The 51,452-nt window shown below is 33.7% G+C and carries 48 protein-coding genes, 1 pseudogene and 1 riboswitch; of the genes and pseudogenes, 11 read left to right on the top strand and 38 right to left on the bottom strand.

The features are described from left to right. The 6 genes from fusA to malQ form a co-directional block, all read right to left on the bottom strand. Positions 1–1,474: elongation factor G (gene fusA / locus RYL55_RS00550; protein WP_315006322.1), on the bottom strand; the 1,474-nt coding region annotated here is incomplete at its 3' end. 71 nt (positions 1,475–1,545) lie between these two features. Continuing rightward, positions 1,546–2,016 carry a 30S ribosomal protein S7 gene (rpsG, locus tag RYL55_RS00545; protein ID WP_227931867.1) on the bottom strand — a complete coding sequence of 157 codons (471 nt, stop codon included), beginning with the start codon at positions 2,014–2,016 and terminating at the stop codon, positions 1,546–1,548. Positions 2,017–2,076: 60 nt separating this feature from the next. Continuing rightward, positions 2,077–2,490, bottom strand: a complete 414-nt coding sequence (gene rpsL / locus RYL55_RS00540) for a 30S ribosomal protein S12 (RefSeq protein WP_005607493.1) — start codon at positions 2,488–2,490, stop codon at positions 2,077–2,079. A gap of 271 nt (positions 2,491–2,761) precedes the next feature. Beyond that, positions 2,762–3,484 carry a peroxide stress protein YaaA gene (gene yaaA / locus RYL55_RS00535; RefSeq protein WP_315006319.1) on the bottom strand — a complete coding sequence of 241 codons (723 nt, stop codon included), beginning with the start codon at positions 3,482–3,484 and terminating at the stop codon, positions 2,762–2,764. A 96-nt stretch (positions 3,485–3,580) separates the two neighbouring features. Beyond that, positions 3,581–5,842 carry a glycogen/starch/alpha-glucan phosphorylase gene (locus RYL55_RS00530; protein ID WP_315006317.1) on the bottom strand — a complete coding sequence of 754 codons (2,262 nt, stop codon included), beginning with the start codon at positions 5,840–5,842 and terminating at the stop codon, positions 3,581–3,583. Positions 5,843–5,867: 25 nt separating this feature from the next. Beyond that, positions 5,868–7,364, bottom strand: coding sequence for a 4-alpha-glucanotransferase (gene malQ, locus RYL55_RS00525; protein ID WP_315006315.1), 1,497 nt, complete (start codon positions 7,362–7,364; stop codon positions 5,868–5,870). Between the two features lie 343 nt (positions 7,365–7,707). Here malQ and RYL55_RS00520 point away from each other — a divergent pair, with 343 nt between their 5' ends. From RYL55_RS00520 to RYL55_RS00505, 4 genes are all read left to right on the top strand, one after another. Next, complete coding sequence (locus tag RYL55_RS00520) at positions 7,708–9,009, top strand: extracellular solute-binding protein (RefSeq protein ID WP_315006313.1); 1,302 nt, start codon at positions 7,708–7,710, stop codon at positions 9,007–9,009. A 99-nt stretch (positions 9,010–9,108) separates the two neighbouring features. Then, entirely contained in the window at positions 9,109–10,035 is a 927-nt protein-coding gene (locus RYL55_RS00515; protein ID WP_315006311.1) for a sugar ABC transporter permease, read from the top strand. Continuing rightward, positions 10,035–10,910 (top strand): carbohydrate ABC transporter permease, encoded by an 876-nt coding sequence (locus RYL55_RS00510; RefSeq protein WP_315006309.1) that lies wholly within the window; start codon positions 10,035–10,037, stop codon positions 10,908–10,910. The genes RYL55_RS00515 and RYL55_RS00510 overlap by 1 nt, the downstream gene beginning before the upstream one ends. A 78-nt stretch (positions 10,911–10,988) precedes the next feature. Continuing rightward, positions 10,989–11,972: a LacI family DNA-binding transcriptional regulator gene (locus RYL55_RS00505; RefSeq protein WP_315006306.1), complete on the top strand. Its 984-nt coding sequence runs from the start codon at positions 10,989–10,991 to the stop codon at positions 11,970–11,972. 44 nt (positions 11,973–12,016) lie between these two features. Here the strand turns inward: RYL55_RS00505 and RYL55_RS00500 are convergent. Next, positions 12,017–12,372: pseudogene (locus tag RYL55_RS00500) on the bottom strand (DUF1304 domain-containing protein). Positions 12,373–12,505: 133 nt separating this feature from the next. Between RYL55_RS00500 and RYL55_RS00495 the strand changes: the two are divergent. After that, entirely contained in the window at positions 12,506–13,864 is a 1,359-nt protein-coding gene (locus tag RYL55_RS00495; protein WP_315006304.1) for an MATE family efflux transporter, read from the top strand. Positions 13,865–13,885: 21 nt separating this feature from the next. Here RYL55_RS00495 and RYL55_RS00490 read toward each other — a convergent pair whose 3' ends face one another. The 21 genes from RYL55_RS00490 to RYL55_RS00390 all read right to left on the bottom strand — a co-directional run bounded on the left by RYL55_RS00490 (position 13,886) and on the right by RYL55_RS00390 (position 37,218). After that, positions 13,886–14,656 carry an LPXTG cell wall anchor domain-containing protein gene (locus RYL55_RS00490; RefSeq protein ID WP_315006302.1) on the bottom strand — a complete coding sequence of 257 codons (771 nt, stop codon included), beginning with the start codon at positions 14,654–14,656 and terminating at the stop codon, positions 13,886–13,888. A 168-nt stretch (positions 14,657–14,824) separates the two neighbouring features. Further along, positions 14,825–15,181, bottom strand: coding sequence for a YbaN family protein (locus RYL55_RS00485; protein ID WP_315006300.1), 357 nt, complete (start codon positions 15,179–15,181; stop codon positions 14,825–14,827). A gap of 9 nt (positions 15,182–15,190) precedes the next feature. Then, positions 15,191–16,546, bottom strand: a complete 1,356-nt coding sequence (rlmD, locus tag RYL55_RS00480) for a 23S rRNA (uracil(1939)-C(5))-methyltransferase RlmD (RefSeq protein ID WP_315006298.1) — start codon at positions 16,544–16,546, stop codon at positions 15,191–15,193. Positions 16,547–16,791: 245 nt separating this feature from the next. Next, entirely contained in the window at positions 16,792–17,520 is a 729-nt protein-coding gene (locus RYL55_RS00475; protein WP_315006296.1) for an ABC transporter permease, read from the bottom strand. Then, positions 17,513–18,337, bottom strand: coding sequence for an ABC transporter ATP-binding protein (locus RYL55_RS00470; RefSeq protein WP_315006291.1), 825 nt, complete (start codon positions 18,335–18,337; stop codon positions 17,513–17,515). Before RYL55_RS00470 ends, RYL55_RS00475 begins: the two co-directional genes overlap by 8 nt. 127 nt (positions 18,338–18,464) lie before the next feature. Continuing rightward, positions 18,465–19,436: a CPBP family intramembrane glutamic endopeptidase gene (locus tag RYL55_RS00465; RefSeq protein WP_315006294.1), complete on the bottom strand. Its 972-nt coding sequence runs from the start codon at positions 19,434–19,436 to the stop codon at positions 18,465–18,467. A gap of 244 nt (positions 19,437–19,680) precedes the next feature. Beyond that, the gene (locus RYL55_RS00460; RefSeq protein WP_315006292.1) at positions 19,681–20,409 is read right to left on the bottom strand and encodes an ABC transporter permease; all 729 of its coding nucleotides are present in this window, start codon (positions 20,407–20,409) and stop codon (positions 19,681–19,683) included. Then, complete coding sequence (locus tag RYL55_RS00455) at positions 20,402–21,226, bottom strand: ABC transporter ATP-binding protein (protein ID WP_315006291.1); 825 nt, start codon at positions 21,224–21,226, stop codon at positions 20,402–20,404. Before RYL55_RS00455 ends, RYL55_RS00460 begins: the two co-directional genes overlap by 8 nt. Before the next feature lie 186 nt (positions 21,227–21,412). Continuing rightward, positions 21,413–22,774 (bottom strand): branched-chain amino acid transport system II carrier protein, encoded by a 1,362-nt coding sequence (brnQ, locus tag RYL55_RS00450; protein WP_315006289.1) that lies wholly within the window; start codon positions 22,772–22,774, stop codon positions 21,413–21,415. Between the two features lie 86 nt (positions 22,775–22,860). Next, positions 22,861–24,873, bottom strand: a complete 2,013-nt coding sequence (gene metG, locus RYL55_RS00445; RefSeq protein ID WP_315006287.1) for a methionine--tRNA ligase — start codon at positions 24,871–24,873, stop codon at positions 22,861–22,863. 101 nt (positions 24,874–24,974) lie between these two features. Then, the gene (locus tag RYL55_RS00440; RefSeq protein ID WP_315006285.1) at positions 24,975–25,391 is read right to left on the bottom strand and encodes a GtrA family protein; all 417 of its coding nucleotides are present in this window, start codon (positions 25,389–25,391) and stop codon (positions 24,975–24,977) included. A gap of 71 nt (positions 25,392–25,462) precedes the next feature. After that, on the bottom strand, positions 25,463–26,071 hold the full coding sequence (gene rpoE / locus RYL55_RS00435) for a DNA-directed RNA polymerase subunit delta (RefSeq protein ID WP_315006283.1): 609 nt from the start codon (positions 26,069–26,071) through the stop codon (positions 25,463–25,465). 62 nt (positions 26,072–26,133) lie between these two features. Next, positions 26,134–26,544 (bottom strand): DUF1934 domain-containing protein, encoded by a 411-nt coding sequence (locus RYL55_RS00430; protein WP_315006281.1) that lies wholly within the window; start codon positions 26,542–26,544, stop codon positions 26,134–26,136. A 146-nt stretch (positions 26,545–26,690) separates the two neighbouring features. Next, on the bottom strand, positions 26,691–28,121 hold the full coding sequence (gatB, locus tag RYL55_RS00425; RefSeq protein WP_314112291.1) for an Asp-tRNA(Asn)/Glu-tRNA(Gln) amidotransferase subunit GatB: 1,431 nt from the start codon (positions 28,119–28,121) through the stop codon (positions 26,691–26,693). Between the two features lie 13 nt (positions 28,122–28,134). Continuing rightward, positions 28,135–29,592: an Asp-tRNA(Asn)/Glu-tRNA(Gln) amidotransferase subunit GatA gene (gene gatA / locus RYL55_RS00420; RefSeq protein WP_315006278.1), complete on the bottom strand. Its 1,458-nt coding sequence runs from the start codon at positions 29,590–29,592 to the stop codon at positions 28,135–28,137. A gap of 5 nt (positions 29,593–29,597) precedes the next feature. Then, positions 29,598–29,897 (bottom strand): Asp-tRNA(Asn)/Glu-tRNA(Gln) amidotransferase subunit GatC, encoded by a 300-nt coding sequence (gene gatC / locus RYL55_RS00415; RefSeq protein ID WP_227931903.1) that lies wholly within the window; start codon positions 29,895–29,897, stop codon positions 29,598–29,600. Positions 29,898–29,965: 68 nt separating this feature from the next. Next, positions 29,966–31,084: a CamS family sex pheromone protein gene (locus RYL55_RS00410; protein ID WP_315006276.1), complete on the bottom strand. Its 1,119-nt coding sequence runs from the start codon at positions 31,082–31,084 to the stop codon at positions 29,966–29,968. Positions 31,085–31,086: 2 nt separating this feature from the next. After that, a complete protein-coding gene (ligA, locus tag RYL55_RS00405) occupies positions 31,087–33,093 on the bottom strand; it encodes an NAD-dependent DNA ligase LigA (protein WP_315006274.1) in 2,007 nt (668 codons plus the stop codon). Continuing rightward, positions 33,094–35,388 (bottom strand): DNA helicase PcrA, encoded by a 2,295-nt coding sequence (gene pcrA, locus RYL55_RS00400; RefSeq protein ID WP_315006272.1) that lies wholly within the window; start codon positions 35,386–35,388, stop codon positions 33,094–33,096. A 29-nt stretch (positions 35,389–35,417) separates the two neighbouring features. Then, a complete protein-coding gene (locus RYL55_RS00395; RefSeq protein WP_315006270.1) occupies positions 35,418–36,530 on the bottom strand; it encodes an ATP-grasp domain-containing protein in 1,113 nt (370 codons plus the stop codon). Positions 36,531–36,537: 7 nt separating this feature from the next. Then, the gene (locus RYL55_RS00390) at positions 36,538–37,218 is read right to left on the bottom strand and encodes a glycoside hydrolase family 73 protein (protein WP_315006269.1); all 681 of its coding nucleotides are present in this window, start codon (positions 37,216–37,218) and stop codon (positions 36,538–36,540) included. Positions 37,219–37,377: 159 nt separating this feature from the next. Between RYL55_RS00390 and RYL55_RS00385 the strand changes: the two genes are divergently transcribed. Then, on the top strand, positions 37,378–37,875 hold the full coding sequence (locus RYL55_RS00385; protein WP_314680554.1) for an aromatic acid exporter family protein: 498 nt from the start codon (positions 37,378–37,380) through the stop codon (positions 37,873–37,875). Positions 37,876–37,921: 46 nt separating this feature from the next. On the opposite strand, the gene RYL55_RS00380 is transcribed toward RYL55_RS00385, so the two are convergent. The 6 genes from RYL55_RS00380 to RYL55_RS00355 all read right to left on the bottom strand — a co-directional run bounded on the left by RYL55_RS00380 (position 37,922) and on the right by RYL55_RS00355 (position 43,035). Further along, on the bottom strand, positions 37,922–38,170 hold the full coding sequence (locus tag RYL55_RS00380; protein ID WP_315006267.1) for a hypothetical protein: 249 nt from the start codon (positions 38,168–38,170) through the stop codon (positions 37,922–37,924). A gap of 126 nt (positions 38,171–38,296) precedes the next feature. Next, entirely contained in the window at positions 38,297–39,535 is a 1,239-nt protein-coding gene (locus RYL55_RS00375; RefSeq protein ID WP_315006265.1) for a hypothetical protein, read from the bottom strand. A gap of 412 nt (positions 39,536–39,947) precedes the next feature. Continuing rightward, a complete protein-coding gene (locus RYL55_RS00370; RefSeq protein ID WP_315006263.1) occupies positions 39,948–41,168 on the bottom strand; it encodes a hypothetical protein in 1,221 nt (406 codons plus the stop codon). Positions 41,169–41,181: 13 nt separating this feature from the next. Further along, a complete protein-coding gene (locus tag RYL55_RS00365) occupies positions 41,182–41,976 on the bottom strand; it encodes a hypothetical protein (protein ID WP_315006261.1) in 795 nt (264 codons plus the stop codon). Beyond that, complete coding sequence (locus RYL55_RS00360) at positions 41,973–42,662, bottom strand: ABC transporter ATP-binding protein (RefSeq protein WP_315006259.1); 690 nt, start codon at positions 42,660–42,662, stop codon at positions 41,973–41,975. The genes RYL55_RS00365 and RYL55_RS00360 overlap by 4 nt, the downstream gene beginning before the upstream one ends. A 1-nt stretch (position 42,663) precedes the next feature. Next, entirely contained in the window at positions 42,664–43,035 is a 372-nt protein-coding gene (locus RYL55_RS00355) for a GntR family transcriptional regulator (RefSeq protein ID WP_315006257.1), read from the bottom strand. A 194-nt stretch (positions 43,036–43,229) separates the two neighbouring features. On the opposite strand from RYL55_RS00355, the gene RYL55_RS00350 reads away from it, so the two are divergent. The 3 genes from RYL55_RS00350 to RYL55_RS00340 all read left to right on the top strand — a co-directional run bounded on the left by RYL55_RS00350 (position 43,230) and on the right by RYL55_RS00340 (position 46,197). Next, entirely contained in the window at positions 43,230–43,907 is a 678-nt protein-coding gene (locus RYL55_RS00350; protein ID WP_315006256.1) for a response regulator transcription factor, read from the top strand. Further along, positions 43,882–45,195 (top strand): HAMP domain-containing sensor histidine kinase, encoded by a 1,314-nt coding sequence (locus tag RYL55_RS00345; protein ID WP_315006254.1) that lies wholly within the window; start codon positions 43,882–43,884, stop codon positions 45,193–45,195. The genes RYL55_RS00350 and RYL55_RS00345 overlap by 26 nt, the downstream gene beginning before the upstream one ends. A 69-nt stretch (positions 45,196–45,264) precedes the next feature. After that, complete coding sequence (locus RYL55_RS00340) at positions 45,265–46,197, top strand: PepSY domain-containing protein (protein WP_315006252.1); 933 nt, start codon at positions 45,265–45,267, stop codon at positions 46,195–46,197. Positions 46,198–46,265: 68 nt separating this feature from the next. On the opposite strand, the gene RYL55_RS00335 is transcribed toward RYL55_RS00340, so the two are convergent. Together RYL55_RS00335 and RYL55_RS00330 are read right to left on the bottom strand one after the other, a co-directional pair. Beyond that, positions 46,266–46,445, bottom strand: a complete 180-nt coding sequence (locus RYL55_RS00335) for a 2-hydroxymuconate tautomerase (RefSeq protein WP_227931913.1) — start codon at positions 46,443–46,445, stop codon at positions 46,266–46,268. Between the two features lie 34 nt (positions 46,446–46,479). Next, a complete protein-coding gene (locus RYL55_RS00330) occupies positions 46,480–47,007 on the bottom strand; it encodes a folate family ECF transporter S component (protein ID WP_315006250.1) in 528 nt (175 codons plus the stop codon). Positions 47,008–47,071: 64 nt separating this feature from the next. After that, positions 47,072–47,171: riboswitch (THF riboswitch) on the bottom strand. A gap of 207 nt (positions 47,172–47,378) precedes the next feature. On the opposite strand from RYL55_RS00330, the gene RYL55_RS00325 reads away from it, so the two are divergent. Together RYL55_RS00325 and RYL55_RS00320 are read left to right on the top strand one after the other, a co-directional pair. Continuing rightward, a complete protein-coding gene (locus tag RYL55_RS00325; protein WP_315006248.1) occupies positions 47,379–48,221 on the top strand; it encodes an AraC family transcriptional regulator in 843 nt (280 codons plus the stop codon). Positions 48,222–48,230: 9 nt separating this feature from the next. Next, positions 48,231–48,797 (top strand): GNAT family N-acetyltransferase, encoded by a 567-nt coding sequence (locus RYL55_RS00320; RefSeq protein WP_315006246.1) that lies wholly within the window; start codon positions 48,231–48,233, stop codon positions 48,795–48,797. A gap of 34 nt (positions 48,798–48,831) precedes the next feature. On the opposite strand, the gene RYL55_RS00315 is transcribed toward RYL55_RS00320, so the two are convergent. Then, positions 48,832–50,451, bottom strand: coding sequence for a peptide ABC transporter substrate-binding protein (locus RYL55_RS00315; protein ID WP_315006244.1), 1,620 nt, complete (start codon positions 50,449–50,451; stop codon positions 48,832–48,834). A gap of 146 nt (positions 50,452–50,597) precedes the next feature. Next, on the bottom strand, positions 50,598–51,398 hold the full coding sequence (locus RYL55_RS00310; RefSeq protein ID WP_315006243.1) for a formate/nitrite transporter family protein: 801 nt from the start codon (positions 51,396–51,398) through the stop codon (positions 50,598–50,600). Positions 51,399–51,452 lie beyond the last annotated feature (54 nt).

Raw genomic sequence — 51,452 nt, 5'->3', positions numbered from 1 at the left:
CTTGAGTAGAAGCGCGGAATGTTTCACGGTAAGATACTTGAGGAGCACCTACGTTAGCTTCAACTTTGAATTCACGACGCATACGGTCAACGATGATATCCAAGTGTAACTCACCCATACCAGCGATAACTGTTTCACCAGTTTCTTGGTTAGTGTAAGCACGGAATGTTGGGTCTTCTTCTGCAAGTTTTTGTAAAGCAATACCCATTTTATCTTGGTCAGCTTTTGATTTTGGTTCAATCGCTACTTCGATAACTGGATCAGGGAATTCCATAGACTCTAAGATAACTTCTGCTTTTTCATCACATAATGTGTCCCCAGTAGTTGTATCTTTAAGACCTACTGCTGCAGCGATATCTCCAGAGAATACTTCAGGAATTTCTTGACGTGAGTTAGCGTGCATTTGTAAGATACGTCCTACACGTTCACGTTTACCTTTAGTTGAGTTTTTAACGTATGAACCTGATTGTAAAGTACCAGAGTACACACGGAAGAATGTTAAACGACCTACGAATGGGTCAGTCATAACTTTAAATGCTAATGCTGAGAATGGTTCTTCATCTGAAGAGTGACGTTCTGTTTCTTCATCAGTGTTAGGATCAATCCCTTTAATAGCTGGTACGTCTAATGGTGATGGTAAGTAGTCAACTACTGCATCTAACATTAATTGTACCCCTTTGTTTTTGAAAGCTGATCCACATAATACTGGATAGAATTCAGCAGCACATGTAGCTTTACGGATAGCTGCTTTTAATTCTTCTTGTGAAATTTCATCGCCTTCTAAGTAGCGTTCCATTAATTCTTCATCAGTTTCAGCTACTGCTTCCACTAATTTTTCACGCCATTCTTCTGCTAAATCTTGTAAATCTTCAGGGATATCTGTTTCTTGGATATCTGTACCTAAGTCATTTGTATAGATTTCAGCTTTCATTTTAATTAAATCGATGATTCCTGAAAATTCATCTTCAGCACCGATTGGTAATTGAATTGGGTGAGCATTTGCTTGTAAACGTTCATGAATAGTACGTACAGAATATAAGAAGTCTGCACCGATTTTATCCATTTTGTTAGCAAATACGATACGAGGAACACCATATGTTGTAGCTTGACGCCATACAGTTTCTGTTTGAGGTTCAACCCCAGACTGTGCATCAAGTACCGCTACAGCTCCATCTAATACACGTAGAGAACGTTCTACTTCAACTGTGAAGTCCACGTGCCCTGGTGTGTCGATGATATTAATACGGTGACCTTTCCATTGTGCTGTTGTAGCAGCAGATGTGATAGTAATACCACGTTCTTGTTCTTGTTCCATCCAGTCCATTTGTGAAGCACCTTCGTGAGTTTCACCAATTTTATGGATTTTACCAGTGTAATAAAGTACACGCTCAGTTGTTGTAGTTTTACCTGCGTCAATGTGAGCCATGATACCGATATTACGCGTGTTTTCAAGAGTAAATTCTCTCTTTGCCATCTTCGTTCTACACCTCTTTATTTAATAGTTAATTTATGCATAGATTAAAAAGCCCGAAGGCTTTTTGAATCTTACCAACGATAGTGAGCAAACGCTTTGTTTGCTTCTGCCATTTTATGTGTATCTTCACGTTTTTTAACAGAAGCACCTGTGTTGTTCGCTGCATCCATGATTTCACGAGCTAAACGAACTTCCATAGTGTCTTCACCACGTAAGCGTGAGTAGTTTACTAACCAACGTAAACCTAATGTAGTACGACGGTCTGAACGAACTTCAACTGGTACTTGATAGTTAGAACCACCAACACGGCGAGCTTTAACTTCTAATACTGGCATAATGTTCTTCATAGCTTGATCGAACACTTCCATTGGATCATTTCCAGTTTGTTCTTTAACGATGTCAAATGCATTGTATAAAATTGTTGCTGCTTTACCACGTTTACCATCTACCATTAAACGGTTGATTAAACGAGTAACTAATTTTGAATTATAAATTGGATCAGGCAAAACATCACGTTTTGCGACAGGACCTTTACGAGGCATTTATAATCCTCCTTTCATCATGTTGAGTTATTTATTATTATTGTTTATTGTTAGCCTAAATTATTTTTTAGGACGTTTTGTACCGTATTTAGAACGACCTTGCATACGGTTGTTAACTCCAGCAGTGTCTAATGCACCACGGATGATGTGGTAACGTACCCCTGGTAAGTCTTTTACACGTCCACCACGGATTAATACTACGCTGTGTTCTTGTAAGTTGTGACCAATACCTGGAATGTACGCAGTTACTTCGATTAAGTTTGATAAACGTACACGGGCATATTTACGTAACGCTGAGTTAGGTTTTTTAGGTGTCATAGTACCTACACGAGTACATACACCACGTTTTTGTGGAGAGTTTGTATTCGTTTGTGATTTTTTAAAGCTGTTATATCCTTTACCTAACGCTGGAGAAGCTGATTTCTCAACTGCTGATTTACGAGGTTTACGGACTAATTGGTTAATTGTTGGCATTTAGCTCTTCCTCCTTCCCTATCGGGTTCTTCTTGGTCCACACATCCTGGTGGTCCATTTTTTTGTAAAAATTAAAAGACACATAAATGTCTCTCTCAGTGGCCTTTTTACCAGTCAGCACGACTGATATGATTTCTAATCAGGAATCAGGTATAAAAGCACCTTTGACATAGTACCATAATTATTTAAATTCGTCAATGGGTGATGGCTATTTCATTTTATAGTTTTTGTATATATCTTGAACACTCCTACTTATTTTTCTTATACCAAATTACGAAACTTCTTTTACAAAACAATAGTAATTTTCTTTGGAAAGTGATGCATCAAATGTAAATCCATCTATGTCAAAATGTTGCAATGCTACTTTATCTTGAATATGATGATGCATCATCCAAGCTGCCATTTTTCCTCTAGCTTTTTTTGAAATGGTAGAATGTTGTTTTAACACTCCTTCTTTTTTCTCAAAAAAATCAACGTCTACCCACTCATAATCTTTTCTAGAAAATAACGAAGAAAACTCACTACTTGCGAGATTGATTACACACTCTCCCTTTTCAAAAGATGTTGTTATTCTTTCTTTCCAATATTTTTTTAAAGTTAGACCTTCAACCTTTAAATTCATCGTTAAATCTAATCGGTACGGCTTCACACATTCCTCTGGACTAATAGCTCCATATAATGCCGAAAGAATTCTAATATGTTTCACTGCATAATCCCGATGTTCTGTCCAATCCGCTACTTGCTTAAAACTTCGAAACGCTAATCCTTGATATAAATCCATCGCATGATATGTAACATGTTCTTTGAAATTTTGGATTTTTAACCAATTTTCTTCTAATAAGGCATCACTCACTTTTAACAACTGCTGCAATTCTTCTTTAGTAACAGTCATTAATTTAGATACAATCGCTTGACTATCTTGTGTTAACTTCCAATCTTTTTGTATAGGTAAGTCAATTACCATTTCTTTTGCAGGAGACATAATTATTTTCATCGAATCTTCCTTTCCTTTTTGTCTATTTCTATTGTAACGCAAAAAAGAAGCAAGAAACAACTCTCGTTATTTCTTACTCCTTCATTTTTCGCTCTATTATTTTAATTTCCAAATATCACGGTTATAGTCTGCAATTGTACGGTCACTTGAGAAGAAACCAGCCATTGCAATATTTGTAATTACTTTTGCAATCCAATTTTCACGATCGTGATAATCCACTAACATACGTTCTTTTGTTTGAATATAGTCTTCTAAGTCTAATAAAGTCATGAACCAGTCTTTATTGATTAATTCATTGAATAATCTTTCTAGACGTTCTTTATTTCCTAATGATACTAAAGCATCACTTACGATAAAGTCTACTAATGGACGAATCGCTTCTCTTTCATAGTATGAATGTGAATGATAATCACTATTTTCATAATGTTTAATAACAGTGTCACTATCTTCACCAAAGACATAAATATTTTCATCTCCAACTAATTCGTGGATTTCCACATTCGCTCCGTCTAATGTTCCTAATGTTAACGCACCGTTTAACATGAATTTCATATTTCCTGTTCCACTTGCTTCTTTTGAAGCTAATGAAATTTGTTCAGAAATATCCGCTGCAGGAATTAAGTGAGTTGCTGCAGTAACATTGTAGTTTTCTACCATTACAACTTGTAAGTGTGGGCTTACTTCTGGGTCATTGGCAATTAATTCAGATAAGCATAAAATTAAATGAATAATATCTTGCGCAATAACATAAGCAGGAGCAGCTTTCCCTCCAAAGATAATTGTGATTGGTTTCGCAGGAATGTTTCCATTTTTAATGTCTAAGTATTTGTAAATTACATATAATGCATTCATTTGTTGACGTTTGTATTCGTGCATACGTTTAATTTGAACGTCAAAAATTGAATCTTCTTTCACAGTTACACCTTGGTGTTCTTGTAAGAAGTGTTTCAAACGTAATTTATTATTACGTTTAATACCTTTTAATGTTTCTTGGAATTCTAAATCATGTGTATGAGCTTTTAACGCTTCTAATTTAGTTGCATCATGACGGTATTCTTTTCCAATTGTACGGTCTAATAATTTTGCTAATTCTGGGTTCGCATGCATTAACCAACGACGGAATGTAATTCCGTTTGTTTTGTTATTGAATTTCTCTGGATAAATTTCATAGAAATTCTTCAATTCACTTTGTTTTAAAATTTCTGTATGCAATGCTGCTACACCATTTACGCTATATCCATAGTGGATATCCATATTCGCCATGTGAACACGGTTATGTTCGTCAATAATGGCTACACTTGCATCATCAAATTGAGCTCTTACACGAGCATCTAATTCTTTAATAATTGGCACTAAGTGAGGTACTACTTGTTCTAAGTAATGTAAAGGCCATTTTTCTAAAGCTTCTGCTAAAATTGTATGGTTTGTATAAGCTGTCATTGAGCGAACAATTTCAACTGCTTCATCAAACTCAATTCCACGGTCGCCTAATAAGCGAATTAATTCAGGAATCACCATCGATGGGTGAGTATCATTAATTTGAACTGTTGCATATTCTGCTAAGTCATGTAAGTTACTTCCTTTAGCAACTGCTTCATCTAATAACAATTGAGCCCCATTACTTACCATGAAGTATTGTTGGTAAATACGTAATAATTCACCTTGCTCATCACTATCATCTGGATATAAGAATAATGTTAAGTTTTCAGCAATTTTTGTTTTATCAAATGTAATTGAGTCGTCACGCACTAATGATTCATCAATTGTATCTACATCGAATAAATGTAATTGGTTTTTATGAGATTGTTCATAACCTAATACATCAATATTGAACATTTTTGATTTCAATGTAAAGTTTGCAAATGGCACTTCGTATGAAACAGAAGTTGGAACTAACCAACTATCTGGAGTTAACCAGTTATTTGGCACTGCATTTTGTTGATTATCTTTGAATTTTTGTTCAAATAATCCAAAGTGATAATTTAATCCAACCCCATCCCCTGGTAAACCAAGAGTTGCAATCGAATCTAAGAAACACGCTGCCAAACGCCCTAATCCACCGTTTCCTAATGATGGTTCTAATTCAATTTCTTCGATTTCTGCTAAAGTATGTCCCTCAGCTTCTAATTCTTCTTTTACTTCATCATAAATTCCTAAATTAATTAAATTATTAGATAGTAATTTACCAATTAAAAATTCTGCAGAAATGTAATAAACTTTTTTCTTTCCTTCATTTACTGGTAATGCTGCACTTTTCTCTTTTGTATAATGTAATAAAGCTACATATACTTCTTCCTTTGAACATTCTCCTAATGATTTTTGGTAGTTACTTTCTACATATTGTTTTAATGTTTGCATTGTTTTCTCCTTCTACTTGTTAACCCTACAACTGTTCGTTTGAACGATCATATAATTCTGTAATCTCTAATAGGAAATCTTCCACTTCTTGTGTAATATCTCCTTCTTGCATTCTCCACACCCAATTTCCACCAAGAGTGCTTGGAATATTCATACGAGCTGTTGTATCCAATTGTAATAAATCTTGCATCGTTGCAATAGTCATCTTACTTACAGAACCATATAAACTTCTTAATAATGCGTAACTAATTGGCTCATCTGTACGATTTAAATAACGATTACAGAAATCACGTTCTTCATCTGTTGCAGATTCATACCAGCCTAAAACTGTATCATTATCATGCGTTCCCGTATAAGAAACAGAGTTTACCGGATAATAATGTGGTAAATCTGTGCTACTTGGTTCTGCTCCCATAAATCCAAATTCTAAAATTTTCATTCCTGGGAATCCTGTCGCTTCACGCAATTCAATAACCGCATCATCCATAAATCCTAAATCCTCGGCGATAATTGGTAAATCTCCAAGTTCATTTTTCACTGCTTCAAATAAGTCAAAACCTGGACCTTTTACCCATTCACCACCAGTAGCATCTGTTGCACCTGCTGGAATTTCCCAGTAAGCTGCAAATCCTCGGAAGTGGTCAATTCTAACTACATCAAACAATTCAAAGCTTGCTTTCAATCGTTTAATCCACCAAGTAAAGCCATCTAATTTCATCGTTCTCCAATTATAAATTGGATTTCCCCATAATTGTCCTAATGGTGAAAAACTATCTGGTGGACATCCCGCTACACAAGCCGCATTACCAACTTCATCTGTTTTGAAGTAGTGAGGTGTTGCCCACATTTCAACGCTGTCTTCTGCAACATAAATTGGCATATCTCCAATAATTTGGATATGGTGTTCATTCGCATATTTTTTCAACGCTTTCCATTGTTTATCAAATAAATATTGAGTGACACGATGATATTCTAATTTATCCGCTAATTTTTCACGGTAGTTTGCTAAAGCTTCTGGATGACGACGTTTGATTTCTTCATCCGTCCAATTAGTCCAACTCTTCATATCGAAGCTTTCTTTAATCGCCATATATTCTGCAAATGGTTCTAACCACTCTGCTTTTTCTTCCACAAAACGATGGTAATCCGTTAAATCTTCTTTTTCTAAGAAACGTTTAACGACTTTTTCTAAAATAGGTCTTCTCTTTTCATAAATTAAAGCATAATCAACAGTTGTAGAATCTTCTCCCCAATTACCTGTTAATTCTTCTTCATTTAATAAACCTTCCTGAACAAATAGATCTAAATCTAAAAAATGTGTATTTCCAGCAAATGCTGAAAAAGATTGATATGGAGAATCTCCATAACTTGTTGTTCCTAATGGAAGAATTTGCCAATAAGTTTGTTTGCTACGTACTAAAAAATCTACAAAATCATAAGCAGATTTTCCAAATGAACCAATTCCATATTTCCCCGGCAAAGAAGAAATATGCATTAACACACCAGATTGTCTTTCTTTCATAAAAATATTACCCTCTTTTCTTTATCCATCTAATTGAGTACGTAAATTCAAAACTTACGCAACCGTTTGCTTTAATACTATTAGAAAAAAAATAAAAAAGCAAGTAAAATTTCAAATTTTTATAAAAACATTTTTTAAAAGAAAACGCTTATAATAACGACTTTTTACCTATTAATAAATATAGCTTTATAAATAAACAAGATACCGTTTAAAATGTAACCGCTAAAATTTTTTTAAAAAAATTATAAAAAAAGTCTTGCAAACGATTTCCAAAAGAGGTATACTAAAGCCAGTTAAGAAATCGTTTGCGTTAACTGAATATATCTCAAGGGAGGAAAAAATAATGGCAAACACTTGGATTAAAAAATCATTCGTTGTTGGTTTAGCTGGTTTAGCATTAGCAGCTTGCGGCAGCAAATCATCAGACTCTTCAAAAGGAGGCTCTTCTGAAAGCAAGAAAGAATTCACTTTATATAGTAACAAGAGTGAAATTCAAGATGCTTTAACAGCATACGCTAAAGAATGGGGCGACAAAAACGGAGTTACAGTAAACATTAAAACATGTTCTGGTTCATGTAAAATTTCAGATCAATTAAAAACTGAATTTACTGCTGGAACTGCTCCAGACGTATTCGTAATTGAAGGTCAAGCTGGATACGACTTATGGAAAGATAACTTACAACCACTTAAAGGTGACTGGATTGACAAAACAGAATTTGAATTCAAACAAGGAAACGATGTTTACGGATTCCCAGTAGCTGTTGAAGGTTACGGTTTAGCTTACAACAAAGATGTATTATCTAAAGCTGGTATTGACCCTGCTTCATTAACTTCATTTGATGCAGTTCAAAAAGCAATGGATACATTAGAAAGCAAAAAAGATGAATTAGGTTTATCTACAGTAGTAGCAACTGCTACTAAAGAAGGTGAAACTTGGATCATGGGTATCCACGACTTCGCTGCTTACTTAAGTTCTGGTTTACCAAACGGAGACCGTACAGTTACTCAACAAGTAGTTAAAGGTGAAACTGACAAAGCTCGTTTATCTAACTATGCTGACTGGGTTGAATTATTATTCAAACATACTGAGAAAAAATTATTAACAGTTGGTACTCAAGAAGACATGGACTCTGCATTTGCTAGTGGTAAAGCAGCATTCTTACACCAAGGAAACTGGAAAGATCCTAACTTAAAACAATTAAACGCTAAATTCGAAATGGGATTCATCCCTTATCAAACTTTAGGAAAAGACAAAAATGCTGATGGATTATTCATCGGTGCTCCATCTTACTATGTAGTTAACAAAGACACTAAAGCTTTAGATTCAATCAACAAATTCTTCGCTGACTTAGTTGATACTAAAGAAGGTCAAGATTACACTGTAAACAAAGCTAACATGATTTCAGCATTCTCTACTTCTAAAGAAATGCCTAGCGCTCCATTATCTAAATTCTTAGCTGAATGGGTTGCTGCTAAAAAACCAGTTTACTCATTTGATAACCCATACTTCATGCCTGACAACTTCTTAATGGGTAAATTAGGACCAATCTTCGGACAATACGCTCAAGGTTCAATCGACAAAGCTAAATTCCAAGAATTGATCACAAATCAAATCAAAGAAGTACCAAGCTTACTTCAAAAATAACAATTAAGTATGTAACACAGGCCCACAACTACTTACAACGGTCGTTGTGGGTTTGCTGTTATTAATACCTCATCGATACATAAAAGGAGGAACCCTAACATGTCTAAGAATAAAAAAGCTCTTAGTCGTGACGATCGCGCAAGACGTACGTTTTACTGGCTTGTGCTACCGGCATTTATCATTTTCGCACTCGTAATTATTGTACCTTTCTTCTTAGGTTTCTACTATTCTCTAACAGACTGGAAGAGTGTTACTCAAACTAAAATTAACTTTGTTGGATTAAAAAACTTTACAGACAGTTTTGCCGATACTCGTTTCCAATATTCATTAATGATTACTGTTATTTTCGCATTATTTAACGTAGTCGTTGTAAACTTTGTATCATTCGGTTTAGCTTTACTAGTAGCTAGTAAAATTAAATTCAGTGAAATTTTCAGAGCTGGATTCTTTATTCCTAACCTTATCGGGGGACTTGTATTAGGGTATATCTGGCAATTCATTTATAACTCAGTATTCCCTGCTTTAGGTTCAGCTATTGGTAGTCAATTCTTAGTAGATAATCTATTTTTAGGTGACGTTAAATTAGCAGTATTAGCTTTAATTATTACGAACACATGGCAATATGCTGGTTATATTATGATGATTTACTTTGCTGCATTACAAAATGTACCTTCAAGTTTAGTAGAATCTGCTTCTCTTGATGGTGCAAATGCTTTACAAAGATTAAGACATATTATTATTCCTATGGTAATGCCTGCATTTACGGTATCACTATTCTTAACGATTACAAACTCATTTAAAATTTTCGATGTAAACTTCTCACTTACTGGTGGTGGACCATCTCTATTATGGCATGATAAAGCTATCCAAAGTACAGAGTTTATTACAATGAATATTTATAACACTGCTTCTGGAGACAACTTAATGGCACAAGGACAAGCTCGTGCAGTTATTTTATTCTTCATCTTAGTAATTATCAGTGTTGTTCAAACTTCAATCACTAAACGGAAGGAGATTGACTTATAATGAAAAACCAAAAACTCGGCTTGTTACTTTTAGAAATTTTTGGAGCTGTTTTATTCTTATTATTCTTAAGCCCAATCTTTTTATTAGTGATTAACTCAGCTAAAAGTTCTGCCGAAATCTTGGCTAGCCCATTATCATGGCCTGCAAATTTCGGTCAACTATGGACAAATGCGGTAACAATTTGGAATAATCCTTCCATTAAATACCCATCATCATTTTTTGCTTCAACAATTATTACAGTGATTTCATTAGTAACGATTACATTATTCTCAGCATTAGCTGCTTGGGGATTAGTTCGTTACCGTTCTAAACTATCAACTGTTGTATTCTTTATCTTTGTAGCATCAATGGTAATTCCTTTCCAAGTTGTAATGTATCCATTAGTAACTTGGTTCAAAATTTTAAGTGATACAATTACAAATCCTTTATTCGGATTTAGCTTATTACGTACTTATCCTGGTATCATCTTTGCTTACACTGGTTTTGGAATGTCTCTATCTGTATTTATGTTCCACGGCTTCATTAAAGGTGTTCCACTTGAAATCGAAGAAGCAGCTGAATTAGATGGATGTAATAAAATGCAAACATTCTTCTATGTTGTATTACCAATTTTAAAACCAATCTATGTAACAATTTTAATCTTAAATGGTATTTGGATTTGGAACGACTTCTTATTACCACTATTATTATTAGGTAAAGGGAATGCGATTCAAACACTTCCAATCGCAGTATCTAACTTTGCAGGATCATTTACAAAACAATGGGATATGATTTTAACATCAACTCTATTAATTATGTTACCAGTCATCATCCTATTCTTAATTGCTCAAAAACATATCATGAAAGGTATGGTTGACGGAGCTATCAAATCTTAAGATGATTATTACTCTGGGCTGGTTAACATTGTTTTCCTGCCCAGATTTTTTATATTCACACAAAAAAGGAGAATTTAAATGGCTGTCACCATTAAAGATGTTGCTCGACTGGCTGAAGTATCACCTTCAACTGTCACCCGTGTCATTCAAGATAAATCAAGTATTAGTGAAGCAACTAAAAAAAGAGTACGCCAAGCAATGGAGGCTCTTAATTACCATCCTAATTTCAATGCTCGAAGCTTGGCTAGCAATAAAACCAATGTCATCGGTGTCGTTCTACCAAGAGATACGGATGCATTTTATCAAAACTCTTTCTTCCCAGAAGTTATTCGAGGGATTTCTCAAATTGCCGCAGATCATCATTATTTGATTCAGTTATGTACAGGCAAAGACGACGAACAGCGTTTAAAAATTTTAAAAGACACCATTTTAGGGAGACGTGTTGATGGGATTATATTTCTTTACGGGGAAACAGACGATCCATTAGTGGAATTAGCAATTGAACAAGAATTCCCTAGTGTCGTAATCGGAAAATCTTTATCACCCTTTATTTCATTTGTCGATAATAATAATGAAAAAGCTGGATTCGATGCAACTGAATATATGATAAAAGAAGGATGTTCTTCTATTGCATTGATTAGCGGACGTCATCAATTATTCGTTTCGCAAGATCGTTTAATTGGGTATAAAAAAGCACTCGAACATTATGCTATTCCTATTAAAGAAGGATTAATATCTCATGTTGGGGAATTTACGAGAGAACGTGGCTATCAAACGATGAAAAGTATTATCGAACGAGAAAACATCGATGGAGTTGTAACAACCGATGCTTTAATTACAGAAGGAGCTCTTAGATACTTAAACGAGAATCAAATTTCTGTTCCAGTTCTAACATTTGACTCAAACCCTCCACTACTTCCAATGACTGCATATGTTAATATTCATACATTGGAACTTGGTAGAAGTGCCTTTCAAATGTTATTAAAGGTCATCGATTCTTATAACAATAAACAAATGATGTGTTATCGTACATTTGTTGAACATTCTATCATTAGACTATAAAAATAAGCATGAAAGTTATTTTGGGCTTTCATGCTTATTTGTTTTTAAAAGAATAACGAGATTAATGTCAAAATCGCTATCCCATCTTGTTTTAAAAGAATCATTTTATCACTCGTTACACTTCCATATAACGCTACTAAAATGATATACGCAATAAAAGAACAAGCCAAGTAATACTCGGAACTACAAAAATTGCAATAAGAATTAATACTCCTATCAATCCGTTATACACTCCTTGATTTTTAAATAGTGTAGTCACTGATGGACGGCTCAATTCTTCTTCCTGCATTTTAAAAACTCTTGCTGTATTGGAAGATGTTGTCGTTATTGTTTCCAAGTAAAAAATATAAAAAAACTCTAAAGCTACTAAAGTTCCAAGGATTATTGTTATCATTGACATGATTCATTCCTCCAAAATATATCATTTTATTAATTTAATTATATTAAACATTACTATAACCATTGTAAATCATTCTATTTTTTTGATAAAATAGTATCAATTCAAATAAGGAGGAAGATGATAAAACTATATTATGTTTAAAAAAACTTCTGTTAATTTACTAGATGGACCTATTTTACGCTCTATTATTACTTTTGCAATTCCCATCTTAATTTCAAATGTTTTTCAACAATTATATAATACTGCGGATATTATGATTGTTGGTCGTTATTTAGGACCAAATGCTCTTGCAGGTGTTGGTGCTACTGCTGCTATTTTCGAACTCGTTATCGGGTTTGCGCTTGGAGTAGGAAATGGTATGGGCGTTGTCATCGCTCGCTGTTTTGGTGCACAAGATATGACGCAATTAAAACGAGCAGTTGCTTCAACATTAGTAATTGGGCTAGCTCTTAGCTTCTTAGTTTCAACAATCGGTCACTTTGGAATGTATCCTTTATTAGGATTTTTAGGAACTCCAACTGAAATCATTGATTTATCTTATCAGTATATTCATATGATTGTCCTATGTGTAGGAGTCACATTCGCTTATAATCTCTGCGCTGGTTTACTTCGTGCAGTTGGAGATAGTCAAGCAGCATTATATTTTTTAATATTTTCTGCTATTGTTAATATTATTTTAGATTTATTCTTTATTACTCAATTACACTTAGGTGTGCAATCAGCAGGTTTAGCTACGATTATTTCTCAGGGACTTTCTGCTATTCTTTGTTATTTTTATATTCGAAAAAGAGCCAATTTCTTATTGCCACAGCGAAAACATTTTATATGGGATAAAGAATTGTATCTTGATTTATTAGGACAAGGTCTAGCAATGGGACTAATGACTTCAATTGTTTCTATTGGAACAGTAACCTTACAAACTTCTATTAATGCGCTAGGAGCAACCATCATTAGTGCTCAAACTTCTGCTAGAAGAATTATGTCGTTTTCAATGCTACCTGTTTCAGCGATTGCATCATCTTTAACAACCTTTACTTCTCAAAATTTAGGAGCGAATCGTCCTCAAAGAATTCAACGAGGCATTTATTTAGGAAGTATGGTTGCAATTGTATGGACAATCTTTGTTGCTATTACATTATTTTTTGCCAGTCCATCATTAAACGAATTGATTTCTGGTTCGACTGATCCTGAGCTAATCTCGAACGCATCTCTTTATAATCGAATTAGTTCATCATTTTATCCAGTATTAGCCGTTTTACTAGTCCTTCGAAATAGTTTACAAGGATTAGGACAAAAAATTACGCCTTTAATTTCAAGTTTCATTGAATTATTTGGGAAAATTTTATTTGTACTCTTCATTATTCCTTCAACTGGATATATGGGAGTTATTTTCTGCGAACCACTTATTTGGGTTCCAATGACGATTCAGTTATATTATTCTTATAAACATCAACCGATTATTCAATCATTAAAAAACGCATCGTATTCTTAAGACGAGATGCGTTTTTTATTATTATTTCTTATATTCTTTTAACGTTTTTTTCAATATCAACATTGCTACTATTAAACTAGCAAAAGCTAATCCTAGTATACCTCCATTAAAACTTTCTCCAGTTTGAGGTAGTCGTGGAACTTTCATTTCCTCCGTTGTTGTTTCTAGAATAGTATTTTCTGGTTCCTTTGGTTCTTCTTGTGTAGTTTCTTCTTTCGGTTCTTCAGAAACTTTTGGTTTTTCCTTTTTAGGAATATCTATAACTGGCGGAATATCTTTGATTTGTTCTTCTTTATATTCTGGACGATCAAAGACTAATGGATCTCCTTTTTCATGAATTTCGGGAGTAATCTTACCTTCTGAAACCTCTTCTTTCTTATGTACTTCTGGTATTCCGACTTCGTAAGTAAATTCTGGCTTTTCTAATATTTCAGGAACACCCTTTTCTGATTCATATGTTCCATAAAATCTAATAGTTTGATAAACTCGGGATAATGTCTTTCCTGTTTTTTTATCCTTAAAATTTACTTTACGAGTTACTTCTTTTTCATACTCCTTTGGTTTGGTATTGACTGCCGTATCTGGTGCTTTTATTCTAGTAGCTAACACTCCATCTTCATCCATAAATTGCTCTCCATAAGGAAATTGATTAATAAACGCCTTATTTACAGCTATTTCAACTGAATGCAGTTTATCCGTATTATTTTCCTGTGCGCTAACAATATGTGAAGTATACAATCCACCGAATATCGTTGTTGCTAAAACTATTTTTATCATTTTACTTTTTTTCATTTTAAAATACCCACTTTATCTTTAGAAATTCTCCCCATAGCCTTTTTCATATTTAGCTTTATTATACTACTACGAGAATTCGCTTTCAACATCCCTACATTCAATTATTTCTTCCCTTTGTGTGAAAAATCCTAAAATAAAAAAGCCTCCCTTAGGAGACTTCAATACTTATTTATCCGGAATAACTTTAAATAGATAATACGTAATAAATACCGTTAATAAACCTAGACCGATTTTTACATAAATAATTGGGGCAAAATAAATAGAAATCCCCATTAAAATGTAAATATAAATAATAATTTTCTTTTTACGAGATCTTGCTATGGATTTGGTTTCTAAATAATCCGATACATAAATTCGGTATAATTTCGTATTGGCAAACCATTCTTCAAATCTTTTGGAACTTTTTGAGAAACAGAATACCGTTAATAATAAAAAGGGTGTCGTTGGCAAAACTGGAAGGACGATTCCTATAACCCCTAATGCTAATGAAATCCATGCTACAATAAAATAAAATCCTCTCATATTTCCTCCTTAATTCATTCGTTCTAATACAGCTACTGTTTCAATCGCTGTCGTCATTGGGAACATATCCACTGGTTGAGCATACAGTGCCTGATACCCTTTTTCTTGGAATAATACTAAATCACGTGCTAATGTTGCTGGATTACAGCTAACGTACACGATTTTTCTAGCTTTAGTTTTAACAGCTGCATCAATAAATGCTCCATCTAATCCTTTTCTCGGTGGATCGACTACAATCACATCTGGTTGTAATCCTGAATCTACCCAAGTCGGCATGACTTTTTCAGCCGCTCCCACTTCGAATGTTACATTTTCAATCTGATTGATTCGTGCATTTTCTTTCGCCATTTGAATGGCATCCGGTACAATTTCCATGGCATAAACTTTTTTAGCACGTTTAGCAAAAGCTAAACTCATTGTTCCGATTCCACAATAAGCGTCCACTACCGTTTCATCTCCAGTTAATCCAGCTGCTTGAATGGCTTCATGATACAACACTTCCGTTTGAATCGTATTAACTTGGAAAAATGAACGAGAACTAATCGTAAAAGTAAATTCCATTAATGCTTCTTGGAAAGCATCTTCTCCAAATAATACTTTCTTTTGAGAACCCATAATCACATTTGATTGATGAGGTTGAATATTTTGGACAATCGACACCACTTCTGGTAATTGCTGGGTAATTTGCTCTACAACTGCCTCTTTTTGAACAAACTTCTCTGTACGAGTAACTAAAATAATCATCACTTGAGAAGTGCGCAATCCTCTACGTACAATTATATGACGTAAATCGCCGGTATGTTTTTCTTCATCATAAGCTTCAATCGCATATTTCCGTAAAATATCTCTGACTACTAAAATGATACGATCAATTTCTGGATCTTGAATATGAAAATCTTCAATTGGAACTAAGTCGTGTGAGTTTTTCTTGAAAAATCCTGTCGTTAATAAGCCATCTACCATTCTAACAGGAATTTGAGCTTTATTCCGATATCCAAATGGATGTTCCATTCCAATTGTTGGACGAACTTCTAACTCTGGCATTTTCGCAATTGTATTCATGACATGTTTCACTTGTTTTTGTTTAAACGCTAATTGAGCTTTATATTTCATATGTTGTAAAGGCATTGTTCCGACTCGAGTTCCATTTGGATTAACTAATGGAATACGGTCAGGACTCGTAGATACCCATTCGACAACTTTGGCATAACCAAATTTTTTCCCAATTTTTAAAACATGCACTACTACTTTTTCCCCTGGTAGAGCATTTTCAATAAAAAGAGGGAATCCATCGACTTTCGCAACACCCATTCCTTCATACGTTAAATCATCAATTTGTACTTCTATACGGTCATTTTTTTTCATCTCTATCCTCACTCACTACTATTTGTCTGATTTATTATAGCTTATTTTTGGATAATTTTATAGTCCAGTGAGAAATTCAAACTAAAAAAAGGTATTTTGACTATAAAGTCAAAACACCTAATTCGTAACGCTCTCTCATTATATCCATTCCAAAAGAATGGACTTTCTACTGTAGTATTAATAGGCATGAGACCGACAGGGCTGCTGCCGTCCTTTATACTACAGTGCAAAAGTCTAATTCGCTCTTATACCGCTTTTCTTGCTAGTTTTGCTAAAAACATTTCTTTTCGTGTTGGATTTAATACAATTAAGTTTACTAAGAATAAGCCTACTAACCAAGCTAATGCTACACCAATTGTTTCAAAACTTAATTCGAAACTTTCTTTAGTAAAGAAGTCTACATAAACTCCCATAAATGTATAATGAGCAATTTTTGAAGCAGTCTCACTTAATCCAGAGAACAATGGTAAGAATGAAATAGCCATCATAGGTACTAAACCATTCACTTGCGCTTGTGATTGAGTATTAGAAAGAGAGGCAATCAATAAGTTTAATAAAACAATACATAGTCCCACAACAATCGCTACTACATAATATTCACCTGAATGTTTTCCAAAGTCAGCATCTACAATCATTGGAAAACTTACAATTGTTACAAGCCCAACAACGACTGGATAAAATAGTGCAGATAATAAATACTCACCATTTCTAACACCACTGAGTAATAAAGATTTTAAGTTTTTCTTTTCCTTATCTTCTGCAATTGTTAAAGAAGTTAAACTTCCTAGAGAAACTGAGAATGCTAATGATAAACACATGAATACCATATATGAAGCATGTTGTCCATCCGCATTCATAAATTGGTTATATAACACTAACAATCCATACGGTAATAAAATCGTTGCTAATAAAGTGGTGTTACTTAATAATACTTGTGTGCGTAGCCAAACTAAGGCAGTTAATCGTTTAATCATTTAATTTCTCTCCTGTCAATTGAATAAATATTTCTTCTAATGTTGGTTCACATGAGTGAATCGCAACAACTTGTGCTAAATCTGTTTGTCCTAATTCTTCAAAAGTAATTTGTGTTTGTGTTTCATCTGCGAATGTTAATTGAACTTTTTTCTCGTGATTATATTTTTGAATAATCGAAGCAGGTGTTCCATATTCAATTAAATGTCCTCTATTTAGTAAACTTAGACGGTCACATAATAATGTTGCTTCGTTCATATCGTGTGTTGTTAAGAAAATCGTTGTTCCTGCTTCTTTCAGATCTAATAATAATTCATGGATTTTCTTAGAAGTAGTTGGATCTAATCCGCTTGTTGGTTCATCTAAAAATAATACTTGTGGTTTATTGATTAAAGCTCTTGCTAGAAACATTCGTTGTTTCATTCCTGTTGATAGTTTTTCGGCTGCTAAGTTCTTACTATCATATAAATCAACTTGTTTTAACACTTCATCTACTCGCGCATTTGGTTTTCCATATAATTTTGCATAAGCTTGTAAATTTTTATAGAGACTTAGTTTTTCATAAAATCCACTCGTATCACTCACTAATCCGATTTGTTCTAAATCTGCTGGAGTTAGCTTTTCTGATACTTTTCCTAACAATTCTGTTTGCCCGCTATCGGCATTTAATTGCCCCGTTAAAATTTTAATCATTGTTGTTTTCCCTGAACCAGATGGCCCTAAGAATCCGAAAATTTCTCCTTTATTAACTTCAAAAGAAATTTCTTCTAAAGCTACTTTTTGTCCAAATTTTTTTGTTACATTTTTTACGATAATCATGTTTATCCCCTCTTTACTGATTTCCTAACTGATGAATTCATTATAGAAAATTTTTCTTTGTTCCAGTAGTGCCTTAAGTCACTACCTACCATGACTTTCGTCACAATTCTTGATGACTTTTAGCATTTTACAATGGCTGTAATCCTAATAAAGCTACAATGATACAAATAATGAAGAACACACCTCCTAAAATACTTGAGAATGCAACTTTGTATGTTCCTTTTGCCGTACGATTTTCTTGTACATATTGAGTGATTTGCTTACGATTCATTCCTAATAAAATTACAGAAGCAGCTGCTGCAATAGACATAATCGTTAAACTAATCGTTTCTGCTTGTGCTTCTCCAACCATACTTGTCATGAAAGTTCCTAAAATTAAATTGAACCCAAAGTTATTTAAAATATGGAAGAAAACCGCCCATCCAAAACTATATTCAATTGCGATATACGCTAACATAATTCCTACTAAGAAAGCGAACACCCCTTGAACAAAATTCATATGGAAAAATCCAAATACAATTGCTGAAAAAATAATACTAAATACTTTACCATATTTTTGTAATCGATAAGCAATTCCACCACGCATCACTAATTCTTCAACTAGCGGTCCCATAAATGCTGCATATAAGAAATACATGCTTGAATGATGTCCAACAGTTGCTAACTCAACTTCTTTTTTAGCACTGAAACCAATCACATTCAAAGCTACTTCAAAAATATTCGCTACTTGATTAAATACAAATTGGCATCCTAATAATAAAACAATAATGATAGCTACTTGTTTAAGACTCAACTTTTGATGATGCGTTTTAACAGTTGGTAGAAAGGCAATCTTTTGTTTTTTATAAAATACTAAAATGGCGATTGCTGAGCCAAAAATATTTCCAGCATCTGTAATATTTTGAACCAGCTCTTCCGTTACAAAGTCTAATGGTAGGAGCCTTAACACTTCCGCTACAACTGAAAAACCAAAAACAACTCCAAGGAAAATCCCTAAATAGATTAACAATTGTTTAAAGATTTGCCTAATACTCTCCTTTAATTCCTGTTTCTGACTGATCAAGTTCTCTTTTACTTGTAACTTATATTCGTTTGTCATTTGATATTCCTCATTTCTTTTATCTCTTACTGATGAATTCATTATAGGAAAAATTTCTTCTTCTCAGTAGTGCCTAGAGTCACTACCTACCATGACTTTCGTCATGACTTCTCATGCAAATCGTCACGACAAAAAAGCATACCGAAATCGGTATGCCTTTCCTATGATCTATTTAACTTTCTACCATAATGTGCCTCGATACGATAATACAATTATACTACAGTAAGAAAGTCTAGTTTGCTCTCTATACAGCTTTTCTTGTTAGTTTTGCTAAGAACATTTCTTTTCGTGTTGGATTTAATACAATTAAGTTTACTAAGAATAAGCCTACTAACCAAGCTAATGCTACACCAATTGTTTCAAAACTTAATTCGAAACTTTCTTTAGTAAAGAAGTCTACATAAACTCCCATAAATGTATAATGAGCAATTTTTGAAGCAGTCTCACTTAATCCAGAGAACAATGGTAAGAATGAAATAGCCATCATAGGTACTAAACCATTCACTTGCGCTTGTGATTGAGTATTAGAAAGAGAGGCAATCAATAAGTTTAATAAAACAATACATAGTCCCACAACAATCGCTACTACATAATATTCACCTGAATGTTTTCCAAAGTCAGCATCTACAATCATTGGAAAACTTACAATTGTTACAAGCCCAACAACGACTGGATAAAATAGTGCAGATAATAAATACTCACCATTTCTAACACCACTGAGTAATAAAGATTTTAAGTTTTTCTTTTCCTTATCTTCTGCAATTGTTAAAGAAGTTAAACTTCCTAGAGAAACTGAGAATGCTAATGATAAACACATGAATACCATATATGAAGCATGTTGTCCATCCGCATTCATAAATTGGTTATATAACACTAACAATCCATACGGTAATAAAATCGTTGCTAATAAAGTGGTGTTACTTAATAATACTTGTGTGCGTAGCCAAACTAAGGCAGTTAATCGTTTAATCATTTAATTTCTCTCCTGTCAATTGAATAAATATTTCTTCTAATGTTGGTTCACATGAGTGAATCGCAACAACTTGTGCTAAATCTGTTTGTCCTAATTCTTCAAAAGTAATTTGTGTTTGTGTTTCATCTGCGAATGTTAATTGAACTTTTTTCTCGTGATTATATTTTTGAATAATCGAAGCAGGTGTTCCATATTCAATTAAATGTCCTCTATTTAGTAAACTTAGACGGTCACATAATAATGTTGCTTCGTTCATATCGTGTGTTGTTAAGAAAATCGTTGTTCCTGCTTCTTTCAGATCTAATAATAATTCATGGATTTTCTTAGAAGTAGTTGGATCTAATCCGCTTGTTGGTTCATCTAAAAATAATACTTGTGGTTTATTGATTAAAGCTCTTGCTAGAAACATTCGTTGTTTCATTCCTGTTGATAGTTTTTCGGCTGCTAAGTTCTTACTATCATATAAATCAACTTGTTTTAACACTTCATCTACTCGCGCATTTGGTTTTCCATATAATTTTGCATAAGCTTGTAAATTTTTATAGAGACTTAGTTTTTCATAAAATCCACTCGTATCACTCACTAATCCGATTTGTTCTAAATCTGCTGGAGTTAGCTTTTCTGATACTTTTCCTAACAATTCTGTTTGCCCGCTATCGGCATTTAATTGCCCCGTTAAAATTTTAATCATTGTTGTTTTCCCTGAACCAGATGGCCCTAAGAATCCGAAAATTTCTCCTTTATTAACTTCAAAAGAAATTTCTTCTAAAGCTACTTTTTGTCCAAATTTTTTTGTTACATTTTTTACGATAATCATGTTTATCCCCTCTTTACTGATTTCCTAACTGATGAATTCATTATAGAAAATTTTTCTTTGTTCCAGTAGTGCCTTAAGTCACTACCTACCATGACTTTCGTCACGACTTCTCATGCAAATTGTCACGACAAAAAAGCATACCAAAATCAATCGGTATGCCTTTATTTTTCATTATTTTCTACTTTCTTACTCTGCTAAAATTTTTTCAAAATCAAATACTTCACCTTTTTGTTTATCACTTAAAACCAAAGCAATCACTATCCCTACAAATGCTGGAACAACCCATCCTAACGATAAGGTAGAGAATGGTAATTGAGTCATCACTGTAGATAATACCGTTAATTTTAACGTATCGCCTAATACTGTTAATACGGATACTAGAACCGTTAATCCAACTGTTAACTGCATTCCAGTTTTAGAAAGTGGAACAAATTTATTTAAAATAATTAATACAACCATAATAATTGTAATTGGATATAAAATTAATAATACTGGCAGCGAAACTTTAATGACCGTATTTAATCCTAAATTCGAAAACCCAAATCCAATTAAAGAGAACACTGTTGCATATACTTTATAAGAATATTTAGGGAATAATTCTTCAAAGAATTCCCCAGTTGAAACAATTAATCCAACTGTTGTTGTAAAGCAAGTTAAAATAACCATTGCTCCTAAAAATACTTGTCCAAATACTCCGAAAATATCTTTTGAAGCAGCTGCTAAAATATAAGAACCTTTATTCACTACTTTATCTGCTAATACATCTGCTGGTACTGTAAAATGATTTCCTAGATTGGCTAATCCTAAATATAAAATACTAAACCCAACAGCAGTTACTAAACCTACACTCAAAATCGTTTTTGTATATTCTTCTTTAGAAGAAAAATGGAATTTTTTCAATGTATTTACTGCTACTACGCAAAATGCTACTGCTGCAAGTGCATCTAGTGTATTGTACCCTTCAATAAATCCATTTCCAAATGAAGCTCCATTTTGATAAGCTGTTGCTGCTTGCATTGGGGCTACTCCTGCATATTTAATCGCCCCTAATAACACTAAGACTAAAATTAATCCTGCAAATAATGGCGTTAAAATTTTTCCAATACTATTTAAAATCGAAGAACGATTAATCGCAATCCAATAGGCTGCAGCAAAATATAAAACGGTATAAATCAACAATGATACAGTACCTGAAATTCCCATTGAAGCCAAAGCTGACTCAAATGGCTGAATACTAATCGAATACGAAACCGTTGCTGTTCTTGGAATCGCAAAAAATGGTCCAATGGATAAATATAAAATAGCTAAAAATGCTACCGCAAATACTTTATGAACTTTACTTTCTAATTCATGTTTAAAACTTCCATTACTCATCGCACCGACAATTAATGTAATAATTGGAATACCCACACCGGATAAAATAAATCCCGCAATCGCTGGTCCGAAATACTCACCAGAAAACAATCCTAATGAAGGAGGAAAGATTAAATTCCCTGCTCCAAAAAAGAAACCAAACAATAATAAACCTGTTAATAAACCCTTCTTCATCTTACATTCTCCTTTTTCCTTATATATACGAAAGAGCACGTTGTAAAGCAACGTACTCTCCCTACAATAACTGTGTTTCCTATTGATTATGAAACAAATGAACCATTTGGCATTTCTTGAGGAGCTAAAACTACTTGTAATACTCCATCTTTTTCTGCAGATAAGATCATTCCTTGACTAATTTGACCTCTCATCTTACGTGGTTTTAAGTTTGCGACAATCACTACTTTTTTACCAATAAACTCTTCTGGATTTGGATACCATTGAGCGATACCTGATAGAATTTGACGATGTCCGCCAACATCTCCTGCATCTAAACGGAATTGTAATAATTTATCTGCACCTTCCACTGGTTTACAGTCAATGACTTCTGCGACTTTTAATTCTAACTTATCAAAGTCATCATATTTGATGGCTTCTTTTTCAGTTGTTAATTCCACTTCTTCTGGGTTCCATTCTGTCGCTACTTCTTCTTTCACCGTTCCACCCATTTTGCCTTGAATATAAGCAACTTCTTCTTCCATATCTAAACGTGGGAAAATTGGTTGTCCTTTTTCAACAACTGTTGTACCAGCTGGAATTACTCCAAATGTATGAAGCGAAGGATAGTCACGTAAAGCTTCGTCTTGAATTCCTAATTGTGCTAAGATTTCTCCTGGCGTTTGTGTTAAGAATGGTTGTAAAGCCACCGCAATAATACGTAAGCTTTCTGCTAAATAACTCATCGTACGAGCTAATTCTTCTTGACGGGCATCATCTTTTACAGCTGCCCATGGAGTTGTTTCATCAATATATTTATTTGTACGAGAAACAAATTTCCAAATCGCAGATAATGCAACTGAGAATTGCATTTCTTCCATGGCTGCTTCCACTTCTTCAATCATTACTTTTGAAGCTTCAACTAATTCATGATCAAAGCTTGAAACAGGAGCTGAATAAGTTGGAATTGTTCCATCGAAATATTTATTAATCATCGCTACTGTACGGTTTAATAAGTTTCCTAAGTCATTTGCTAAGTCATAGTTAATGCGTTCTACAAATGATTCTGGTGTGAAAATACCGTCTGAACCAAATGGTACTTCACGTAATAAATAATAACGTAAAGCATCTAAACCATAACGTTCAATTAAGGTGTTAGGATCAACGACATTTCCTTTAGACTTAGACATTTTACCGTCTTTCATTAATAACCAACCATGTGCGAAAATTTTCTTCGGTAATGGTAAGTCTAATGCCATTAACATAATTGGCCAATAAATCGTATGGAAACGAACGATTTCTTTTCCAATAAAGTGCACATCTGCCGGCCAATAACGATTGAATAATGTTTCATCATCACTTCCATAGCCTAAAGCTGTAATATAGTTTGATAAAGCATCAATCCATACATAAATGACATGTTTTGGATCATTTGGTACTGGAATTCCCCAGTCAAATGATGTACGAGAAACGGCTAAATCTTCCAGACCTGGTTTAATGAAGTTATTAATCATTTCATTTTTACGAGATTCTGGTTGAATAAATTCTGGATGTTCTTCATAGTATTGTAATAGGCGATCTGCATATTTACTCATTCTGAAGAAATAAGATTCTTCCTTCACTAATTGAACTTCATGACCACTTGGAGCCACTCCACCAATCATTTTACCATCTGCATCACGATAAACTTCGACTAATTGAGATTCTGTAAAGTATTCTTCATCACTAACAGAATACCAACCTTCGTATTCCCCTAAATAAATATCGCCATTATCCATTAATTTTTGGAAAATTTTCTGTACAGATTTTTTATGACGAGGTTGAGTTGTACGAATAAAATCATCATAAGAAACATCTAATTTTTTCCATAAATCTTGAATACCAAAAATAATATTATCAACGAATTCAATCTCGCTCACACCTGCTTCTTGAGCTTTTTGTTGAATTTTTTGTCCATGTTCATCTGTTCCTGTTAAGAAATAAGTATCATAACCTTGTAATTTTTTATAACGAATCATTGCATCACTTGCTACAGTTGTATATGCATGTCCGATATGTAATTGTCCACTTGGGTAATAAATTGGTGTTGTTAAATAAAAAGTTTTCTTATCTTCCGCCATTTGGCAGTATCCCCCTTAAATCTATAGATAGTGTTATTTTACCATAACGATTACTAGAATTAAACCACTAACTTTCCTACAACAATGCTTTCATCAAATACTTATCGTGTAGAAAATGCCCAAAATCTTTGTCCGATATAATTAAACCCAACAAATAAAACCATTCCAACGAATAACGCAGCATTTCCTTGTATATTTGTAGTAACACCAGAAAGCAGCCATGCAACAAATGGTTTCGCTAATCCATAGGCAAGAACATAACAAACGGAAACATTCACGATAAATTTCCATACAGTATGCCAGTCATTCCCCTTTTGCTGGAAAGTATATCGCTTATTCAACAAATAACTCAAGATGCTTCCCACCATGTAATTCAATGCACTCGATACCCAATAGCTCCATGCTAATACATTAAAGCAAAAAAACATCACCGCTATTCCCACCAGGGTATTAACGACTCCTACTAACATAAATTTTAGAAAAGTCGCATCAAAAAATGATGATAAAATTCTTCTCAAAATTTTTCCTCCTATAAAAAAGAGGAGCGCTACGCACTCCCACTTTCTAACTTTTTACAAATTACAAAGGATTATAATTCATCCTCTTCTTCATCATAATCACTATCTAATTCTTCATCACTAATAATCGATAAATCTTCATCCGCACTAACGTCTTCTTCTAAATCTTCGTCAGCACCTAATTCACTTAAATCTGAACGATATGCATCTAATTCTGTTTCTTCTTCATCATCCACATCATCATCTAAATCAATAATATCGTCATCTTCTTCATCTTCTAACAAGCCATCTTCATCTTCTGGATCATCATCATTGTAGTCGATAAGATCTTCTTCAGATCCAAAGGCATTAACTTTTTTACGTTTTTTACGACGTTTTTTAACATCTTCATCATCCATTGAAGATACAATTTCTTCATCAATTGAATCGATTGGATACCATGAACGTAAGCCCCAACGATTTTCTCCAAGTGAAATGAAGCTTCCATCAATATTTAAATCTGTATAAAAACGAGCCATACGTGCTTCTAATTGCTCATCGCTTAACTCCATATATGATTGAACTTCTACTAATAATTGATTAAAGTCCATTACTTCTTGTTTTACTTCCAAGATAGCATGTGCTACTTCAACCATTGATAATTCGTTTTTGTTGATTCCATCCAGTGCTTTTAATTCCAAAGGATACACTTCCTTTCCACATATTCCTTAACAGTATAGCATACAAAAGCTATAATACGCTACTATTGCACAATGTTTTCTTTAAGAATTTCCATATTTACTGTAAATTCTCCTAAATTTTCTCCTTGTTGAGATAATTGGTATTCAAAAGAAATTTGTTTCCAGTCCGATGAAACTTCTACATTCTTCGTTTTAATCTCAAATAAAATTTCTTGTCCTTGAGCCAATTGATAACGACCCTTTGTTTTCTTTTGATGTTGGAATAATAATTGACTCGCTACTTCGCCTTTTCGGAATAATTGAATTTCTTCACCAGATACAAGTAAATCCACTTTTGTCTGTGTTTCTTTCTCTTGATATGACAATGCTAATTGTTCGTTTTCAACTTTCCATTCAATGGATTCAATCGGTGCTTCTAATTTTGTTTGTAAGGTTTCTCCAGCTTGAATAATTTTTGTATGAACTCGAATCATTTTGACACCTCCATTCATTCTTTATGAAAAAGAGAGAAGGAGTGAATAAGAAGTCGGAAATTCCGTTTTCTATTCACCCCCAGTGGTTATTTGACTGAACGCATCATCAAAAAGCCTTTTCTACTGCGCTTCAGTTCTCTCAGTTATTAATATTTTGCTAATTCTTCTTGTAATAATTGGTTTACAATTCCAGGATTTGCTTTTCCTTTTGTTTGTTTCATAATTTGACCTACTAAGAAGCCAACTGCACGATCTTTACCATTTTTGAAGTCTTCAATAGACTGTGCGTTATTAGCTAACACATCTTGAATAATTGGTAATAATTGTGATGGATCACTTAATTGAATCATACCATGTTTTTCAACAACTTGACGAGCAGTTCCGCCTTCTTCAGCTAATAATAAGAATACTTTCTTCGCTAATTTAGAGCTGATTGTTCCGTCTCCAATTAGTTGAATCATTTCTGCTAAACTTTGTGGTGTTAATAATAGATCTCGTAATTCTAATTTTTTACTATTTAAGTGAGCAGAAATATCTCCCATTAACCAGTTAGAAGCTAATTTTGGATCACTACCTGCTGCAACTGTTTCATCAAAGAAATCAGACATTTCTTTTGATAAAGTTAATACCATTGCATCATATTCTGGTAATCCAAACTCACGAACATAACGTTCACGACGAATAGTTGGCATTTCAGGAATCGATTGACGAACTTCTTCTACCCATTCATCTGAAATTTCTAAGTTTGGTAAGTCTGGTTCTGGGAAGTAACGGTAGTCACTTGACCCTTCTTTCACACGCATTAAAATTGTTTGACCATTTGATTCATCAAAACGTCTTGTTTCTTGACCGATAACGCCACCACTACGTAATACTTGAGCTTGACGTACTTCTTCATATGCTAAACCTTTACGTACATTATTGAATGAGTTTAAGTTCTTCAACTCTGTTTTTGTACCGAATTTTTCTTGACCATAAGGACGTAAAGAAATATTCGCATCACAACGCATTGAGCCTTCTTCCATTTTCACATCCGATACGCCTGTAAACATAATAATTTGACGTAATGCTTCTAAATAAGCATATGCTTCTTCAGGAGAACGCATATCCGCTTCAGATACAATCTCAATTAATGGTGTTCCTTGACGATTTAAATCTACATATGAGAATCCATCCGTTCCGTGAGTATTTTTACCAGCATCTTCTTCTAAGTGAACACGCTCGATACGGATACGTTTTGTTTTTCCTTCTACTTCAATATCAATCCATCCATCATGACCGATTGGATAATCAAATTGAGAAATTTGATACGCTTTTGGATTATCAGGGTAGAAATAGTTTTTACGGTCAAATTTTGTATGTTGTGAAATTTCACAGTTTAATGCTAATGCAGCACGCATTCCAAATTCAATCGCACGTTTATTAATAACTGGAAGTACCCCTGGATAACCCCAGTCAATCACTGTTGTATTTGTATTTGGCTCTGCTCCAAAATGAGCTGGTGAAGGAGAGAAGATTTTTGAATCTGTTTTTAACTCTACGTGAACTTCTAGCCCAATAATTGTTTCAAAATTCATCTTATGTTCCTCCTTATACGTTTGCTTGTTTTAAGTAATAGTCATTTGCTTGTTCAAATGCAAATGCTGCTTGATAAATGGTTTGTTCTTGGAAGTAATTTCCGATTAATTGAATACCAATTGGTAACCCTTCGCTAGAGAATCCAGCAGGTACAGAAATTGCTGGAAGTCCTGCTAAGTTTACAGGAACGGTTAATAAGTCCGCCATATACATTTCAATTGGATCATCATTTCTTTCTCCAATTCCATATGCAGTAGAAGTCGTTACAGGTCCTAAAATTAAATCATAGTTTGCAAAGACATTGGCAAAATCTTGTTTAATTAATGTACGAACTTGTCCTGCTTTCTTGAAGTAAGCATCATAGTAACCAGAACTTAATGAGAATGTTCCTAACATAATACGACGTTTTACTTCCATACCGAATCCTTCTGTACGGCTCATGATGTATAAATCTTCTAATGTTTTCGCTTCAGCTGAACGGTGTCCATAACGAATACCGTCAAAACGTTGTAAGTTAGAAGATGCTTCTGAAGAAGCAATAATATAATAGGCAGGAATACCATATTTAGAATGAGGTAAGCTCACTTCTTCTACAGTTGCTCCTAACGCACGATATTGTTCAGCGGCTTTTAAGACTGCTTTACGAATTTCAGGATCAATTCCATCTCCTAAATATTCTACTGGTAAAGCAATTTTTAATCCTTTAATATTTCCATTAATTTGTTGGTAATAATTTGGAACAGGTACATTTACACTTGTAGAATCACGGTGATCATATCCACTAATTGCTTCTAATACTAATGCATTATCTTTAACCGTACGAGTTAATGGTCCAATTTGGTCTAAGCTTGATGCAAAGGCAATTAGTCCATAACGAGATACACGACCATAAGTTGGTTTCATTCCAACAATCCCTGTAAAACTTGCAGGTTGACGAATCGAACCACCTGTATCAGAACCTAAAGTTGCTAATACTTCCCCAGCTGCTACTGCTGCTGCAGAACCACCTGAAGATCCTCCAGGAACTTTTGTTAAATCCCATGGGTTTCTAGTTTTCTTGAAATAAGAATTTTCTGTCGAACCACCCATGGCAAATTCATCCATGTTTAATTTTCCGACATTCACGGCACCTGTTTTTTTCAACAAGTCCATTACGTGCGCATCATAAATTGGATTGAAATCTTCCAACATACGACTTGCAGCTGTTGTGATTAAATCACGAGTTACAATATTATCTTTAATTCCGATTGGTAAACCTTGAAGAGAAAGAGCTGCATCATAACCTTTTTCATCAGCAGCTTTCGCTTGAGCCATTGCTTCTTCTTCATTTAACGCTAAGAAAGCTCCAACTTTATCATCTACTGCTTGAATTTTTTCAAATGTTGCACTTGTTAATTCTTGAGAAGTAAATTTCTTTTGAACTAAACCTTCATGCAAGCTTACTAATGTTTGATTTTCTAATAAACTCATGCGTCTTACTCCTCTCCTTCACCCATAATTGCAGGGACTTGGATAAATCCATCCTCGCTTGTTTTTACATTTCTCATTAATAAATCACGATCTGTTCCTTTTACTGGCACATCTTCACGTAAAACATTCACTAATGAATATCCATGAGTCGTAACTTCTACTCCTGTTGTATCCACTTCTTTTAATTGTTCTACCATATCGATGATATCACTCATTTGCTCTGTGAAATGTAAAATTTCATGATCTGCAAATGATAATTTCGCCAATTTTGCAACGTGACGTACTTCTGATTCTTCAATTGCCATAACTGTTCCTCACTTTCTACTTTTCTTTCTTTTCTATTGTAAAAGGCACGTACCTTTTATGTCAATCTTTAATCAAAAACGTGATACGTAAATACACCTTGAGTAGTATCTTGTAGTAAGAATGCTTCCATTCCATTAATCGATGAAATACGAACTTCTACTGGTGTTGTTTTTGGTAAAAATTTATTCGCAACATCTGTTACATGTTGTGCTAAAGCAATAATTTCTGATTCCCCATAAAATTGAGTCATAATATTAACAACCATTTTTTTAGGAGCATTTTCTTGATAATAAACTTTTGCGGTTACTCCTGATAAATTCGGGAAGAAGTTTTGAACTTCTGTTCTAAAGTTTTCAAATGCTGATGATTCTTCTGTTGGATTTCCATCGACTAATGGTAGTACCACTATTTTTTGATTCATATTTGTCCAATTTGTAATTTCAGTTCCTTCTACTGAAGTAGCTTCTAAAATATAAACTCCTCCACCGATATCGTCTTTAGGAGCTTGCTTAAAGATTCCAAACACAATCGGCACTGTCTTTAATGCATCATTTTGACGTAAACGAGTTAATACTGTATTAGCAATTGATTTTGCTTGTTTCAACATTTCTTCATTAGAAATTTCTTGCTCTGCATCTTTATCTCCCGCAGTGTAATAATCCACTGAATTCATCGCAAGACCAATACTAATTCCACCTAATTCATAATTGTTTTCTGTTTGAATCATAAAATCTTGTTCTAAAATTTGAGCTAAATAATATGGGTTTCTCTTACTTGCATCTGTTTCACCATTATCTTCTGGATTTAACCCATCTGGATTTTTTTCAGATTTACGAGCGACCCATTGATTCGTAGTAGTAGAATCAATAACTTGTCCTTCTCTAAAGAAATATTGATTCGTTGGAAAAACTGCACGTGATAATTCAATTAATCCTGATTCAAAATTTCTTAAGTTGAAGCCCGTATTCAAGCTTAAAGTTGCTCCACGAGTTTTACTTACTTGATATTTTCCATTCGTAATCAATGATCGATAATATTGATTCGACAGTTGATTCGTTGTTGGTTGTGCCACTTTTGCACGAGAAGATTCTGATTCAGCATTTTTTTGTGTTGCCTGATTAATATTCGCACACCCTGCTAGTAACATCATTGTTGCACTAGCTAAAGTGATAATTTTTTTCTTCATAACTATTCCTTTCCTTCAATCATTGTTCTAAATTGTTCTTCATCCCATACTAAAATCCCTAGAGATTCCGCTTTAGTCAATTTACTTCCTGCTTGTGCTCCAGCAATGACTAGGTCTGTTTTCTTAGAAACAGATCCCGTAACTTTACCACCTAAGGACTCGATTGCTTCTTTTGCTTCTTGTCTTGTCATCTGCTCTAACGTTCCTGTTAATACAACTGTTTTTCCAGCTAATAGGGAGTCTTCTGAGACGACTGCTTTTGCTTTTCCTAAATAACGCATATTAACGCCTGCTTCTTTTAGTTCTTCTAACATTTCTTGAACGGTTTCTTGGTTAAAATAAGCCAAAACACTATGCGCAATCACTAATCCCAATCCTTCAATGGCAACCAATTCTTCCGCAGTCGCTTTTTGAAGGTTTTCCATTGTTTCAAAATGCATCGCTAAATCTTTTGCCGCTTTGGATCCGACATTTCGAATGCCTAGACCCGTTAATAAACGCTCTAAAGAATTTTGTTTACTTGTTTCAATGGCTTGTAAGATTTTTTGTGCTGATTTTTCTTGAATTTTATCGAGTGTTACTAATTGCTCCATTGTTAAGTGATATAAATCTGCTACATCGTGAACCAATCCACTTTCAAATAATTGATGAATGATTCTTGTTCCTACTCCAGACATATTCATCGCATCACGAGATACAAAATGAGTTAATCCTTCTTTTAAAAGAGCTGGACATTTTGGATTCATACATCTTAAAGCGACCTCTTCTTCTAAATGCACGAGTGGATTCGAGCAAGATGGGCATTCTTTAGGAAATTCATACGGTTCTAATCCTTCAGGTCGTTTATCTAAAATCACTCGAGTGACTTCAGGAATAATATCTCCTGCTTTATGAATGACAACCGTATCTCCAATTCGAATATCTCTTTCTCGTATTAAATCGACATTATGTAAGCTGGCACGTTTCACCGTAGTTCCCGCAAGAAATACCGCATCCATCACAGCTGTTGGTGTCACTACTCCCGTACGTCCCACTGTCCATTCAATATCTCGCACAATTGTCTGTGCTTCTTCAGCAGGGAATTTATAAGCAATTGCCCATTTTGGAGCTTTTACGGTAAATCCAATTTCTTCTTGCGCTTTAAAGTCATTGACCTTAATTACAATACCATCAATTTCATAAGGCAAGTTACTTCTTTCCACTGTCATTTTTTCAATAAATGCCCATACTTCTTCAATCGAATAGCAAAGTACGCTTTCTTGATTCGTGACAAATCCTAATGCTTGCATCTTTTCCAGCAATTCCATTTGAGAAGTCACTTCTAAAGCTTCAATACTAGGACTTTGATATAGAAATACCGCTAAATTTCGACTAGCTGCCACTTTAGAATCTAATTGTCTTAAACTTCCTGCAGCTGCATTTCTAGGATTAGCAAATACTTCTAAACCTTCTTCTTCCCTCGATTGATTTAACTGTTGGAATGATTTTTTTGGCATATAACATTCCCCACGAACTTCAATCGACCATGGTTGTTCTAATGAAAGAGGAACGGATTTTACCGTTCTAATATTATGTGTAATATCTTCCCCTATTACACCATCTCCTCTTGTAGCACCTAGCACTAATTGACCCTCTTGATAAGTCAACGCTACAGATAAACCATCAATTTTCAATTCGCAAACATAGTCAATCGTACGATTCGTTAATTTTTTAATTCGATCATCAAATGCTTGTAAATCTTCTTTTGAAAAAGCATTCGATAAACTCAACATCGGATTTTGATGGGTAACTTTTTCAAAACTGTCTAACACAACACCACCAACACGTTGAGTTGGTGAATCTGGAGTAATTAATTCAGGATACTCCGATTCTAATCGTACTAATTCATGATACGTTTCATCATACACATGATCCGTAACGGTTGGACGATCTTGAACATAATATTCATGACTCCAACGATTTAATTGCTCTCTTAATTGTTGGACTTTTTGTTCTACTGAAGTATCCATTTACGACTCCTCTATTCTTTCAATTGGGGCAAAACTTGCTAATAATCGTTTAATACCCATTCCAGCAAAAGCTACATCAATTTCTTGATTGGTTCCTTCACCGGTCACTTTAACGACTGTTCCAACATTCCATTTTTTATGCATCACCTTGTCGCCCACTTTCCATACCGCTCCATCATTGGCAGCAACGGTTTGCTTACGTACTGGTTGGATGCTAGAAGGCTGCACTGTTTTTGGTTGATACGCAGTTGCCTGAGATTTCGCTCTATATTTGTCAAATAATGAACCTGTAGACGAAGTTTTCGAAGCAAATGAAGAAGACTCTCTACTTGTATAACTGTAGGATTGCTGTTGGTTTGAATCAAATAGTTCTTCTCCAATTTCTAATACAAATCTCGATGGACGGTTTGTTTGTGTACGTCCATATAATAATCTAGAATATGCATTTGTTAAAAATAATTTTTGTTCCGCACGAGTAATTCCTACATACGCTAGACGACGTTCTTCTTCCACATCGTCATGCTCCATCATACTTCTTAAACTTGGGAAAATTCCTTCTTCTAATCCAATAATAAATACAACTGGAAACTCTAATCCTTTAGCAGCATGAAGGGTCATCAATGTCACCATACGACCATCCCCATCATCGCTATCCACATCAGAAACTAAAGATAAATCTGTTAAAAATTGTAATAATGGAGATTCTTCCGACTCTTCTTCTAGTCGATCTTGTTCGAATTGTTTTGCCACCGAGATAAACTCTTGAATATTTTCAATTCTCGCATCAGCTTCCATTGTATGTTGTTGTTCTAAAGCAGCAAGATACCCTGTTTTTTCAATCACTTGCTCTACAAATTCACTAATGGATAGAAACTCTTGCATTTTTCTTAATTCTTCAATCGTTGTTGCAAATTTTTCTAAAGCCTTTGCTGCTTTCCCCGATAAAGGAGAGATTGCTGTTTGCGAACTGGCTTCTAATAATGAAAATTGATGCATAGAAGCAAAATTACTTAATTTCTCTAAAGAAGTAGCCCCAACCCCTCTTTTCGGACTATTAACAATTCTTCTAAAACTTAAATCATCTTGAGGATTTACAATTAACCGTAAATACGCTAGTAAATCTTTAATTTCAAGTCTTTCGAAGAATCGTTGCCCACCTACTAATCGGAATGGGATATTTGATTTTAGTAAATTTTCTTCCATGACACGAGATTGCGCATTTGTACGATACAAAATGGCAAAATCATCATAATGATAGCCATCTCTTAATAAACTTTGAATTTGTGACAATACATACCGACCTTCATCTTGCTCCGATTGAGCACGGTAATACGTAATAGCTTGTCCCTCTTCATTTTCAGTCCATAATTTCTTCACTTTACGATTAACATTATTCTCAATAACATGATTAGCTGCTTGTAAAATTATTTTTGTAGAACGATAATTTTGTTCTAATAAAACAACTTTTGCGTTTTGATAATCTTTTTCAAATTCTAAAATATTACTCATGTCAGCACCACGCCAACCATAAATACTTTGGTCTGCATCCCCAACAACACAAATATTTTTGAATTTCTTCGCTAACATCGCTACTAATCGATATTGAGCATGGTTCGTATCTTGATACTCATCCACATGAATATATTGGAATTTTTGTTGATAATAGTGCAATGTTTCGGGATGTTTTTGGAATAGTTGTACCGTCAACATAATTAAATCATCAAAGTCTAATGTCATACTTTTTGCTAATTCTTTTTGATATTCACGGTAACATTTTCCAATAATCTGTTCTACATATCCCGTATATTTCTTATTAAATTCTTCCACATCTTCTAAATCATTTTTAGCTTGGCTAATTCGATTTAAAATCATACGATAATCATATTTTTCACTATCAATATCTAATTTTTTCAAAATTCTCTTCATTGCCGTTTGTTGTTCACTAGGATCACAAATCGTAAATGAACGTTGATAGCCTAATAATTCGATATCTCTTCTTAAAATACGCACACACATGGAGTGGAAAGTAGATACCCACATATCTTCTGCTTGCGGGCCAACTAACTGACTCACCCGCTCTTTCATTTCACGTGCTGCTTTATTCGTAAAGGTAATCGCTAAAATATTCCAAGGATGAACCTCTTCTTCTGCTAAAATATACGCCATACGATGCGTTAATACTCTCGTTTTTCCACTTCCAGCCCCTGCCATAATCAGCAATGGACCTTGAGTATGTTGAACTGCCTCTTTTTGACGTTCATTCATTCCTTCTAGTAATTTCGCTGAAATACTCACAAAGTCATCCTTTCTTCTCTTATATAATCTTAATCATGTAATCCACTTAATTCTAATTCATTCACTAAATCCACACTTGAAGCCCCTGTTAATCGAATCACTCCGACTGCTTCTCCTGGATTCCCGCCTTCTACTTGGAAATATTCAAATTCCCAGTGTGGTTTTAAAATTGTTAAAACATGCGCCTTTTCTAGCATTTCTCGATAAATCGGAACAATTAATGCTTCTTCTACTAAACTGCATTCCAACACCCCTAATCCAGTTGATAACCGTAATAACACTTCACTAAACGAATGTGCCATCTGTTTACTACTAAATTGATGTTGAATCAATGGAATTTGATCTACCTTTGTAACATAAAAAATACCATTTTTTGCCATGACAACTTGAATTGATACTAAAGTCGATCCCGAAATAGAACGCATCATTTTAGAAGCAATCGTTCTTAATTCTCCGACCCATTCAGGATTCATCCGTTTTGATGCAATCGAATATTTTAATGTTCCATCTACATAAACATCTTCTGTAATCGGCAATATTGTAATATGATCTTCATAATCACGAAGAATGGTTAGGCTAAAATGACGTTGCGCAGGAACAAAAGCTGTTACCATACAAGATTGTTCCTCTACTAATTGGAATACTTGATCGTCCATATCATGATCATATAGCATCATTTCCTTATAATTTTTATGGAAACGATTCGTTTCTAACTTGGCAGGAAACCCTATACTAGATAATAAACTAGGAAGTTCTCCAATACTTGTAATCATTCCATAAGGAGCTACATTAATGGCATGTTCTTCTAAAAATAATTTTTCAACCATACGATTTTGAGAAATTTCTGCTAGTTCAAATGATTGATAATAACGACTTTTACCACTTAGTGCTACAATTGTATCAATTTCAATGGCATTCGTTAAAATATATACCGTATCTACATGCATTGCAAAATGAAATAATGCCTGTCGATCCTGATAACGACCAATCACTTCTTTATCTGCAAGTAAAATCTTAGCTTCGTCCTCTTCTCGAAAATGATGAATACAATACCCTAATCGTTTCGCCATTAATACAATTGAAGAAATTTGTGGATCTCCACCAATAATTCCAATACTACTTCCTGGTAATAATTGACTCATACGTGCTCTACTCCTTTACAGATTTTACTTGAATTTGGTCATATTGCGCTAGATGATAAGTTTCAATCACATGAATAATTTTTTGTGCATAAGTTGGATCTGTTGCATACCCTGCTTTTTGAAGAGCATGTGCTGCTTCTTTATAATTTTTAGCCTTTAAAACTGGTTCATATAATTTGGGATTCCAATCTACTCCATAGGTTAATAACTTTGCATGGGCTTCTACTGATTCCGCCCAACTATTATAAACTCGAAAAGGCGCCATAATCGTAATCCATTTTCCATCAATATATTCACTCGTTTCTAATTGAACACTTGGCTCAGCAGCTCCTGCTTTGACTCCATATAAATTATAATAATTTTGTGACAGTCCACTTTCTCCCCAATCAGACTCCAATATCGCTTGCGCTAAACTAATACTTGGCAAAACTTGGTATAGTTGATAGGCTTTTTGAGAAGAAGGTACAAGATTTTGAATAAATTGTTGATGAGCGATTTCTGTAGGATCTTTCCTTGTTTCTTGAAATTGTAAAGTTCCCATAATAATGACACTACAAATGGCAATCAACACTAAAACAACTCCTAGCGTTAATCTTTTAAAGCCCCATTTCATATGTGATTTCCATTTGATTGATTTTCGTCTTCCCACAGCAACACCACTTTCTATACATACCTCTAATTTTATCATAAACCTTAATTTTACGCTTGAAATTTCCATGTTTTTTTATGAAATTTAATCTCTTTTGCAATTAACAACGTCATAGTTCCATCTCAAAAATCTCCTTCATTGTCGCTTCATGCATTTTATGATATGATATTCAAGAATTTTAAACAATGAGGTGAAAGTGTGCCTAATCAACAACAAAATCCTTTTCACATTGGACTAAGAACTTTCAAAACAGCTGTATCAGCTTTTATTTGTATTGTACTTTTTAAGGTACTTCATCGTGGTTCTCCAATGTTAGCTGTGTTATCGGCAGTATTTAGTTTAAGAACGGATCATAAACAAACTTGGAAGTTCGGAATTGCTCGTTTCTTCGGAAACATGTCTGGTGGGGTATTAGCCATTATCCTTCTTCAAGCGTATCAACATTTTACTCTTCCAGATTACACAGACTTACTATTAGTTCCTCTCGGAATTATTTTATTAATTTTATTTTGCAATCGATTCAATAAAACTGCTGTCATTAATTCATCAGCAACTTTCTTAGTGATTTTTTATACGATTGAAGCTGCTGTGAATGTAGAATATGCAATTCAGCGGGTATTAGATACATTAATTGGAGCAGTGATTGCGATGATTGTAAACCGACTATTACCAAGTCCACATTTACAAGAAAAATAGAGCATCCCAAACGGAATGCTCTTTTTTGTTAACGATAATTTCTAAATTATTGATTCGACAAGTGTGTAAAAAATCCTGTAGCACCAAATAACGCGATTACAGCGATAAACACGACAAATCCACAAAAGAATGATCTTGAAAAGTTTCGGCGATTGATATTTGAATCGTTAAAACTAAAAATAATCATCATAATAACCCCTATCAGTGGAATACTGTAAAGAATGGAATAGCCAAAATATTCCCACGCTCCTAATGGTCTAAACTGCTCTGGTCCTTCATAATTTACTTTTGCCATATTGAATTCCTCCTTTTTCTATCCTCAAGGTTATTATCGCTATTTTATAAAGTTTCCCCTTTATACATCTTTCACAAAACATAGAAGAAACACTAGAATCAGGGTAAAATTGTAATGATTAAATAGCTACTCTTTTTTACCTTCATATACTTTATATCCATCCGAAGATAGTTGAGCTCTTAATCCTTCTAAATCTTTAGTTCCCCAATGATCTGAAATTTTAGAAGCTGTGTCTATATCTAAATTACCATCTTTTAATAGATATGCTGAGTAACCGTAGTATTTATATTTCACAGATTTATTATCCTTACTATCAGTTTTTGTTACTTTATAAATAGTAACTAAAGAAATACTTCCCTTGTCGTAATTATTTACATTGATTCTCATATAACTTCCTTGAGATTCTATTGTATAAGTATCATAAGAATCATTTTTATGTTCTGATTTAACATAATCATCATTTTTCTTGATTAAATCTTCAAAATTCTTAATATCTTTTATTTCTTTTAATCCAGAAACTGTAATGTCTACATTTTTGTTATCAATAATTTTTCCACTTTCTTTTAAAGTTTTAATATAACTGTCATTTACGGTTAAAGTGATTTTATCCCCATTTTTTAAATTAGAATAACTATTGCTTGAATTTAATTGGAAATAATTTTTAATACTATTCCCAAATGAAACTGTACCATATCCATTAAATCCAGAGAAAGTGACCGTCACTTCTTTTAACAAGTTTTCAGCAGAAACTTTTTCATATTCTTTTAAATTTTGAACTTTAAAAGCTTTCTTTTCTGCTTTAATTGGAGAATTTTTTGAACTAGTTGTAATTGTAAATGTAACTTCTTCTCCATTTTTTAGATTATTCGTTTTATTAAATTCATAATGGATCGTCTTAAGCATGGATTCAGCTTTCATTAACTTTAATGATAATTTTCTATCTTGTGCAAGCATAGAATAAGCTACAGGATCATCTTTCGTTAATGCCTTAGCTTGATCTTTATCAAGTCCTGCTTTTTTATAAACTGCTTCTTCTACTAAAGATGCAATTTCATCACTATTATATATTAAGTTACCAGATTCATCATATCCGGTAAAATCTACTTTAACTTCATTTATAATGCTTTTTGGAAGTGAATTATAATAACTATATCCAAAATATGCTACAAGAGCTACTGCAAGAATGACTAAAGCTCCAATTACTTCTTTTTTCTTTTTTTGAAATATCGCTTGTGCTTTTTGCAATAATTGATTCCCATCAAATGAAGTAGTAGATTCAGAAATCGGATCTGTGTAGTTTTCTTTCTCTACTTTTTCTTCCGTTACTACTTCTTCATTTACAATGTTGTTCTCTGATTCCGCCATAAAAAATCCTCTTTTCCATTTTTATTATAAATATCAATCAAACAAAGCCATTACATAAAAGATTAAATACGATATTACGAATAATTACTGCTTAAGATTTCCTCCTTAAAACTATAAGCAAGTTCATTATACAATATTTACTTTAAATAGCAATAAGTTCGATAATTTTATAACAAATTAATCGCATTCAATGTTATTCTTAAAACGTTTCGATTTTGAAAAACACTGTTAGTTAACTATCAAACTTTAAGTGCTAGAATATAAATATTTCTTCCCCACATTCATTGTTTGTTAATTGAAACTGTAAATCAAAAAAGGCACCCCATACGGAGTGCCGTCAATAAATAGTTGGACGGAGTCGAACTGTCATCCTTCTTGGACAACCGATCTATTTATCTTAAACAATAACGCTTTAGTAAATCACATATTCACGTTTTCTTTGGAAATATAACTTCGCATCAGCTTTTGGTGTAATTTTTGCTGAGAAAACTTCTTCTTTCTTATTCAAATCAAATACTCGAAGTGCATTTTGACCTTGATCAAGTCCGACATAGACAAACGTATCATTATTTAAAAGTTCTTCTGCAGAATATGGATCACGTTGAAGTGTGCCAATTTTTTCTAAAGATAAGTCTGCTGTAACACGATAAACTGTTTCTAACTCTGCTTGACGGTCTTTCGTTGCAATATATTCCGGACGTTCAACCGCATGGTCTCTTCCTGATTTTCTGCCGCTTACTCTTGGATGAGTCGTTTCTACTGCATAAATTTGAGAACCTGAAATATAGAAGTTTGCTGTATTATTTAGTGAACTAATATCCAACTTACGAAATGCATTGGTAAATAAATCATATTGATAATACTCATCTTTCTCTGGTTTTTCAGAAGATTTTCCCCCTTCTTTTGTAGGAAGTACATTAAACACAATTGTTTCTGGATTATAAGAACGATTCCCAAATGCTGCATTGAAGAGTAAACCATCTTTTTCAAGTGTTAATTCTCCCACATCTTTCACAGTACCTTCTTCAAAAGATAAAATAAATTTCACGAATTTTCTTTCACTCGATTTTCTTTCTACAAAAGGAATAATGACTCCTAATTCTTTTCCCTTACGTTGGAAGATTGGTTCTTCTCCCCAGCCAAATGATGAATCTAAATGAATTGGAATTTGTTTTTCAATGATTCGTTTATTTTCATTCGAGTACATCGCATAATTAAATGTAAAGTCTCCAGTATTACTAAAATATGAAGCCCAATGAATATCATAAAATAGTGAAGAATTGTCTAATTGTAATACATGTCTATGACCGACAACTAATGAACGTTCTAAAAGAGGAATACGACTTAATATCGCTTGTTCTCTCGCTTGCCCATTCCAAGTTCCTAATGTTTGGAATAGTTTTTTCACTTTTCCATCCACAATGGCTGATGTCGAAACACTATTACTGATTTTTCCTGCGCCTTCTTTTCCAACTTCAAAAACTGTCCCTTTTAAATATTGATTACCTTCTGCTGAAGTTTCTATGGTGTAAGGAGCATCTGACATTGAAGTCCAAACCATATTCCCAATTCCTAAAACTAGAAAACCAACAACAATTACGAGTAATCCCCATGCAAATTTAATTGATTTCATATGCTCACCCCCATTAAACACTGACCTTATGTTCTAATAAATAATAATCGACTAACCAATGAATGCCCATAAATCCAACTGCATAAGACATTGTCATAAAATATTGTTCCGTTTGAGTAAGAGATAAATGCAGCATCAATTGAACATAACTTGCTAAAATACCACAGCAAATAACAAAGTATCCCACTAAAGACGCCACCATCAAAGCCCAACCATACGCTTTCAATCCTTCTTCTAAAATGGCTAATTGGAAGAAGAAAACAATGACAACCATTAAAAATGCCATACAATACAAATAGGCAGTTCCATTTAACGGTAATAAATATTGTAACATTGAACCCGAATTCAAGAAGTCCATGTAATGAATATGGTCTGCTAAAACTGGAAATCTCCAAAGCAATAGCGCCTTATTCACTCCAAGAATCATAAATTGTGTTATTTGAAGTACTAAAATGTAAGATAAAATCGTTAAGAATTTTGCAAAATACACTTGCATTCGATTACCAGGTAAAATGAATAATCGATTAATAAAATTCCCCTTACTACGAAATTCTTTTACCCAAATATAAACAGAAGCAATGATAATAATGATAAAGGCTGCCATCAGCGCTAAATTCATTCCCAATCTTGATTGCACTAAATCCGTCACACTTCTTGTATCTTCGACATTTATATTTTTAGGATCTATTCTTAAAATTCGAATCAGATGAACTAATACCTGTATTACAAAGAATACAATCGTTAGAAATCCTAACATAAATTTACTTTTTCCCAACTCATACAACCATAAATTAAAAGTCTTTTTCATGATTGATACACCTCCCTCATCACATCTACAATGGATTTACCTTCTTCTTCACGCACTTGTTCTGCGTAAAATTCTTTAATTACTTTTCCTTCATCTAATAAGATGGCTTTATCAACAATATATTCAATATCTTCAATTTCATGCGAGGTTAAGATAATTCCAATTCCCTCTAATAAATCTGAAGTAAATAATTGTACAATTTGTTCTCTTGAAAAAATATCAATTCCAGAAAATGGTTCATCCATTAATACAAAGTCAACATCTAAAGATAATCCTAATAACAAGTTGACTTTAGCAACATTTCCTTTTGATAATTGTTGAATCACTTCATTCCCTTTGAATTTGAAGAAATGCAATAATTTTTTAGCTTTCTCATCATTCCAATTCGGATAAAAAGTTCTCATAAAAGCCATCGCTTCAAAAATCGTTTCACCTTTATTGACGACAATTTGATCACAAATGTAAGCTAACTTCTTCGAACGATCTCCTTTAATGACTTGTCCATCAATACTTACTTCCCCTTTTTTGATTGGAATTAACCCCATCATCATATTCATAATCGTTGTTTTCCCAATCCCATTAACTCCGATTAATACGGTAATTTCTCCACGTTCTGCTGTGAAAGAAATTCCATTTAACACGGCTTTGTTACCAAATCTCTTATGTAAATGTTTCACTTCTAACATGCTACTCTCCCTCTCTTCTCTTCATCGCTTGTTCCAACTGTTCCATGACTTCCTCGTTTGAAACATGTAATGGATAAATCGAATCCGCAAAAATTTGTATTGCTTCTTGTAACATTTCTTGCTTTAATTGCCCAATTAATTGGGGATTATCTGTCACTCGACTCATGACATTATTTCCTGTCGAAATCAATCCCATCTCCTCCATTTCTCGAAATGCCCTTTGAACAGTGTTCGGATTCACTTGAATTTGACTGGCGAATTCTCTTCGACTTGGCAATTCGCTTCCCAATTCCCATTCACCCGACACAATTTGCCTTTTGACATACGCAATTATCTGTTCATATACCGGCAATCGCTTATCAAACTGAATCATAACATTTCATCCCCTCCTTGTACTATTGTGTTAATGCATTAATACACTTTGTTCCTTGACTGTATTATACGCTTGATACACTCGTTTCGTCAATCATTTTTTGAAAATATTTTTGTAAAATCTATTATTTGACTTTTTTTATAACACTCCTGTATTCTCATAACGAATAAAATCAATAAAATAAGGAGCTATCGATGAAAATTTTAGTTGCAGAAGATGAAAAAGATTTAAATGACATTATCGTCAAACGATTAGAAAAAGAAGGCTATCAAGTGGATGCTTGTTTTAATGGTCATGAAGTATTGGATTATCTGGACTATTCAGAATATGATTTAATTTTATTAGATGTGATGATGCCTGAGTTAGATGGGTTTTCTACTGTACAAAAGATTCGAGAAAAAGGAAATAATACAAAAGTTATTTTTCTAACAGCGAGAGATTCATTTGAAGATCGTATTCAAGGATTGGATTACGGGGCAGATGATTACATCGTAAAACCGTTTGATTTTGGAGAATTATTAGCACGTATTCGTGTTCATTTAAGAAGAAATCATGGAAGTTCGCATGCTATTTTAACGTACGATACACTTTCCATCGACCTCCATCAAAAAAATGTTAAAGTAGATAGAAATCCAATCGAACTAACTTCCAAAGAATATCAAATTTTAACGTATTTAATGCAAAACGGAAATAGAATTCTGTCTCGAGAACAAATATTAAGCTACGTTTGGGGAGATGACTATGATGGATTGTCCAACATTGTCGATGTGATGATTAAAAATATTCGAAAAAAATTATCCGATTACATTGAAAAACCTGTAATTGTCACGAAACGAGGATTAGGATATGTTATTCCAATGGATGAACAGTAGTATTATTAAACGTGTTACCGTTTGGTACACCCTCTTCTTTTCATTAATTACGATTATTATTTTTACAGGAATTTATACGATTTCGAATTACTATCTGACTTCTCAAGAAGAAAGTAATTTAAGTTTTGTTGTAAAAGATGCCGTACAAGATTATGAAAATGATGAACCTTTTGAATCATTTGATGATGGAGTATATCTTTCTTTATACTCTATTGATGGAACATTAATGCAGGGGATTTCTCCCATCGATTTATCCAATACCTCTTTTAAAACAGAGAACATTAAAGAAATTGATACCGATACGGGAACGTATATGTACATGGAATTATTTTCTACTCAAAAGAAAGTATGGATTCGTGGAGTGACTTCTGTTACAAGAAGCGTAAAATTTATTCGTTCCTTACTACAATATAGTTTATACGTGTTCCCTCTTCTCATCGTCATTATTATACTTGGAGGATATTTCATTATTAAAAAATCTTTAAAACCTTTAAAAGATATGACGATTACAACACACTCAATTCAAAACAGTATGGATTTGTCGCAAAGAATTGAAGAAAATGAAGCCAGTGATGAAGTTAATGAATTAATTAAATCTTTTAACCAAATGATGGATAAAGTAGAAATTTCCTATCAAAGAGAAAAAGAATTCACTTCAAATGTTTCTCATGAGTTAAGAACACCATTAGCTGTCTTACTCGCTCAAACTCAATTCGCTTTAGAAGAAACAGAGGAAGAATCCACTCGTGAGACTTTACAAATTATCGAAAAGAAAACGAAACAGATGAGTAAATTAGTGCATCAATTATTAGAACTTGCACGATTAGATAGTTGGGATTCTATTGAAAAGAAAGACTTTAATCTATCTTCCTTATTACAACATGCTGTATCCGATGCTACTCTACTAGCAAATGAAAGAGGGATTCAATTACATTCCTCTATCGAAAAAGAAATTTACTATACCGGAAATCAACTATTAATCACTCGTATTTTTGATAATTTAATTTCCAATGCATTGAAATTTACAACATCCGTCATCAATATTACATTAGCGAAAAAAAATTCTCAGATTATTTTTACCATTCAAAATGATGGAGAAATGATTGAAGAAGAGCATATCACAAAAATTTTTAATCGCTTATATCAAATTGATACATCAAGAACTTATAGTAAAAATCATGGGAACGGATTAGGATTATCCTTTGTCGATAAGATTGTAAAACTACACGATGGGACGATTGAAGTCGAAAGTAATTCTAAATATACAACTTTTAAATTTATTTTTTAATCTTCATCTTATCTTCATGTTCGACTTTTATATTTAACACATCAAGTTAATAACAAAGGAGATTAAAACATGAATATGAAAGAATTATTAAATAAAAAATCTGTAAAATTAGGAGTTGGAATTGCTGGAATCAGTGCTGTATTATTAACTGGATCTGTTTTAGCAAATCAATCTATGATTAAATTCGGAACGCAGCAAGCACACCAACCAACGATTGCGATTGACCAAGTAAAGAAATCTGTTGAAAAACATTTAGGATTTACTGAATTACAATACGAATCCATCACCTTAAAAAATGAAAACCGTATAACTTACTATGAAGTAAAAGTAAACCATAACGGTGTTCGTTATGAATTAACAGTTGACGCTACGACAGGTTCAATTCTTGGAACGGAAATCGAAAATCCATCTTCAACTCAACAAACACTAACTACAAAACAAGGAACTCAAGCGCAAGTATCTATTACTGAAGAACGTGCAAAAGCTATTACAAGTGAACATACGAAAAAGAACAACCTAACTTATACACGAATTGAACTTTCTCAAGATGACGATTATGCAGGAGCATTAACTTACGAAATTGAAGCAGAAGCAGATGGAATTGAATATGACATTGATATCAACGCAAACACAGGACAAATTTTAAAATTTGAACAAAAAGCTATCACTGAAACTGGTCAACAAGCTTCGTCAGCATCTACTGCTCAAGCTGCTCAACCTACAGAACAACAAACTACTGCTCCTGCTCCTGCCCCAGCTCCAGCTCAACAAGCACAAGCTGCAACACTTTCACAGGCTAGCGTGAAACAAATTGTAGCTAGCAGAACTGGCGTATCAAACTTATTTTACAAAAAACTTCATTTAACAAGAGATGATGATTATGGATATCGTCCAGTTTATGAAGTAGAAGCCTATGCTGGAAATGCAGAATTTGATTTAGAAATTGATGCAACAACTGGTCAAATTTTAAGCTATTCTGCAGATATCGACGATAATGATTAAAACAAAATAAATATAAAAGACTTAGACTATTCGTATGAACGAAATAGACTAAGTCTTTTTGCTTGGCATTAGCCACGTAGTTGACCGTTTTGCCCTAAGTTTTCATGTTTAATTTCTTGAATAATAATGTGAATATGTTCTGTAGGAGCTCCCGTGTTTTTAGAAACCACTTCTGTCACTTCTTTGACAAGCGCTTCTTTTTGTTCACGTGTACGTCCTTCTAACATTTCAATATGAATAAATGGCATTGCTATCCCTCCTTATTGTAAGAATAGTATACGCCTATACTCGATATTTCTCAATTATCTGTTGCATGGTTTTATTACGAAACAGTGCATATAAAATCACAGTGTTCAACGGTAAACTGATGATATTTTTCAAAATTCGAATTCCCATAAAAGCTGAAAAAGCTTTTTGCGTTATCATATAAATCCATAAAGAATTCAATCCAAGATTAATAAGTAGCGTAATGATGAATACTGTTACAAAAATACGTGGAAGTGATAATTCTTTACGATACAAGCAATAGCCGTAAATTAATCCTCCTAAGACAGCTGTTAAAGTAAATCCAGGGAAAAAGTTACTTGCTTCCCCTCTTAGAAAGTTCCCTAAAATATCTACAAAAAATCCTACTACAGCTGCTCGATAAGGTCCTAAAATGACCCCAGCAAGCGCTGCTCCGATAAATCCGAATCCGATTTGAACAAGATTCCCCATTTTAATCGATGGAATCATTTCAATGATTAAACGCATGGCAATCATTAATGCGGTTACCGTTAATGTTTGTGTTAATGGTGTTTGTTTTTTCATATTAGCATCTCCTTTTAAAATTCATTAAAGAGCTGCTCCATTTAATAAATGGTCTGTCATTAAATGCAGCGAATGCGAATACACTACCGCAAAGAATTTTCTTTTTCGTCCAATTGGCAACATCCCATCCGTTTGGCACTTAACGCAATGTATTCTACTCTGATTTGTTGCGTTTCGTCTCTTAAATTGACGAAACCTTTTCCATGCACTCCTTTCTACCAGAAAATAGCATACCTGTTTTTATGACTGTCGTCAACGAAACTGATACTTTCTACCATCAGCGTTCTGAAATTCTTCATTTTTTTCAAAGGGAATTGCTGAAAAATACGCTTTCAAGTATAATATAAGTATCAGACAAGGGAGAGTGCACTATGAGTAATGAACGTTATTTAGTTATCGAATCCAATATGAGAAGCTTATCCTTTCATTTAGAATCGATTACAAAATCAAAATATGATAGCGATTGGCATAGTACCTTACATTCGCATCCTTTTATGGAATTATTTTATGTATTAGATGGAAAGGGAGAATTTTTAATTGAAAATCGACGTTTTCCTGTAAAAGCACAAGATTTCGTCATTATTAATCCTCAAGTAGAACATACAGAAGTTTCTTCTCCAGATTCTCCACTAGAATATATCGTTCTAGGAATTACAGGATTATCCTTCTCCAACTTCTTTAATACTCAAACAAATATTGAACAACCTTTTTCATTTTTCAACTTACGAGATGAACAAAAGGATATTTTAGTATATTTAAATGCCATGGTTACCGAAGCCACTAATCATTCCATGAGTTATGAATTAGTTTGTCATAATTTATTAGAAATATTACTGATTAAAATTCTTCGAAATAAATCTTTTGAAATTGATGTAAGCCCGATTAATAAAACAACCAAAGATATTAGTCTCATCAAACATTATTTAAAAACACATTATCGAGAACAAATCTCTTTACAAGATTTAGCTGATTTAACACACTTAAGCCGATTTTATATTTCTCATAGTTTTAAAAATGAAATGGGACAAACACCAATGGAATATTTAACCGATATACGAATTGAAGAAAGTAAAGTACTGCTCTCTACAACAAACTACTCGATGTCACAAATTGCATCCATTGTTGGATTTTCAACTCAAGCTTATTTTTCAAAACAATTTAAACAAAAACTCGGTATGACACCACTCGCATACCGAAAAATACAATTAGAATAAGGCGCACCAATGATACGACAACCAAACCCAGAAGAAAGAACACAAATGATTCCGCTCATCCAAACGATTATGGAAGATATGGAATTACCGATTTTAAAAGAAGTCTCGCCTAGTACTCTTCATACGATGCTAGAAGAAGCCATGCTACATGAAGACTTTCGATATAATTTAACGAATACTCTTGTTTATATTGAAGACGGAAGCGTTGCAGGAGCCATCTTTGGCTACCATGGACATCTCGAACCACAAATTGATGTTCCATTTTATCAATTATACGAAGCCTACAATATTCCTTCTTCCATTCGTCTCTATGAAGATTCTGAAACACAAGCTGGAGAATGGTATATTGATATTCTCTCTGTGCATGAAAATCACCGAAGAAAAGGAATTGGGATAAAATTACTACAAGCCGTTGAAGACTTAGCCAAGCAACAAGGAGCTAGTGTCATTGCTCTAAATTGCGAAGAGATGAATGTCAAAGCATATCAGCTCTATCAAAAACTAGGTTATACTACAACTAGTACAAAGAATTTAAGCGGACATTCTTATTATCATATGACAAAAAAACTTGAGTGATGTGAGTCACTCAAGTTTTTGTTTTAGTATTCTTTTATTGTGCACTTGCTTGACGTAAGTTCACTGTACGTCCAAATGGTAATACTTCAAAGCCTTTTACATTTTCAGCTAATAAATAACTTTGAGAAGCTTGGTAAATTGGTGCTACCACTGCATCATTCATAATGATTTTTTCTGCAGCTAGCATTTGATTCCAACGATTTTCTGGTTGAGTCGCATAAGTAGATTTCACAGTATCTACTGCTTTATCATATTCAGGATTAGAGTATTTCCCAAAGTTAATACCGCCACCTGTAATATATTGCTCTAAGAAGTTCAATGGATCTTGATAATCTGGAGCCCAAGTTCCGTAAAAAATATCATAGTCGCTTGCACGTTGTAATTCTAAACGGTTTTTCAATGGTACAGGTTGTAATTTAAAGGTTACACCTGGTAAGTTCTTTTGAATTTGCGCTTGTAAATATTCCCCTACAAGTTTTGAAGTTCCTGTATCAGAAGTTAATAAAGTAACCGTTACTTCACTAACACCTAATTCTTTTTTCGCTAATTCCCATTCTTTTTGAGCTTCTTGTACATCAAACTTCAAGAAATCGCCTGATTCATCTACAAAATCTTTTCCAGTGGCTTCATTTGTTGCAAAACTTTTTGGAATTAATCCTGTTGAAGGAATTGAACCATCTTTTAAGACATTATTTGTTAATGCTTGTTTGTCATAAGCCATCGCAATGGCACGACGGAAGTGTTGATTTGCTGTTGTTGGTTTCAATGTATTAAAATTCATATATCCCATTGTTGCTTTTGGTTGCGCATGGAATGTTGGTTGAGACTTATATTGATCCACAAATTGGTCACTAATCGTTGTATATTGAACTTGTTTTGAATCAAATAATTGAACAGAAGTTGCTACTTCTTTCGATACATTCACTGTTACTTCGTTTAAAGCAACATTACTTGCATCCCAGTAGTCCGCATTTTTCACTAATTTCCAAGTTAATTCTGAACCTGTCCATCCTTCTAATTTGAATGGTCCGTTAACGACTACATTCGAAACATTTGAACCATATTGGTCCCCTAATTTTTGAGCTACTGCTTCAGATTGTGGTAAGAAACGTGAACCTGTTAATAATTTTGGTAAATATGGAGCTGGATTTTCAAGCGTAATTTCTAATGTTTTATCATCAAGAGCTTTCACGCCTAATTCTTCCACTGGTAGTTCTCCACTACGAATTTTTTTCGCATTTTTGAACACATCCGCTGATTGCGCTACATGTCCTTCTTGTGGATTCACTAATTTACGATATGTAAATACAAAGTCTTGTGCTTTTACAGCAGATCCATCTGACCATTTTGCATCACGTAATGTGAATGTATAGACTAAACCATCTTCACTCACTTTTGGTTCTTGAGCAGCCATTCCTAATTCAACTTTATTATTCGCTGCTACACGATATAATCCTTCAAAAATTTGTCCCATCATATCTGAGCTTGGAACATCATCATAATCTGCACTATCTAATGTTGTTAATTCGCCAAAGGTTGTCATTGTTAAGCGATTTGCAGCATTGGTTGAAGTAGATGATGAATTACTACCACAAGCTGCTAAACCTACCGCCACTATTAAACTGGTCGCTAACATTTTTGTTGTTTTTTTCATAACAATTCTCCTTTTCATTTCATTCATCGTTTTCACGATAGAGTTATAGTAACAGATTTTATCCGATTTCCCAATTATTCTGCTCAAAATTTTGAAAATTTTCAGAAAATAAAAAAGGCTGCCTCTAAAGGCAACCCTGATTAATATTATTCATGATAAATACTTTTTGTTTTATTTAAGAATGCATAAGCTAATCCGACGATTACTCCACCACCGATCGTATTTCCAATGAAAACGACTACCCAGTGACGAATTAAGTTGAACCAGTTCATAAAGTCTAAAGTTGAAGATACAGGTGCAAATTTAACAATTGAGAATGAAGCAAAGTTTGCTACCACGTGTTCTTCTCCTAAGAATACAAACATGAAAATTGCTGAAATAATAATCCACATTTTAGCAGCTTCATCTTTAATTAATAAGAATGCTAAAGTTGCTACGTTTACAAAGATATTCGCTAAAATACCTTCTAATAAAATTTGACCATTTCCTCTTAATGCCTTTAATTGAACTAATCCAACAATAAAGTTCTGTGCATCAATCGAATGGAATGACCAGCTATACGCAAACGCTGCTCCGATAAGCATTGCTCCGATTAAGTTGAAGAATCCACAATACAATAGAATGGCTACAGCTTTTCCTAATCGAATATTTTTTTGATAAACTCCTGCTGTTAAATACATCATATTAGATGTTGCTAGTTCAGAATTTAGGAATACAATATAAACTAATCCCCAAGTAAAAATAAATGCAAAGAAAAATCTGCTTAATGCTGGACTTAATCCGGCAATTACTTGTGCTGCTGCCGCTCCTGCTGCTGTACTCATTGTTAGAAAAGCCCCGGCAAACATTGAACGAACTGCATAACGTGCTTTACTTTCGTCAAATAATGCCTCTTTTTTCTGACAAGCCTTTTCTACTTTTTCTGAAAATTCATAACCTTGTGCCATATAGGTCATTTCCTCCTTTTAATTATTATTCCCTATTAGAATGAAACAATCTTA

The sequence above is a fragment of the uncultured Granulicatella sp. genome, from assembly GCF_963515615.1.
GTDB lineage: Bacteria > Bacillota > Bacilli > Lactobacillales > Aerococcaceae > Granulicatella.
Note: the sequence above shows the minus strand (reverse complement) of the source record. Positions and strands in the feature narration are given on the sequence as shown.

What these genes read in the sequence shown, in the direction of transcription:
- RYL55_RS00455 (WP_315006291.1), bottom strand. Translation starts at nt 21,226, where the DNA reads ATGATTATCGTAAAAAATGTAACAAAAAAATTTGGACAAAAAGTAGCT.
- RYL55_RS00395 (WP_315006270.1), bottom strand. Translation starts at nt 36,530, where the DNA reads ATGAGTCAATTATTACCAGGAAGTAGTATTGGAATTATTGGTGGAGAT.
- rpsL (WP_005607493.1), bottom strand. Translation starts at nt 2,490, where the DNA reads ATGCCAACAATTAACCAATTAGTCCGTAAACCTCGTAAATCAGCAGTT.
- rpsG (WP_227931867.1), bottom strand. Translation starts at nt 2,016, where the DNA reads ATGCCTCGTAAAGGTCCTGTCGCAAAACGTGATGTTTTGCCTGATCCA.
- RYL55_RS00315 (WP_315006244.1), bottom strand. Translation starts at nt 50,451, where the DNA reads ATGAAAAAAACAACAAAAATGTTAGCGACCAGTTTAATAGTGGCGGTA.
- RYL55_RS00530 (WP_315006317.1), bottom strand. Translation starts at nt 5,842, where the DNA reads ATGCAAACATTAAAACAATATGTAGAAAGTAACTACCAAAAATCATTA.
- RYL55_RS00340 (WP_315006252.1), top strand. Translation starts at nt 45,265, where the DNA reads ATGAATATGAAAGAATTATTAAATAAAAAATCTGTAAAATTAGGAGTT.
- RYL55_RS00320 (WP_315006246.1), top strand. Translation starts at nt 48,231, where the DNA reads ATGATACGACAACCAAACCCAGAAGAAAGAACACAAATGATTCCGCTC.
- RYL55_RS00485 (WP_315006300.1), bottom strand. Translation starts at nt 15,181, where the DNA reads ATGAGAGGATTTTATTTTATTGTAGCATGGATTTCATTAGCATTAGGG.
- RYL55_RS00355 (WP_315006257.1), bottom strand. Translation starts at nt 43,035, where the DNA reads ATGATTCAGTTTGATAAGCGATTGCCGGTATATGAACAGATAATTGCG.
- RYL55_RS00360 (WP_315006259.1), bottom strand. Translation starts at nt 42,662, where the DNA reads ATGTTAGAAGTGAAACATTTACATAAGAGATTTGGTAACAAAGCCGTG.
- RYL55_RS00325 (WP_315006248.1), top strand. Translation starts at nt 47,379, where the DNA reads ATGAGTAATGAACGTTATTTAGTTATCGAATCCAATATGAGAAGCTTA.
- RYL55_RS00410 (WP_315006276.1), bottom strand. Translation starts at nt 31,084, where the DNA reads ATGAAGAAAAAAATTATCACTTTAGCTAGTGCAACAATGATGTTACTA.
- RYL55_RS00510 (WP_315006309.1), top strand. Translation starts at nt 10,035, where the DNA reads ATGAAAAACCAAAAACTCGGCTTGTTACTTTTAGAAATTTTTGGAGCT.
- RYL55_RS00370 (WP_315006263.1), bottom strand. Translation starts at nt 41,168, where the DNA reads ATGAAATCAATTAAATTTGCATGGGGATTACTCGTAATTGTTGTTGGT.
- RYL55_RS00520 (WP_315006313.1), top strand. Translation starts at nt 7,708, where the DNA reads ATGGCAAACACTTGGATTAAAAAATCATTCGTTGTTGGTTTAGCTGGT.
- gatB (WP_314112291.1), bottom strand. Translation starts at nt 28,121, where the DNA reads ATGAATTTTGAAACAATTATTGGGCTAGAAGTTCACGTAGAGTTAAAA.
- RYL55_RS00505 (WP_315006306.1), top strand. Translation starts at nt 10,989, where the DNA reads ATGGCTGTCACCATTAAAGATGTTGCTCGACTGGCTGAAGTATCACCT.
- RYL55_RS00495 (WP_315006304.1), top strand. Translation starts at nt 12,506, where the DNA reads ATGTTTAAAAAAACTTCTGTTAATTTACTAGATGGACCTATTTTACGC.
- brnQ (WP_315006289.1), bottom strand. Translation starts at nt 22,774, where the DNA reads ATGAAGAAGGGTTTATTAACAGGTTTATTATTGTTTGGTTTCTTTTTT.
- RYL55_RS00310 (WP_315006243.1), bottom strand. Translation starts at nt 51,398, where the DNA reads ATGGCACAAGGTTATGAATTTTCAGAAAAAGTAGAAAAGGCTTGTCAG.
- RYL55_RS00470 (WP_315006291.1), bottom strand. Translation starts at nt 18,337, where the DNA reads ATGATTATCGTAAAAAATGTAACAAAAAAATTTGGACAAAAAGTAGCT.
- RYL55_RS00365 (WP_315006261.1), bottom strand. Translation starts at nt 41,976, where the DNA reads ATGAAAAAGACTTTTAATTTATGGTTGTATGAGTTGGGAAAAAGTAAA.
- RYL55_RS00515 (WP_315006311.1), top strand. Translation starts at nt 9,109, where the DNA reads ATGTCTAAGAATAAAAAAGCTCTTAGTCGTGACGATCGCGCAAGACGT.
- gatC (WP_227931903.1), bottom strand. Translation starts at nt 29,897, where the DNA reads ATGGCAATTGAAGAATCAGAAGTACGTCACGTTGCAAAATTGGCGAAA.
- metG (WP_315006287.1), bottom strand. Translation starts at nt 24,873, where the DNA reads ATGGCGGAAGATAAGAAAACTTTTTATTTAACAACACCAATTTATTAC.
- RYL55_RS00380 (WP_315006267.1), bottom strand. Translation starts at nt 38,170, where the DNA reads ATGGCAAAAGTAAATTATGAAGGACCAGAGCAGTTTAGACCATTAGGA.
- yaaA (WP_315006319.1), bottom strand. Translation starts at nt 3,484, where the DNA reads ATGAAAATAATTATGTCTCCTGCAAAAGAAATGGTAATTGACTTACCT.
- RYL55_RS00460 (WP_315006292.1), bottom strand. Translation starts at nt 20,409, where the DNA reads ATGATTAAACGATTAACTGCCTTAGTTTGGCTACGCACACAAGTATTA.
- RYL55_RS00490 (WP_315006302.1), bottom strand. Translation starts at nt 14,656, where the DNA reads ATGAAAAAAAGTAAAATGATAAAAATAGTTTTAGCAACAACGATATTC.
- RYL55_RS00465 (WP_315006294.1), bottom strand. Translation starts at nt 19,436, where the DNA reads ATGACAAACGAATATAAGTTACAAGTAAAAGAGAACTTGATCAGTCAG.
- RYL55_RS00375 (WP_315006265.1), bottom strand. Translation starts at nt 39,535, where the DNA reads ATGGCGGAATCAGAGAACAACATTGTAAATGAAGAAGTAGTAACGGAA.
- RYL55_RS00475 (WP_315006296.1), bottom strand. Translation starts at nt 17,520, where the DNA reads ATGATTAAACGATTAACTGCCTTAGTTTGGCTACGCACACAAGTATTA.
- malQ (WP_315006315.1), bottom strand. Translation starts at nt 7,364, where the DNA reads ATGAAAGAAAGACAATCTGGTGTGTTAATGCATATTTCTTCTTTGCCG.
- RYL55_RS00345 (WP_315006254.1), top strand. Translation starts at nt 43,882, where the DNA reads ATGTTATTCCAATGGATGAACAGTAGTATTATTAAACGTGTTACCGTT.
- gatA (WP_315006278.1), bottom strand. Translation starts at nt 29,592, where the DNA reads ATGAGTTTATTAGAAAATCAAACATTAGTAAGCTTGCATGAAGGTTTA.
- RYL55_RS00330 (WP_315006250.1), bottom strand. Translation starts at nt 47,007, where the DNA reads ATGAAAAAACAAACACCATTAACACAAACATTAACGGTAACCGCATTA.
- RYL55_RS00350 (WP_315006256.1), top strand. Translation starts at nt 43,230, where the DNA reads ATGAAAATTTTAGTTGCAGAAGATGAAAAAGATTTAAATGACATTATC.
- RYL55_RS00390 (WP_315006269.1), bottom strand. Translation starts at nt 37,218, where the DNA reads ATGATAAAATTAGAGGTATGTATAGAAAGTGGTGTTGCTGTGGGAAGA.
- RYL55_RS00430 (WP_315006281.1), bottom strand. Translation starts at nt 26,544, where the DNA reads ATGATTCGAGTTCATACAAAAATTATTCAAGCTGGAGAAACCTTACAA.
- rlmD (WP_315006298.1), bottom strand. Translation starts at nt 16,546, where the DNA reads ATGAAAAAAAATGACCGTATAGAAGTACAAATTGATGATTTAACGTAT.
- RYL55_RS00335 (WP_227931913.1), bottom strand. Translation starts at nt 46,445, where the DNA reads ATGCCATTTATTCATATTGAAATGTTAGAAGGACGTACACGTGAACAA.
- ligA (WP_315006274.1), bottom strand. Translation starts at nt 33,093, where the DNA reads ATGGATACTTCAGTAGAACAAAAAGTCCAACAATTAAGAGAGCAATTA.